Origin of the sequence: Mesorhizobium sophorae (genome assembly GCF_002270415.1) — a bacterium.
Classification (GTDB): Bacteria; Pseudomonadota; Alphaproteobacteria; order Rhizobiales; family Rhizobiaceae; genus Mesorhizobium; species Mesorhizobium sophorae.
Genome location: NZ_NNRI01000021.1, coordinates 228,316 through 284,065 on the forward strand (window position 1 = coordinate 228,316; position 55,750 = coordinate 284,065).

Consider the following 55,750-nt stretch of genomic DNA (forward strand, 5'->3'; position numbering starts at 1 on the left):
CGCAGGGCCGCCATGCCGCAGAACCCAAGAGTCAGGGCATTCTCGCGATGACGCGGTTTTCGGCGACCCGCTTCGCTGACGCCGCGCGCGCCGAAGGCGACTATCGGCGCATCCTAGTTGAACGATATCGCAACGACCCCGTGGCTGTGCCGCTCGCCAGCAAGGAGGATTACACCTCTATGCTAGAGCTGCTGGAAAATCGAGTGGCTGGTGATGCAGCTCAGGACGCGCCGGTTCGGCCATCGTCGCCCGCGCAGATGTCGATGCTCTGACCATGCCGAACGTCGTCCTCTTCGACCTCGATATGACGCTGGTCGACAGCTCGGCGCTTGCGCATCTGCGACGCTCGCAAATGTGGGATGCCGTTCGTCAGAATATGAATCTGATCCGACCTTTTCCGGCGCAAGGCCGGGTCGCGCCGCATGAACTTCCTGCCCTGCTGCGGGCCGACGGACAAGCAGTTGGCATCGTTACGTCGTCGCCTGAATGGTACGCGACCACTGTTCTTCAACAGTTCCGTATCCCTTATGACGTGCTGGTCAGCTACGGCGACACCGAGAATCACAAGCCCGATCCTGCGCCGATCCAGGAAGCACTCCGGCGCCTTGGCATCGCCGCAAGTCGGGACTCGCTCTACATCGGCGATGATGTCGGAGACGTAGAGGCCGCCTACCACGCCGGATTGGCCTCTGTAGCAGTCCGCTGGGGGCCCACGTCGATCTTCGAGCTTTCGTCCAGTGCGCCCGACATTTTCGTGTCGAAGGCCTCGACGCTGCTACGCCAAGACCGCATCGGTGGGCGCGGCTACATCGGCGAAGCGCTGACCAGCAATTGGCCCTTCCACAGCCATTGGGGCTCTATTCTCCATTGCGACGACGAGCCCGTCGTTTATGCACTCGGCCGCTATTTCACGGCTTCCGATCCGCGGCATGCGACGAGTGCCTTGAGCGCGGCCGTGTTGTCTTTGAAAAATAATGACAGCCAGGCGCAAGTCCTCGGCGAATGCGTTGGCCGCGCCGTCGACCTTTTCGACTGGAAACCCGACTGCATCATCCCCGTACCCATGAAGCCGTCGCAGGAGCGCAACCGCTTCAAGGAACTGCTCGAAAGCGCTGCCGACCATTTCGACGAGGATATTGAGGTCGAACTCAATGGCCTGAAAACCGTCAAGGAGGTCGAAGGCTATAAGCAGATGAACGCGCTGGAGCGTGCGGAGGCCATAAAGGGTGCCTTTGACACGGATTACACTTGGGGTGGCGCCAAGATTCTGCTGCTCGACGATGTCTACACGACCGGAGAGACGACGAGAGAGTGTGTGCGCATTCTTAACGCCAACGGGGCCGGCGAGGTCCGGGTGATGGCGATCGCCAAGGATCAGCGCGTCTTCGCGCGCAAGACCTGTTCTGCCTGCGGGCGATCGATGAAGATACGCGAGAATCACGCGACGCACGTAAAATTTTGGGGCTGTTCGGGTTATCCGCATAACTGCCAGCACACGGAAGACTTCTAACCCTATCGGGTCTGGACACCTTGTCCGGACTCTCCGCCGCCTGGTTTCAGCCACCAGCGGGCACTGGACGTTGAACGCCGGTTGTCACAGCGCCATTTGCATGGAGCCGTGGCGAATGAAATCTGACCGCTTGTCCGATCGCGGTGCATGACTAGTCAAGCTTGGTTAAACACTGCGGATTATGACAGGATAGAGCAGGCAGCGACCTTGCCGGATCGCCGAACAGCTGTCACGAGGACGGTTGCCCTTACAGGGAGCGATCTGCCTCACTTCACAAGCCGCAAATTTCCCCTTCTGGGGGTTGTCAAAGCATTTGGCGTGGATGGCACGCCCATAGTCACAAGGCCAAAAAGAAGTTTGACAACCTCTGATTCAGGAACGGACAGGTTGCTCGAAAGTCGATCCACACCGGCCCCATCCTGACGGAGATTATCAGTAAGCGGTGCGCCAAGGCACCTTGCAATAGGCCGATAAACATGGAGCTTTCGCGCCATGACATTGGAACATGCAAAGGGCGATCTGGTCGCCGAGCTCAGCGGCGCCGCGCCGGCCGAAGATCGTGCAACGACGCCCGGGCGCGCGCGGCAACGAAGGCTGTGGAGCTGCACAGAGAAGCGCGCGTTGGTCACCCACTACGATCAGTGATCGACGCCGGCGCGGCGGCCAACGGCTGACCTACCATAGACGCATCACAAGACGATTTTGGGAGGTGCCTTGGCGCACCGCTTACGATTATCAAGGACCTTCTTCCACACCTGCGACTGCTCACGGCACATCTGCATTGGTTCATCCGTTCGCCAACCCCGCCGAGAAATCTCCATAAACAACTGCTGATAGGTCCACTTCGATACCAAACCGAGTTCATGAAGCCGATACGTCATTGCGGCCACTGAAACCGACCACGCTCGCTTAAGTTCGACAACTTTTGGCAGCCCTGTGATGCGACCTACCGCCCGTAGAGGACCTTCTGGCATAAGGAAAGCCGCAGCGAATTCGTTCGCTTGTTTTTCGGCCTCAAGACCATTTGGCGCCGCGTGCTTGTGCAAGACAAGATGCCCTAACTCATGGGCAGCGTCGAAACGGCTTCGCTCGGCAGACTTTTGGGAAATGAGAAATACGTAAGGTTTTTCCCCACGCCAGACTGAAAAGGCATCAACCTCCTTTCCATCCTCGCCTAGGGAAAAGACGCGCCCCCCCTCAACTCCAGAAGGTGCACCATGTTCTTGATGGACCGGTTGCCAAGGCCCCAAAAATCACGGAGGCCGGCTGCAGCACTTTGAGGTGTGTCTTCTCGCATATCGGGCACAGCAGAGACGGGCAGATCAAACTCTGTATCCAACCAGTCAGACATCAAGAACGCAATTGCCCCTGCGGCAATCGCCCCGTCTCGCTGGCGGGCCGTCATTTTGCTCATCGATCGGAAGCTGACCCCCTCTTCGCGCGGAATGTCCAGATCATCCGACAGAAAAAAGGAAAGGGGAAATCCCAAAGTGCGAGCAAGCTTCTTGGCAACATCCTCGCTCGGAAGATACTCCCCCGCTTCATAGCCCGTGACCGTACGTGGTTCGATACCAGTCTTTGCAGCGAGTTCTTTCATCGTCAGGCCGGCCCGCTTACGAGCCACGGTAAGCCGCGATCTATTAAACATTATGCCGCCTTGCCGCTTCACCGGCACATCAATCTCGACGTCTTCGATCGGGTCTTCGACCGGCACTCCACCGTCCACACCCGGCAACGGAATGAAGATGCGCTCTCCCCAGTCAGTTATAATCCGGGCCGGTGACGGCGCGAAGCTCGCTGCGCCCGTCTTTTGCCTCCAAGGTTTTCACAAGCTCGCGATGGGACAGCAGGCCGTGCTGCAGATTGATGGCAGCCAGCGGCGCTGGAAGCTGGCGCAGATAGGTGGCCGGCGCGCCGACCAGGCTGGCGAGTTGGCCAAAACTCCAATGCGTGGGTGCAACAGGGGCATGCGCATCGGGCAGCATTAGCCACAGGCGCTCCCGATCGTCGCGGCTGGCGTCGACGCGGATCAGTTCGCTTTCGACGAGGCGGGTCTTGATGCGTTCGGTTCGCCATTTCACCGAATTATGGAGATCGGTGAGAGAAAGGTAGCGCTCGTCGGCCGGCCGATTGAACCACTCCGACGACACGCGACCGATACGCTGGCCGCGGCTGACGTCGACCTTGTAACCGGCACGCGCGTTACGGACGGGCGTGTGAAATTCCATTTGTGTCATGGTTGCTGCTCCGCGGCGGACGCCGGGAGCCTCTCTCCCGGACCTTCACCCGCCGCTGCAGGCCCGCCCGCCCTCTACCTCTGCCGGCATCCCCGCCCGCCGCCAGAAGCGCCGGCATTGCAGCAGAGTTTGCGCCAGGTGGCTGGCGCACGAAGTGTGAAGGCCGGCAAGGTCTGCTGGCCCTATTCGGCCCTCGGCAATACATGTATGAAACGAACCGACGTCATGGCAGGCGCAGACCGCACCAAGCTCGGTATTGAGGGTGTAATTGGATGTCGAGCAGGTTCGTCCGACCGGTGGTGGTGCAAGTTGGACGACATGACCGTGAGCGCGTCATTTTCGATGTGAACGACGCGGCCACGATTCTGCTCCGGAGCTTCCATGATCAGACGAAGAAGCGGAAACTGGCTATGGATGCATGCCTTCAGGTTCTGCGTGGCGAAGCCCACCCGCCGGTTGCCAGACGGGCTTTCGTTGTGGCGGCGTTAGAAGCGAAAATTCTGCGCAGTGATTGAGTTCCAAGATTATAATAGCCTCAATTACTTCAAAACCCCCGCAAGAGCAGTAACGCAGACAAATAGATCGAACGAACGCTTACTCTTGTAGCCGCGATACATAGCTGCGTATCGAGTGCTGCGCTCGTCGCGCAAGATTGATTCGTTGGATCATCCGCCAAGCTCAGGTTTGCGGCGGAGGTCTTTCCGGTTGGTGGAACGCAACCCTGTCGTCGCCGCCAGAAGGGCCGCATTGCTTCTCCGGCACGCCGTCGGCGCTGCCCCCTTGCGGATCTCCACGACGACGGGCTCGCCGTCGATGACCTGCATGAGGGCCTCTGGAGTTGTCGAAGAAGAAGCCGCCTCACGCACAAGCCGCAGGACATCGACCGCTTCGTGCCGCACCAGGCCAATGCCCGCATTTTTGATGCCGTAGGGAAAAACCTTGGCCTTGCCGATCGTGCTGTCGTCAAGACGATCGCCGAATACGGCAATTCTTCCGCCGCGACGATCCCGCTGTCGCTGTCACTGGCCACCAGACGAAGCCATTTCGGCCTGGCGAAAAAGTTCTTCTGGCGGCGGCGGGAGCGGGCTTGAGCGGCGGCGCTGTCGTCGTTGGAATATAGCCGAGCGGTGGCCGCCCACGGGCCAAAACTGTCCGAGTGAGATGGATGGCCGGTCGACAGGCGCTTGACAAAGCGGCGCCGGCCCGTTCAACTCCAGACATTCACCAGGGGGGTCCCGACAAGGGGCTGAGATACTGCTGGCTTTCGCAGCGCAGTGACCCGTTGAACCTGATCCAGTTCATACTGGCGTAGGGACGGTGCAAGCGCTTTGCGGGAGTTTATGCCCGAAGACCTGTCTCGAGCAGGTCGGCCAAAGCGTCTTTTCATCCTTCCGGCACAGAACTGGGTCTCCAATGCAATGAGCAAAGGAGCCTCAAATGAATGCCTTGACCCCAGCGGTTTCCACGGGACCGCTGCCTGCCTCACGAAAAATCCACAAATCCGGCGTCCTCCATCCACAGATCAGGGTGCCGATGCGCGAAATCTCAGTCCATCCGACGGCGGGTGAACCGCCCGTGACGGTCTACGATCCATCTGGCCCATATACCGATGTGACGGTCGAGACGAGCATCGAGAAAGGCCTGGCGCGGCTTCGGCACGAATGGATCGCAGCGCGAGGCGATGTCGAAGCTTATGACGGCCGCCATGTCAGGCCGGAAGACAACGGCTTTGCCGTGGGCGAGCGTCTGACGCCGGAATTCCTCGTTCGCAACCGCCCGTTCAAGGGCAAGGCCGGCAAGGCGGTGACCCAGCTTGCCTATGCCCGCGCCGGCATCATCACGCCCGAAATGGAGTTCGTCGCCATCCGCGAGAACCTTGGCCGCGAGATCCTGCACGGCAAGCTGCAACGCGACGGCGAAGCCTTCGGCGCGGAGCTTCCCGATTTCGTCACGCCGGAATTCGTGCGCGACGAGGTGGCGCGCGGGCGCGCGATCATCCCCGCCAACATCAATCATCCCGAGAGCGAGCCGATGATCATCGGCCGCAATTTCCTGGTGAAGATCAATGCCAATATCGGCAATTCCGCCGTCACCTCCTCGATGGCCGAGGAAGTCGAAAAGATGGTCTGGGCGATCCGCTGGGGCGCCGACACGGTGATGGATCTGTCGACCGGCCGCAACATCCACAACATCCGCGAATGGATCGTGCGCAATTCGCCGGTGCCGATCGGCACCGTGCCGCTCTATCAGGCACTCGAAAAGGTCGGCGGCATCGCCGAGGACCTGACTTGGGAAGTCTATCGCGACACCCTGATCGAGCAGGCCGAGCAAGGCGTCGACTATTTCACCATCCATGCTGGCGTGAGGCTGCATTACATCCCGCTGACCGTTGACAGGGTCACGGGTATCGTCTCTCGCGGCGGTTCGATCATGGCCAAATGGTGCCTGCACCATCACCGGGAAAGCTTCCTCTACGAGCATTTCGCGGAGATCTGCGACATCTGTCGCGCCTATGACGTCTCCTTCTCGCTCGGCGATGGCCTTCGCCCCGGCTCGATCGCTGACGCCAACGACGCCGCGCAATTCGCCGAACTGGAAACGCTTGGCGAACTGACGAAGATCGCCTGGGCCAAGGACTGCCAGGTGATGATCGAGGGTCCGGGCCATGTCCCCATGCACAAGATCAAGCAGAACATGGACAAGCAACTCGCGATCTGCGGCGAGGCGCCGTTCTATACGCTCGGGCCGCTGACGACGGACATCGCCCCGGGCTATGACCACATCACGTCGGGCATCGGCGCCGCCATGATCGGCTGGTTCGGCACCGCCATGCTCTGCTATGTGACGCCGAAAGAGCACCTAGGCCTGCCCGACCGCGATGACGTCAAGACCGGCGTGATCACCTACAAGATAGCCGCGCATGCAGCGGATCTTGCCAAGGGCCATCCCGCGGCAAAGATCCGCGACGACGCGCTGTCGCGGGCGCGGTTCGAGTTCCGCTGGGAAGACCAGTTCAACCTGTCACTCGACCCCGAAACGGCGCGCTCGTTCCACGACGAGACCTTGCCGAAGGAGGCCCACAAGCTGGCGCATTTCTGCTCCATGTGCGGGCCGAAATTCTGCTCCATGCGCATCTCCCACGACATTCGTGCCGAAGCGCAGAAGGAAGGAATGGCGGCGATGGCGGAAAAATATCGCGATGGCGGCAATCTCTACATGCCGGTGAGCGACAGCGCGCCCAAAGGACCAGGGCCGTCATGAGGGTGCTGGTCAAAGGGGCCGGCGTCGCCGGCCTCACGGCGGCCTTCGAATTGGCCAGACGCGGCGCGGCGGTCACAGTCGCCGACGTCCGGCACGGCCGTGGAGGCAATGCATCGTGGTTCGCCGGCGGCATGCTGGCGCCGTGGTGCGAGCGCGAAAGCGCCGAGCAGCCGGTGCTGGATCTCGGACGCGGCGCCGCCGACTGGTGGGAGGCGGTGCTGCCTGGTCAGGTGACGCAGGCCGGAACACTGGTTGTGGCGCCGCCGCGTGACAGCGGCGAGCTGCACCGCTTCGCCGGCCGCACCTCGGGCCATCGCTGGCTCGATGAAGCGGAAATCGCGCGGCTGGAGCCCGATCTCGCCGGGCGTTTCCGGCGTGGGCTGTTCTTCCCCGGCGAGGCGCATCTCGACCCGCGCCGGGCGATGGCGGCGCTTCACGACAAGCTTGTCGCGATGGGTGTCGACATCAGCTTCGCCACGGACGCGCGGCAGCTTCCCGGGTTCGAGCACGAGATCGACTGCACGGGAATGGCGGCGGACGACGGAAGGCTGCGCGGCGTGCGCGGTGAGATGATGATCCTGCACACGCCTGATATCGCGCTATCGCGCCCCGTGCGGCTGCTTCATCCGCGCTTTCCGCTATACACGGTACCGCGCGCCAACCATCGTTTCATGATCGGCGCGACGATGATCGAGAGTGACGGCGCTGGACCGGTCACGGTCCGCTCTATGATGGAGCTTCTGGGCACGGCCTGCGCGCTCCATCCAGCCTTCGGCGAGGCCGGTATCGTCGAGACCGGCGTCGGTGTTCGCCCGGCCTTCTCCGACAATCTGCCGCGTGTCGAAGCGCGTGGAAACACCGTCGCCATCAACGGGCTTTATCGCCATGGCTTTCTTCTCGCGCCAGCCATGGCGCGGCAGGCGGCCGAACTCGTCTTCGCTGACGAACCCATGGAGCTTGCCTGATGAAATTGACCGTAAACGGCGAAGCGCATGAGGTTGCCGCCACCACGCTGGCAGAGCTGCTTGCAGCGCTCGACTATGAGGGCGATTGGCTGGCGACGGCCGTCAACAGCGACCTCGTGCACAAAGCCCATCGGGCGGAGTTCCAGTTGAGCGACGGCGACTGGATCGAAATCCTCTCGCCGATGCAGGGAGGCTAGCATGTTCGAGCTTTTCGGGACGCCACTGTCCTCCCGGCTGCTTCTCGGCACGGCGCAATATCCTTCGCCGGCCATCCTTGCCGATGCGGTCAAGGCGTCGGGCACGTCAGTAGTGACCGTATCGTTGCGCCGTGAGATGGCGGGCGGCAGGGCCGGCGAAAAGTTCTGGTCGCTGATCCGCTCGCTCGGCACGAGAATCCTGCCCAACACTGCCGGCTGCCACTCCGTCAAGGAAGCGGTCATCACCGCGAAAATGGCGCGCGAAGTCTTCGGTACGAGCTGGATCAAGCTCGAAGTGATCGGCAACCACGACACGCTGCAGCCGGATGTGTTCGGCTTGGTCGAAGCCGCCCGCATCCTGTGCGAGGACGGTTTTGCGGTATTCCCCTACACCACCGACGACGTCGTTGTCGCCGAGCGGCTGCTGGCAGCGGGCTGCAAGGTCCTGATGCCGTGGTGCGCGCCAATCGGTTCCGCCCTCGGGCCGGTCAACAGTACGGCGCTGCGCTCGATGCGCGGACATTTCCCAGGCATCCCGCTGATCGTGGATGCGGGGCTGGGACGGCCGTCGCACGCGGTAACCGTCATGGAACTCGGCTTCGACGCCGTGCTCCTGAATACGGCGGTTGCCAAGGCGGCCGATCCGGTCGGCATGGCGCGCGCTTTCGGCAAGGCGGTCGATGCCGGTCGAGAAGCCTTCGGTTCGGGAATGCTCGAACCGCGCGAGGTGGCCGTGCCATCGACGCCGACATTCGGCAGGGCGGTTTTTTCATGAAGCTCGATCCCTTCTACCTGATCGTCGACAGCGCCGCCTGGATCGAACGGCTGGTGCCGCTCGGCGTGAAGCTCGTCCAGCTTCGCATCAAGGACAGGGACGAGGACGGGCTGCGCGCCGAAATGCGCCGCGCGAACGACGTCTGCGCGGTCCATGGTTGCCAACTGATCGTCAACGATTATTGGCGACTTGCCATCGAGGAAGGCTGCGACTTCGTTCATCTCGGCCAGGAGGATTTGGCTGCGGCCGATTTGTTGGCGATCAAGTACGCCGGATTGAAGCTCGGGCTGTCGACCCACGATCATGCCGAACTGGAAACGGCGATGGCCGCCGAGCCTGACTACATCGCCCTCGGTCCCATCTATCCCACTACCCTGAAGAAGATGAAATGGGCGCCGCAGGGACTTGAACGGATCAGCGAATGGAAGTGCCAAGTCGCGCCGATTCCATTGGTCGCCATCGGCGGCCTCAATCCTGAGCGGATCGACAGCGTCTTCGAGGCCGGCGCCGACAGCGCCGCGGTGGTCACCGACATCACATTGAATGCTGATCCCGAAGCGCGCACGCGAGAATGGATCGAAAAGACGGAGCGATGGCGCTGAGGCGAGAACCGCATGTGCTTGTCATCGGCGGATCGGACTCCAGCGGGGGCGCCGGAATTGCTCGCGATATCGAGACGATCTCTGCCATCGGCGTGCGCATCTCTCTGGCTGTCACCGCGCTGACGGTGCAGACGCACGAAGCCGTCATGGACGTCCATCATCAGCAACCCGGTCTGGTCGCCGATCAGATGCGCGCTGCGTTCCAGGCCAACAAGGTGGCGGCCATCAAGATCGGCATGCTCGCGACCGCCGAGATCATCGCTGCCGCAGCCGCAGTGCTCCGTGAAAATCCGCAGGGGCCGGCAGTACTCGACCCGGTTCTCACCTCCACGTCAGGCCGGGCGCTGCTGGAAGCAGGCGCCATCGCTGCCCTGAAGCGTGATCTGATGCCGCTTTGCTGTCTGGTCACACCCAATCTCATCGAGCTGGCGCTCCTTATCGGCGCCGAGCAAGCGGTCGACGAGGATGAAGCGGTCTGGCAAGGCCAGGAGCTCTTGGCCGCCGGCGCGCAGGCCATTCTGATCAAGGGCGGCCATGCAAAAGGACTTCGATCGACGGATATCCTGCTGCGCTCCGGTCAAGAACCCATTCGCTTCGATGCGCCGCGTCTTGCAGTATCGATGCGTGGCACAGGCTGCATGCTGGCCAGCGCGATTGCTGCGCATCTTGCAAAGGCAAAGCGGCTCGAAGACAGTGTGCGCGAAGGCAAGCGGTTTGTGTTCGAGCAGCTTCAGAGGAATTCAACCGAATGACCGCAGCCCGCATGCCGAGTTGAGGCCCGCCGCCAGCTCGGCCGTTTGCAATGGGGAGACCGATATCTGGCTCCTTCGGCCCCGCGAAGGAGGGTCAGGCAGCGGCTTGCTTCAACGCTTGAACCGAGCGTTGCGCCGACTCCACCTCGACATTGTCGATCAGCCGCGTCTGGCCGAGCCAAGCGGCGACGAGCAGCCGCGCCGGTCGACCCGGCGTGGCCATCAGGGCAAGATTATCGCCGGCGCGAAGTTCGAGATACTCCACCCGCGAAAAGCCCGCAGCCAGGATCGCCTGTCGAGCCTCATGCAGCAGGCGCTCTACGGGTTCTCCGGAGCTTAGCCGCCCGGCAGTTTCGAACAGGATCTCTGCCAGTCGGGGCGCGGAGGGGCGCTCGGCGGCGGACAGTCGCGTGTTGCGCGACGACATCGCCAGCCCATCCGCTTCACGCACGGTCGGACAGGCGACGATCTCGATCGGAATATCAAGGTCACGCACCAGGCGTCGCACGACTTGCAGCTGCTGAAAGTCCTTTTCACCGAAAAACGCCAGATTGGCGCCGGTCTGCAGGAACAGCTTCGTCACCACGGTCGCCACGCCGTCGAAATGGCCGGGCCGGAACGCTCCGCACAGACCCTCGCTCACTCCGGCGACCGAAACCGTTGTGGCAAAGCCTTGCGGATATATGTCGGCTGCATCGGGAGCATACAGAATATGGGTGCCGACCGACGCGAGCTTGGCGGCGTCATCGTGCTCGGTGCGCGGATAGACAGCCAGATCGCCGGCACTGTTGAACTGTTTGGGATTGACGAAGAGCGTCACGATGACCCGGTCGGCCTTTGCAAGTGCGGCACGGACCAAGCTCAGGTGACCCTCGTGCAGGGCGCCCATGGTCGGCACAACGGCGACCTTGAAGCCTTCCCGGCGCCACGCGGCGACGATGCTGCGCAGTTCGGCAACGATCCGGACAATCGGAATGCTCATGCGGCTTCTCCTCCATTGACAGGACGTGGCACGTCGCCGAAGACGTGCTCGACCGCTGGAAAGCGGCGCTCGCGCACCTCGCTCGCATACGTCGCGATTGCTGCCTCGGCGGTCCCGGCAAGCTCGGCATAGCGCTTGACGAATTTCGGCCGGAAGGTTCCAAATAGGCCCAGCATGTCATCGACAACCAGGATCTGCCCGTCACAAGCCGGCGACGCGCCGATGCCAATGGTGGGGATTGCGACTTCCTGTGTGATCTGCCGGGCAAGCGCTTCGGGTATTTTCTCAAGCACGACCGCGAAGGCGCCCGCCTCGCTCACCGTGATCGCATCGCGCACGATGTGCTCGGCATCCTCGCCTCGGCCTTGGACGCGATAGCCACCGAAAGTATTGACCGCCTGCGGCGTCAGCCCGACATGACCCATCACCGGAACACCGCGCATGGCAAGAAACCGGATCGTCCCGGCAATACTCTCGCCGCCTTCGAGCTTGATCGCAGAACAACCGGTTTCGGCCATCAGACGGACGGCATTGCGGAAGGCCTGCTCGGGACTTTCCTCATAGGAACCAAAAGGCATGTCGACCACCATCACCGCCTTTTCCAGCCCGCGCCGCACGGCCTTGCCATGCATGATCATCATCTCGAGCGTCACGCCGACTGTCGAAGGAAGCCCATGGAGAACCATGCCGACGCTGTCACCGACCAGAACCACATCGCAGTGATCGTCGACCAGCTTTGCGATTGGCGTCGTATAGGCCGTCAGGCAAACAAGTGGCATCTTGCCCTTGCGCGCCGCAATGTCCGGCGGCGTCAACGCCTTGGCCGCTCCCGTTGCGCTCACCAGGTTTCCTTCCCTTGCGTCAACCGCGATGGAAGCGTTTGCCACAAATTTGTGCAGATGCGAAGAGAAAAATTTGCATCGCACAATAAAGCCGCGCGTCCGCCTTCCCACGCATTGTCGCCAACCGCCGGGCAATACAAGGACTTCGTATCGAGCCGTGACCATCCATGTGATATCCTGCTCCATGGCCATTGGTTCGAAATCGCGTCCTCGCCACCTGCCGAAAAAGAGCTTTCCTGCCTATGCGTACTTGCCCGGCAGGCAGCCGCATCCCGTGCGCGATCCCGCTGGACATAGCTACCTTGTCGAGCCGATGCCGGTCGCCACAGATGCGGCGCTTGGCTCGGATCCATTCCTCTGGGGTCTCGACCTCTTCAATCACGGTTATTACTGGGAAGCACATGAGGCTTGGGAAGGTCTCTGGCAGGTTGCGGACCGAGGCGGCCCTTCTCGCGTGTTCTTTAAAGCATTGATCCTGTTGTCGGCAGCCGGCGTGAAGATACGTGAGGGCAAAACTGCTGCAGCGGTGCGCCACTCCCGGCGCGCCGCAATGCTGTTTCGTCGACTGAACGGCCCGTCGGAACATATTGTCGAAAACGCGCTTGGCCTCCCGCCAGCCATACTCGCCGACTACGCTGAAGCAGCGACAAGGCTCCCCGCCGCGTTGCGGGCCGTGCCATTTGGTCGGCCTCAACCAGTGTTTGATTTCGTCCTCGGATCAGATTGTCAGGGCCACTAATCCGCAAACAGTTGGGATGCAAAGAATGAAAGGTAAAATCCCGGACGGGGATGGCGAGTGTTGCGGAATGGTCAAAAAGCTCTTCCAAGCAACAAAATACGGCTGTGGGTCAGCAGCTAAAGCGGCTGAGCACCACATCCAGGCGCCGCTTGGCGGCTTGGGGCCGTCTCTAGACGCTCTCGGTTTTCTCCGACCACCTCCTCCGGCGCGCGAGCAACGAAGTCTGGGTTGTCGAGCTTTTCGGAGAGTTTTTTGATCTCAGCCTCCAGACCACTGACCTGCCTCGCCAGTCGCATCCGCTCTGCTTTAAGGTCGATAAACTCGGCCAGCTCTCGCTCTGCTTCAGGCACGATTTCGCGGAGCGCGCAGCGCGTTGGCTGCGTTCAGAGTCAGACCGCTCGTCGGTAAGTCCAGAGCTGCGCGGGCGGGATATTGCGGACGACGAAATCGTAGTGTGACACGATGTAGCGGTCCGGCATCTTGATCACTGGCGACAATGGTCCGTAGGTGATTTGCATCACTGGCCTGCCAGCAGGGATGCGGGTCAGCAAATCCTCAAGCAAGGCGATGCGCAGCTCCATCGGGAAGCTCAACATCGGCACCGCGCTTATGACACAGTCGAACTGTTCGGCATTTCGTTCCGCCAGCACTTCACCCAGCGAAAAAGCATCGCCCAATCGAAAATCTACGCACGGAAAACGTAGGGTGAGGCGATTGTAGAAATCCTTCGAATATTCGACCGAAACCAGCTGCTGTGGCTTCACGCCCGTGTCCAGGATAGCCTTGGTGATTACGCCGGTTCCCGCCCCAAGCTCGAGAACTGGCATTCCGGACGCTGGCCTGATCACGCTAGCCATGCGGCGCGCCGCATGAACAGAAGTCGGCATGAGCGCGCCCACTCCTTTTTTGTCCCTTTGCCAGCACCGGAAGAATTGCACTTCTTCCTCAAACTTCCGGCCGAGGCGCTCCTTCAAGCGAAAGACCATGTCTACTCCCTGCTACGGCTATTCATCCGCGTCGCTTTGACGGACGGACGTTTGGACAAGTTTTTCGACATTTACAAGCCCCGCTGACGGCGTTGAAACGGCGCCGGGGTTTGCGTCGGCCGGAACGAAGACCGGTCGTTCGACTCCATCGGGACCGCCAGCACCGTTCGCGTCTGCATCGCCAGTCCTCATCGTGGGGTTCCTGTCTACGAAGGCTGGAAGGCGAAGCCCAAGCCGGCCAGACTCTGTGGCCAAGCGCGGCGTCACCAGAGCGACAATTCGCAACTGCTGGGCACCAACGCAAAAGGATCGAAGCCAAATCGGCGGGAATTCGCTGATGGCGAGAGCCTTGTCCATTCCCGCGCTTCGTGTCTCGCCGAAAACGGTCGTTGGCGTTGGATGAGATCACCGTCGGAAAAAGAAACCTGTCGATTGATCCCGCTTACGGGTCGCTCCCGTCGGTCGCTCGATCGACAGCCTCGTGCGAGGTGGAAGCTCGCCCACGTTCAATTCGAGCAGCCGCTGATCCAACTCCTTGTCCGCCGCTGTGAGGCGATGGTTCAAGCGAAGGTAGTCCATCCAGGTCGGCGTGCGGAATGTCTCTGTCCACTGGGAAGGCTCCTGGAGATCGCGCTGAAGGTTCCAGTGCCGGGCACCAACACGGCTTTGCACTCGCCGTCGTTCGCGCATCTGTTCCAGGAAGGCTTCGACGTTCGTCTCCGGGATTGAGTACTCGATCTTGACGACGATCGGCCCGCTTCTCGACTTCAAGTCCACCGCGACCGCAGGCGTTTCGAAGCCAAGAGGATCCTGGTCAGAATCTTTCCATTGACGAATAGGCAACAGTAACCCGGTGAAGGCGACAAGCAGGAGAGCGCCAGCGGAGCTCTCCAGCGCCACGGTAAGCGAATAGTTCTCAGCCACCGTGCCCCACAGCCAGCTGCCGGCCGCGATGCCGCCCGACGAGAGGGCAGAGTAGATCGAGAGCGTGCGACCCACGACCCACTTGGGCTTGACAGTTGCACGCTCACGTCAAGCCCCGTCCAGGTGACGACCCAGCCAGCGCCGCCGAGCGCCAAAGCAATAGCCGCCACCGCCAGTGAAGGCGTCAGGGCAAGCGAAAGACAACAAGCCGCGCAGGCGATGCAGGCCAGTGTCGTCAGACGCTCTTGGGACAGCGACCGTCGCAGGATGTTGTTGCAGATGCCGGTGCACAAGGCGCCCGTCCCGAAGCCGGCCATCAGGATACCATAACCGATCGGTCCTCCCCCCAATTGATCGCGGGTGACCAGGGGCAGCAGCGCCAGTATGGAGATGCTAGTCAGGCCGAAAAGCGCTCCGCGCGCGATTGCCGCCTTGATCTCTCCCGACAGCGCCGTGAAGCGCGCTCCGTCATGCATAGCTGTGGTCAATGGCTCGCGCGGAAGAGGCGAAGAGCGCACATTCCATTTGCAGCGCCCAACGGTCCACAGCAGCGTCAGATAGGTCAGCGTCGCGATGGCGAAAGCCGTCAGTGGTCCGAAGGAGGCAACGACGATGCCGCCGAACGCCGGACCGATGCTTCGCATGGCGTTGTAGCCGACCGAGATCAGTGTGACCGCGGCTGGAACATCCCGCTTTCGCAGGATGTCACCGACCGAGGCGTGCCAGGCAGGGTCGGTGAAAGCGGCGCCGCATCCGGCCAAACAGCTGAATGCGAGGATCATCCATGGATTGTAGAACCCCAGCGCCACAGTAGCAGTCAGCATCGTCGACGACAAAGCTATCACGCACCAGCCGAGCATCATCACATTGGCGGCGGCTGAAACTGTCGGCAATGGCCCCGGCGAAGATCGACAGAATGAATACGGGCAGCGTCCTCGAAGCCTGCACCAGGGCGACCATCACGTCCGAAGTCGAGATGGTTGCCATCAGCCAACTGATCGCAACGGTCTGCATCAGCCAGCCAAGACTGGATACCTGTTTCGCCAGCCAGATCGGACGAAAAGTCGGACTCTCGAGCGGCGCAAACGTTGCCGACGAAACTGGATTGGCTTCCTCGCGCGCCACCCTGCTCATGGGGCTGAGCCTCCCCCCGTCCGATTGTGCTGGAGATTTTCCTCTGGGTGTGAACGGTCGTTAAAAACTGCGGTTATTCGGTGCCGAGGATTGGGAGTAAGATTTTCGGGCATGAGAAAGGGGCGTTCACCGGCGCCCAGCAACGGCACCTCGGCTATGCCGAGCGAGCTGGAGCAGGCACGTTATTCCTGGATGAAATCGGCGACATGCCGATGCCCGCTCCAAGCCAAACTTCTACGGTGATCGAGGACGGAAGCTTCAACCGAGTCGGTGGCGAGACCCCCTGCAAGTTTCGTGCACGGGTCGTCTCGGCCACGCATCGCGACCTTGGTCAGCGTGGCGGACCATCAGGCTTCCGCGAGGACCTCGATTTCGGCTTGCCGTGTTGCCGGTGACAGTCCCGCCCCTGCGCGAGCGCCATGAGGACATCACCTGGCTGCTCGACCGATTTCTGGAAAATGCGGTGAGCCGGTCTGACGTGCGCATCCGCGGATTCAGCGCGTTGGCGCAGGAAGCAGCTCTTGCCCATCGCTGGCCCGGAAATGTGCGGGAACTGCGGAACAGGGTCGAACGGGCCGTCGCCTTGTCAACCAGCGAATGGATCATGCCGGGCGACCTGTTCCCGGAACGTGCGGCAAAATCAGAAAATACGACCTTCGCTCCGCTGGCCGATGTTCGTGACGCGGCAGAACGACGTCAGATCGCGCGGGCGTTGGACGAAACCGGCGGCCAAATCGCGAAGGCAGCCGCACTGCTTGCAGTCTCCCGGACTACTCTTTGGGAGAAGATGACGCGGCTCGGCCCCGCCGATCGGGCGCGTTCGACTTCCTGAACCTTCGGCAGCGCAGCATGTTCGGATTTCCGGACGTGAAGCAGGAGTTTCCCGTGTTTTCTCCACGCTCTTTCGATGAAAACCAACATTTTCTGCGGTTGGCACAAGCGTTGCAGAGCTCTTGGCGAAGAAGTTCGCCCAAAGGGAGGTTTGCATGGATCGTTGCAACAAGCTGGTCGACGTCGGCCGGCGTCAGTTTCTAAGGGGCGGGGCATTTGCTGCTGCCCGGATGGCCACGGCCGTTGCACTGCCTGTGCAAGCCCAGACCAAGGCTGCCCCTGGCCTGGCTCTTGTCGAATACCCCTCCAACAAGCTGGCCAACATTGCCGACTTGAAGCCGAACGAGCCGTTCGACGTCGGCTGCCCCGATGAAAATGCGCCCGGCGTGTTGCTGAAACTTGGCACCAAGGTCGACGGCGGCGCCGGCCCGGATGGCGACATTGTCGGGTTCTCGACGACCTGTCCCCATAGGGGCTTTCCGCTCAACTACAACGCGGACGATCATTCCTTCAATTGTCCCGGCCACTATTCGCGCTTCGACGCCGATGCCGGCGGCAAGCAGATCTGGGGCCAGTCGACGGCCCAATCTTCCCCAGTACGCACTTCGCATCGATGCCAAGGGCGACATCTACGCCGAGGGTGTGGACGAGCTGCTGTATGGCCGCCTAAGCAACGTACTTTAAGGGAGGATCGGATCATGGCTTACAAACGTCACGTCGCCCGTCTGCCGATCATTCCGGCCGACGCCAAGAAACAAAACGTCACCTGCCATTACTGCATCGTCGGTTGCGGCTACCATGCCTACACTTGGCCGGCGAACAAGCAGGGCGGCACAGCTGCCGCTTCGAACGCTTTCGGGGTCGACCTTCCCAGCAGCAACCTGCCGAGACCGACGCCTGGTATGCAGCCTCGATGTACAACATCGTCAAGCAGGACGGGCAGGACGTGCATATCGTCCTCAAGCCCGATTCCGAGTGCGTGGTCAACTCTGGTCTCGGTTCGGTGCGCGGCGCACGCATGGGCGAACTGCGCTACTCAACCGCCCGTGGCTCGCAGCAGCAGCGGCTGACCAGCCCGATGGTCTGGCGTTACGGGCAGATGCAGCCAACATCGTGGGACGACGCCCTGGACCTCGTGGCAAGGGTCACGGCGGCCGTCATCAAGGATCAAGGTGAGGACGGTCTGTTCATTTCCGTGCTCGATCATGGCGGCTCGGCCGGCGGCTATGAAAATACCTGGGGCACCGGCAAGCTCTATTTTGGTGCGATGAAAATCAAGAACATCCGCAGTTACAACCGGCCGGCCTACAACTCCGAAGTCCATGCCACCCGCGATATGGGTGTCGGCGAGCTCAACAATTGCTACGAGGATGCCGAACTGGCCGATACCATCGTGTCGGTCGGCAACAATCCGCTCGAAACCCAGACCAACTATTTCTTGAACCACTGGATTCCGAACCTGCGCGGAGCTTCCATGGACAAGAAGAAAGCACAGCTGCCGGGTGAATCCCACGCCAGCGGGCGGATCATTTTCGTCGATCCGCGGCGGACCGTGTCGATCAACGCCGCCGAAGCCGAGGCCGGCAAGGACAACGTCATGCACCTTGCCATCAATTCCGGCACGGACATGGTGCTCTTCAACGCCTGGCTCACCGAGATCGCCAGCAAAGGCTGGGTCGACAAAGCCTTCATTGACGCCTCCGCGAAAGATTTCGACAAGGCGGCTGCCGCCAACAAGACGTCGCTTGAGGACGCGGCGAAGATCACCGGGCTGACGGTCGACCAGTTCAGGCAGTCGGCGGCCTGGATCGCCGAACCCAAGGACGGCAAGCGCCGGCGGACGATGATCGCATACGAGAAGGGCCTCATCTGGGGCAACGAGAATTACCGGACCAACGCGGCGCTGGTGAACGTGGCGCTAGCAACCGGCAATGTCGGTCGCGAGGGTTGGGGATGCGTGCGCATGGGCGGCCACCAGGAAGGCTACGTGCGGCCGTCCGACGCCCATGTCGGCCGCCCGGCCGCCTACGTCGACAAGCTGCTGATCGAAGGCAAGGGCGGGGTCCACCACATCTGGGCCTGCGATCACTACAAGACCACGCTGAACAGCCACCAGTTCAACATGGTCTTCAAGAAACGCACCGACATCGTGAAGGACGCCATGAATGCCGTGCCTTATGGCGACCGCGATGCGATGGTGAAGGCAATCACCGACGCGATCAGGGCCGGTGGGCTATTCTCCGTCGACATCGACATCATCCCATCGAAGATCGGTGCTGCCAGCCACGTCTGGTTGCCGGCGGCCGAATCCGGCGAGATGAACCTCACCTCGATGAACGGCGAGCGTCGGATGCGGCTGGTCGAACGTTACATGGACCCACCCGGCTCCGCCAAACCGGCTTGCCTGATCGCCGCAGGCCTTGCCCAGCATATGGAGAAAGTCATCCGCGAGGGCGGCGACGCCAAATATGCCGACCAGTTCAAGGGCTTCGACTGGAAGACCGAGGAAGACGCGTCCATGGACGGCTACCACCAGAACGCCAAGGGTGGCGAGAACGTCACCTATGAACGATTGAGGGCCATGGGCAACAATGGCTTCCAGGAACCGTCGACCGCGTTCGCGGACGGCAAGATAGTCGGCACCAAACGACTCTATGCCAATGGGAAGTTCGGCACGAAGGATGGCAAGGCAACCTTCATGGAGGCCGCATGGCGTGGCCTGGAGGCGCCCGGCAAGGAGGAGCAGAAGAAAAACAACAAGTTCATCATCAACAACGGCCGCGCCAACCTGGTCTGGCAAAATGCCTTTCTCGACCAGGACAGCGAGTTCGTCACGGATCGGTGGCCGTATCCGTTCATCCAGATCAGCCCCGACGACATGAAGGAGCTTGGGCTAAACAACGGCGCTCTTGTCGAGTTCAACAATGAAAGTGGCTCGACACAGGCGATGGCCTATCCAACGCCAACCGCCAAGAAAGCCGAGACTTTCATGCTGTTCGAGTTCCCGACAGGCGTAGTCGGCAATGTCATCAACGCCGGCACCAACGAACTGATCCTGCCCAACTACAAACAGACCTGGGCCAACATCCGCAAGATCTCGGATGCCCCCGAAAGCGTGAAGCACCTGTCCTTCAAATCCACGGAGTATCAGGCGAGCTAAGTTCGACGCTGCCGCGAGCCGACGCCCGCGGCAGCAACCGTGCCTTCAATCCAAAATGGAGAGTTCCTGCGTGAAACACCTGCTCGTCGGCGCCACTATGATTTTGGCGTTACTGCCGCCGGTCGCCCTGGCCCAGGATATAGAGGCCGGCAAGATGGTCTTCAAAAAATGTGCCGCCTGTCACAACGCTGATACCGATGCGAATAAAGTCGGACCAACCCTGAAAGGCGTGGGTGGGCGAGTAGCCGGGACCGTACCCGGCTATTCCTATTCGAAAGCCATGAAAGATGCGGGCGCGGCCGGTCTTGTCTGGGACGAGCCTAACCTCACGGAATATCTCGCCAATCCCAAGGCGAAAGTGCCGACGAACAAAATGGGGTTTCCTGGCCTCAAGAATCCCGACGACATCAAGAACGTCATCGCTTATCTCAAAAGCCTGTCTGGCTAGACGCCCTTTGGCGGGAGTGGTGCGTGAGCAAACGCAAGGAGGAGCGATCGTGTTTCATGCCGCGAACCGCGTTTTGCCAGCCGACTGCTCCGCAGCGCAGAGCGGCAAAACCATTGCTTTTGAAGCCGCGGTGGCCAAGGCCGTGGCGCTCGCTCACACTGTCCGCTACCGGGAACATCTCTCGCTGGCCGCGTCATTGGGGCCGGTCTGCGCGGTAGCCATTCATTCCCCGATAGCGCTCCCGCCCTTCGATAATTCCGCAATGGACGGGTTTGCGGTGCGAACGTCGGATTTCAACGGGGACGGCCCCTGGACATTTCGGGTGGCAGGCCGGGTAGCAGCTGGCGATGTGCGGGCGCATGACCACCTGGATCCGCGAACGGCGCTTCGTATCTTCACGGGCGCACCCGTGCCGGCGGGGTTCGATGCCGTGGTCATGCAAGAGCAATGCGAACGCTCCAGTGACATGGTGACCGTATTCGAGCGACCGCGACGCGGCCGACATGTCCGCCTCGCCGGCGAGGACGTCGGTGCGGGATCTGAGCTCGTTACGCGGGGCAAGGCTCTGTCTGCCAGGGACTTGACCTTGCTGGCTGCCGTGGGGATCGCTGACGTCGAGGTGCTTCGAAGGATCCGCATTGGGCTTCTGTCGACAGGCTCCGAACTAAAGGAACCGGGCGAGCCCCTCGCGCACGGCCAAATCTATAATTCCAACAGGGTTATGTTGCGCTCGCTGCTGGCGGCATGCCCTTGGGCAGAAGTGGTCGACTTTGGCATTGTGCCGGACAGTCCGGACCTCCTCGCCGATGCGGTCGAGCGGGCGGTCGCCTCCTGTGACGCACTGGTGACGACTGGCGGCGTCTCGGCCGGCGAAGAAGATCATATGATTGCCGCCGCGCTGCAGCACGGTGCCCGACTCGATGTCCTTAAGGTGGCGATGCGACCAGGCAAGCCGTTGAAGGTTGGGACAATCCAGAGCAAGCTCTTTGCCGGACTACCGGGAAATCCCAATGCGGCGCTGGTCGCTTTCCGGCAAATCATTCTGCCGGCGTTACGCAGATTGGCTGGCCTCACCGAAGTCCAACCGCAATGGTTTTCCGCGGTGGCCGGTTTCACCTGCAAGAAGCGTCAGGGCCGGACCGAGTTTGCGCCTGTCCGCATTTCCGGTCGCTCCGAAACCGGTGAACCTGTGCTTGAGCTGATCGAACGTGGATCCTCAGCCAACTTGATGGCAATTGCTTTGGCCGATGGCATTGCCCTCTTTCCGGCTGAAGTCGCCGAAATCACCGACAGCATGCCGCTGCGCTACGAGCCTTTCTCGAACTAGATGCCGTAATGGGCCGGCCTTCGCGAGCATAGCCAGGTTGGGTGGCTGTCCCTCAGAATGATGGTGTTGAAACGGAGTCCGGGCGATCGGCTCCAACATCATGAGAGGAACAGCCATGGAACATTATGCGGGAATCGATGTCTCTCTGGACGAGAGCAGCGTGTGCATTGTTGACGCGACCGGAACGATCATGCGCGAGGTCAAGATCGCCAGCGAGCCGGAGGCGCTGGTCCGCTATTTCGACGAACTGGAATTGTCTGTTAGTCGCATTGGGCTCGAGGCCGGGCCATTACGGCATCTAGGAAGGAATTCGAGGCACTTTTCGAGAGATCGGTCGTCGTGGGTCAAGGTGCTGGAGGAACTCGTCTGGTGGGTGGATCGCCTGAAGGAGGAGGAAGGATCCAGGCGCGTATGGCGGCTTCCAATGGGATTTCGACGGTGTGCGAAAGTTCGGCGATCAGCGCCATCACGCACGTCGGAAGGCGGGGCGGCCATGCTGGCGCCGCGGCGGCAAGGCGAGGAACGCCAGACGAGCCGACGCTATCCGAATCCCTATGCGAATCTTCCCAGGATCGTAGCGTTGCCGCCAAAGCGGCACCTGGCCATGGCGCTGGCGGCCGAGTGACCGGCGGTTTGGGCGGGCTATTCCGACATCATACCCAAGGCCCGATTTGAAGGAAGCTCCATTTGTTTCCTGCGGCTGAATCGCTTATGTTAAGGGCATGTAGGCACGAAACAGGAAATAACGGTTCATGGGAAAGATTGCCGTCAAAAATCGGTCGATGGACGATAGTCGCCTCAGCGAATCTCTGAACCCAGGGAGCTTCGGCAAGCATAGTCGTCATGAAGACATGAGGCAGATCGCGGCGATATCAGGGTTTGAGGGGTTAACCCCGTCTCCGGCGTTCAAGGCGCTTCGGGAGCGCTACATTTCTGGCGAGATTTCGATCAAGGAGTTCCGGAAGGAGATCGATTCCCGCTGGAAACGGAATGGCTGACCCATATCTCGTTCCAGGCTCTGAAGGGCTCCTTCGAAACGAGATCGGCCTGACAACGATCGAGGAACTTTGGGAAGCCGAGTACCATTATGCCGAAGTGGGGGCAGCGGAGCTGTTCGCTTCGCAGCGAAACATCCAACTCTCCATGCGTGGATGGCGAACCGTCCACAAGGTTCTCTTCCGGGATGTCTATGACTGGGCCGGCGAGTATCGCACGGTCTTCCTCATCAAGGACAACGAACGGGGCCGATCCCGTTTCTGCGAACCCTCGCGCATCGAGGCCGAAGGGACTCGAGTGCTTGATGGACTCAAGGCTACGCTTCGGCACCTCGATCATGCCCCATTCGAAAAGATCGCCGAGGAATTCGCTGGCGCCTACGTCGACCTCAACCAGGTCCATCCATTCCGTGTAGGCAACGGGCGATCCCAGAAGGTCTTCTTCTCCTTGATCGCGCGCCGTTATGGAATCCAGCTGAACTGGGCTGAGATTTCCCCGGAAGAGCATAACAAGGCCGCCGTCGACGGGTCATTCGGCGAACTTGGCCTGATTTGTCAGCATTTTAGGTCGATCGCCGAACGAAGGTCAGGGAATACGGTCACTCTCTCGTATCCTGTGCGCCAAGAGAACGATTAAGAAACTGATGCCCGGTCAATGTCCAGACCGTTTAGCAAGCAGCAATTACCTGAGACGGAACGAGACTGCCTTCCCCGAATCATGAAGCTGTAGGCAGCTGCATCCAGCCTGTTGACATTAACCATGTTCCGCCGAATCTCCAGTAGGGAACGATACCTTCCCTATCCAATCACCCAACATCTTGCGGTCCCCTGAGCGAAAGGGATAAGCGGTTGAAAAACGTCGCGCTACCAATCTGGTGAACTAACGTATGCCGCTCTTGACCATTCCGAAATCAGTTCGGTCTCAGAAACACCCATAGGGCAGCGTGCATCGGGAGGCGGTTTCATTGAGCTTATCGAAGAGGTGTAAACCAAAGTATGCCGATTTAGCATCCGAGAATGCTCACTTTCCCAGCGCACAATAGGAACCGGGACTGCAGCGTTGCTAAATAGTAGCGAAGGCTTCGCGAAAGCCTAACCAATAATTGGTGGCTCAACCCGGCCCGTTCTGAAGGGGACGGGGAGGCATTCCTAGCGAATATCGCCGCAAGCCGACCCCGCGAGTTTCGAGTAGGCACGGGAAAATGAGCCCCGTCAGACCATGATCTCAAGCCGTTACGGATATCAAAGAAATAAAGGAAGTCCCATCATGCTGGAGCGCCAAATTAATCTCGGCATAATAATTTGGACGACAATCATTGGCGGCTTTTTTAGCTCGCTTGTTAAATGGGGCTCTGAGGTCAATATGCCGCCTCGGATGCCGGGCGAGATCTCTCCTCCGGCAGCGCACATTGATGCGTGGCTCGGGTGGCTTGGAGTTAATTCTCATTCTCTGGATTACGTATACCAGGGAGTAAAAGTACCAGGGGCAGTCACGCTATATCATTGGTTGTTCAGCTTTATGTTTGCGTTTGTATACGTTTTTGTTTCAGCCTTTTTTCCAAAAATTAGACTCTGGCATGGCGCTCTCTATGGATTGACCATCGCAATTGTCATGCATGGGTTTTTAATTCCCCTACTTGGTTTCAGAAATCCGTCCTACGCAAACGGTGCAACGGGATGGCTGTGGAATCTGAATAGATATGAGTTGTGGAGCGAGATCCTCGGGCACATTTACTGGTCGGTTTCGATCGAAGTCTGTCTGATTGCAGTCCTTGCTCACTTCTCCAGGCCGCTTAAGGGAGCGTGGGTCGACGTAAATAGGGCGTAGCTGCTCCCGCGTTGCGGTCTTAATGCTGCCCTGAGCGAGTAAGCCGTGAAGGGCTTAGCCTTCAGACCGAACTTTGTTCGTCCATACGGGTAGTCACATCACAGCGGGAAAACCCGGTGTTGCATATACATTCATGAATGTATATATGATGAAAGAGCTAGGGATGTATGTAAAAAAGGTACCTCGAAGGAAATGATTTATGAGACGCACTAAGGCCGAGGCCGAGCGGACACGTGAGGCCGTGTTGGCTGCAGCAATCGATGTTTTCCTCGATCGCGGCGTAACCCGTGCTACCCTTGAACAGATCGCTAGTGCGGCAGGGGTAACACGTGGCGCCATCTACTGGCATTTCCACAACAAGCAAGAGATATTCACGGCACTTGAGCGGCGGGCCAACGTGCCAAACGAGGAACTCGGTGAACGGCTCAAGGCCCGCCTCGCCGCCTACCCCGATCTTGATCCGCTGGCCGAATTGGCAGGCGCAATTGGCGACGGACTGCGGTCATTCGAAATCCACCTCGAACGCCCCCGCATTCTAACGATACTATGGCTCCGGTGCGAATATGCCGACGACATGCAGCCGGTTATTGCGCGCCAGCGAGATGCAGACATGGCGCTGCAGAGAATTTTTGAATCCGTCATCGGACAGGCCGCCGCGCGTGGCCTGCTTGCGCCCGCCTTGTCGCCGGAATTGGCGGCGCGCGCGCTCCTTCTACTGTGCAATGGATCGATTCTCGATTGGCTACGCGCGCCCGAAGAGTCCGACCTGACAGCCAGCACCATGCCGGTCGTGACAGGCTTCCTCGACGCTATCAGCGCATCCAAGCGCCCGCGGAGGCCCTGATGGCCTTCGGAAATGCGCCTGACGAGCAGGTCATACGGTTCCCACAACATGGGCCAGCGCCGCCACTGGCGGCTGTGCCCGCAATGCGTTTCGCACCCAGAAAGCGGTCTCGGTGATGCGACGCGTACTAACGAACAGGGAATCCGCCCGAACGATAGGACTTCTATGCAACGGAATGGCGGCCCTTCTTGTCCGGTCCACGCGGGTTCTGCTCATGTCGGCGATATTATGCGCGCTGATCGGCTGCGCGACCCGAGGGGAATATGTCTTTCATCCTCTGGCCCTTGCCGCCAGCGATGCCAGCCAAGTGGATATGCTGGTCGCGACGACGCGCAAGCAGTCTGAAAATCTCGGCCAGCTCTATACTGGCGGCCGCGAAGCCGCGATATCGCTCAACAGGATAGTCGTCTCCATTCCTCCGGATCGGAACCCCACGATTGGAAAGGTCCAGTGGCCTTTGTTCATCAAACCCGATCCGGAAAAGGATTTTGCTGTACGCGGTAAGCTGAGAAGCAGGTCTGCTGGGGAGGAGTTCAGCCCATCGAGCAGCCCGACGTTTCGTCTGCTCGACTCGACAATGGACGGGAAGGCGGCAATATTCCTGTAGGTGGGAGAGGATGTATGCGAGATTTGCCACGCGACATAGATGCCGACGTTGTGATTGAAATCAGTCGTCTTCTCGATGACGCCGCGCGCACCGTGGCTGTAGCGATCCACGGTCTTGTCAAACATATCCGGGACGCAACACAAACGCGACTTTCCGATCAGGCGATCGAAGAATTGATTGTTGAAATGGCCTCGACGCGTGGTTTGTCCATGATCTTCGAGAAGCCGCCGGCCTGAGCCTCGCTTCCAGGGTTCAACATCGACCCATTGTAGACGCCTTAGTCGCCGACGCTCATCAAGATTAGCGTGGGGTTCGGCCATTGGCGGCATCGAATTTACCGAAGACGGGGGTGTGAAAATCAAGGGATTCGTGACCTTCACGTGGATGCTTTGCAGTTAAATTGATAATCGGAGCTACCACATTCTCGCAATTAGCTGCCAAACCTAACCGAAACGATCGCCTTCTCACGATTTGCTGCCAAGCGACAGGCGAGGGTCGAATTCGTGAATGATGGCGACCTCGGCGTCGTCGATCTCGTCGCCCGGTAGGACGCGTAATCGCGGGCCGATTGACAGGGTGTCGCAGGAAGTGGTCGGATTCGGGGTGGTCTGACTGCCGTCCATGACGCATTCTGGCCGGCCATTACGGTGTCAGCGCCGCCCTGAAGAAGCGCTTCACTCCCCATTAATCGCGCTGCTCCGCGAGCCAGAATTCGACCGTATCGTCGACGCTGTTGATGGCGGATCGGCTGCCGCGATCCTGAAAGATCTGTGTAGCTTCGGCCTCGCCCAAAACCCAACTGCGAACCTTCGGTACACGGGGCCTGCTTACAGGAGCGACGACGTAATAACCATCCGGTGTTGGCACAAAGGCTTTGATGGCAACGACGACCCTTCCTGAAGCGAGAGCATCGGCCACCGAAACATCCCGCACGACTGCCAGACCTTGGCTCGACGTCGCTGCCTGTATCAGTAGCGCGTCGTCCGCATACGTAGCCGAGTGTGTCTCTCGACACCGGCCGCCTCGTGACCCGGCCCGATCATAGTTCGACACCCCTTTGGGACGGGAAGGTCCTGCTGGCCCATGACGGAAGTATTCTGGCCAATCCGGGGACAGGAACCTTGCAGGGTGCCGTTGCCAGTCCCTGATCGAGAGGATTCGTGATGCAATATCGAAATTGCATGAGACGAGCAGGCGATACCAGTTTCACTCCTTCGCAAGTGGCGCGCACATGACAGTTCTGGTCCTCCTCAATGCAAGCGCCGGCACAATCCAGCGCGCTGACTACGATGTCGAAGCATTCGTCCGAAGCGGGCTTCAGGCGCGCGGATTGGAAGCCGAGGTGCGAATGGCGGGCGGGAGCCAGATCGCGGAGATGGCCCACAGCTTCGTCTGGGCGAAATCACCCGGCGACAAACCAAGGACGCTTGTGATCGGCGGCGGCGATGGCACCCTCGGTTGCGCGGCTTCGGCGGTCACGGGAACGGATGTCGTCCTGGGCGTTCTTCCGCTCGGTACCCTCAATCATTTCGCCAGGGATCTTGGTTTGTCGAATGATCTGGGGGCGGCCATGGATACAATCACCGCGGACCATGTGAAACAGATCGACGTTGCGGAGGTGAACGGCCGGGTCTTCCTCAACAACTCATCCATCGGCATCTATCCGTTTCTTGTCGCCGAACGGACCGCCGAGCAGAAGCGGCTGGGGGTCGGAAAGCTTGCCGCGCTCGGCCCGGCGCTTATCCGCACGCTCAAGGTTTCATCGTGGAAGAGGGTCAGGATTTCTATCGGCAACGAGCGAAGCCAGAAGACGCTTTGTGTGTTCGTTGGCAACAATTTCTACGATCTGCGCGAGCTCGGCCACCGCGGCAGTCTTACGTCCGGTGAGCTGTGCGCCTACGTCGTGAAGGCGCAGTCCTGGCTGGGGCTCGCGCTGCTGCCGTTCAAGGCCGCGCTCGGGCTGATCGACCCAGTCCGCGATGTCGAACTCTTCCGGGTTCAAAGTCTGGAGGTCAAAGCGCGCCGACGACACCTGCGCATTGCGATGGACGGCGAGACCGTCGAGGCAATACCACCGTTGCATTATCGGATACGGCCGCGGTCATTGCACGTTCTCGCGCCGCCATGAAAAACGCCGCACCTCTTTGACGAATTGAAGCGTGCCGACAGCCGCCCTCCTGTCCTGAAAATCGAGCCTGGAGCCAATTCGGACTTTAATCTGATGGAACATAGCAACCCAAAAATGATGCGGCATCTGGGGTTAGGCTTGCTGGCGACAGCCCTGCTAGAGCGGTTTTCCCTTAATCGGAGTCGTTTGTTTGCAGTGAACGGCTTGTTCTGATTCCCTGATCGAAGTGATTTGCGGAAGGAGCAGCGGCATGGCACGAGCTTACAGCCTGGATTTGCGGACGCGTGTTATCGAGGCGATAGAGGCAGGCCTGTCGACCCGAGAAGCGGCACGGCGGTTTGCCATCGGGATATCGACGTCTGGTGCATGGTATCGGGCCTGGCGTTCGAGCGGCAATCTGGAACCTGGGCGGCAGGGCAAGCCGAAGGTATCGAAGCTGGACGCGCACGAGACTTTCATTCTCGCCTTGGTCGAGACCGATGAGCGGGACATCACGCTTGCCGAGATCGTCGATCGCCTTGCGGCAGAGCGCGGGGTCAAAGCCAGCCTGACGACGGTCCATGCGTTCTTCGCAAAGCGTGGCATCACGTACAAAAAAAGACAGCGCACGCGGCCGAACAGCAGCGACCGGATGTTTTGGCAGCGCGGGAAGAGTGGTTCGAAGGCCAACTCGATCTCGATCCGAGCCGCCTGATCTTCATCGACGAAAGTGGCCTCAATACCAAGATGGCCCGGCTACGAGGCCGCTCTGCGCGTGGACAGCGTTGCCGGGCGGCTGTTCCTCATGGGCACTGGAAATCCACGACCTTCACGGCCGGCCTGCGCCTCGACGGGATCGTCGCGCCCTGGCTCCTGGACGGCGCCATGGATGGCGAAGCATTCCTGGTCTACTTGCGCCGCGTCCTCGTGCCGACGCTTCAACCCGACGATGTCGTCGTGATGGACAACCTGCCTGCTCATAAAGTGGTCGGTGTCCGCGAAATCATCGAGGCTGCGGGGGCTTCCCTTCGCTATCTTCCGCCCTACTCCCCGGACTTTAACCCCATTGAGATGGCCTTCGCCAAGCTGAAGGCTTTACTGCGAAAGGCAGCAGCCCGGTCCATCCCGGAATTATGGGACGCCGTGGCCGTCGCCATCGATCGTTTCCACCCCAAAGAATGCGAAAACCTGTTCGCCCACGCCGGCTACGATGCCTAACCGTGATTATCCAGAAACTGCTCTAGTGGCATTGATCACATCGGAGCGGATCCAGACGTGGGCGGGCAGGGGCACCGTCTCACTCGGCGTCGACAAGCTGCAATCTCGTCGCGATGTACTTAGCCCACTTGCGCCAACGCGGACAGATGAACATTGACCCGCCAAGCGCCGTTTTCGGTCGACGTAGGCGCGGGACCGGCACCCCGACAGCGACCACACCCATTTCAATGAAGGCGATTGGTGGGGTCTCGGATCGGTCACCCGATCTCCGTTCCCGGGTTTGCTTCATCCAGATGTGCAAGTGGTTCGCGTTCATGTCGTGACGCCGCGCGACAACCGCCACCGGATCACCGGACTCCTGCACCTCGCGCATGATCGCCAGCTTCTGCTCGACCGTCCAGGAGCGGCGCGTCCGCTGTCGGCCCGCATCCGTCGGCAGCGGCAGAGCCGCCGGCGTGCTCGCTCAATCACAGGAATGTGAACGAGGCGCGCATGTGTATGGCAGAATACTCGGTCGCCGAAGTCCTGCGGCTCAGCGCCGTCGGCATCAGCGGAGGGACTGCGACGAAATGAATGAGCCGGTTACGCCAAAGTTACATGGAAGGAGACACCCTGATTTTGCTCCATGTAACTGATTGAAAAATATGGTGGGGCGATACCAAGGTTCGAACTTGTGACCCCTACAATGTCAAACACTCAAGACGGGCCTTCAGGACATCAACGGCGGCGGCCACGGGGAGTGTACCCATCATCGCTTGCGCGTTTTCTTTCGTGTCGACACGGGCTCGGAAACAGCAAGATTGTCACCGGATGTATCGTGATGTTTCGCCTGTTCAGGTTGAGGCCTCCGTCCATTCAGGATCAGATCAAGTTCATTGGTTCGTGCTCTGGATAGACCTGCTTCGTCCGCGAACAGTGGCCAGCGATCGACCGCAGATCGGATGCGTTCAATCACGTTCAACGCTTCCTGCTCGGAAATGGAAGCGCCATTAGCGACGGCAAGCAAATGCTGCCGCCCTGGATTCAATCCCTCCCCTGCAATCGATGCGCTATGCTGTCCTCCCGGGCCTGCCGAGAAGGTCAGATCGTACGCCGGAGAGAGTTTCCACCGCCCATCCGATCCCATCAGGAAAGAATGGTTCTTCGAATGGTCATCTCGGTTCCGTGCATACACATTGAAAACCATGTGACCGAACATGCGGAGGACCTCCGCGCTGTCTCTAGTCATCATGTACGTCAGTTTGTGAAGCGAACCGTAGTCAAGTGATGCCTGTCGATGGTCGGCATAAAGAAGACCGCTCGCAGTATGCATATGTAGTCGTCCATGCGATGTGCGGTCAAATCGCTTGGTCGCGAAAAGACGATTTCCTTTTTTTGTCTGCAGCACCCGCGTATCAGCCATCTCCAACCCGGCGGCACGGGCCATGAGCGCATAAGCTTGCTCCTCGACACCGATATCTATTGGGTCGTCGGAGCTACGCGATTTGACCATCCAGCGTTCGAGACCAAGCTTCAATTGATGGCCGTAATCGATCACAAAGGTATTCTGATCCGGGTTCAAGCCGATCATGATCTTGGGACGCGCGCCTGCGGAGCCGCCCTGAGCTCCCTGCAGTGCGTCAATCTCGGCAGTGTCCATCTCCTTTTGCACAAGCTTAACCTGCTCAACGAACCAGTCCAAGTCGCCTGCACCATGCTTGTCATCGGGAAGTTCAGGAACGAAAGCCAATGCTCCCATTCCGGAAGTTCCCACAGCAGAAAGGCGGTCCAAAGCCGTAAGCGTATGGTAGTCCACCCCCGCTTTTTGAAGGCAGCGATCCAGCAATAGGCGTCCCCATCCATCTGGAAGGCTGTCGTTAAAGAGCCCATGCAGCCCATTGAACGGTTCATGCTGAGCTGGAAGAAGACCTCCCTTCAATCCGAGATGGAACGGTGAAATTAGCAGTGGTTCGGTTATGAATTCGGCTGCGTACTCAAAGTAAGCTCGGCGTTCCTCGGAACTCCAGGCAAGCGTTCCCAGATCTCGTTGGGAACCCTCGAGATCGAGAATCACCTTCACTTTTCTGATTGGCCTGAACTTCATTTCTTGCGGACTCTCATTCTAGCCGGATGCCCGACGACATCTTCAAGTGTCTTTGGAGGTCGTGAAGGAAACAAGCTTTCAAATTCAGCTTCTGCCTCCAAAGCGAATGCGAGCTTTACGACAGCTTCAAAGGATGCCCTGCCGGTCTCTTCAAAAACTCGCAGGGAGCCGTAGGAAACTCCAGCCTTGGAAGCCAGCTCTCGTTGGGTAAAATTGGCATCAATTCGTCGTCGCTTCATCCGTGTTGCGACACCTTCAATGATTTCCTTCGGCGATGTCATTTTAAATGTTATCATGATAGCACTTATATCCATAATGCTAATTTAAGTGCAATAATAATAGCAATTATCAAAGATGTCAAGTTTGCTCGTCCCGATCCCGTCCGGAGGTTTGGAAATACGCGGCTCAGTCGCCGTCCAAACCGAGGAGGGGCTGAGCTATGGCGATGTCCGAAAACGAACCGAAAGGCAGCATTTCCTGCTGTCGCCGGGATGCCGACACTCACCGTCATGGACTTGGCGAAGGTCCGGGAGGAGACGGCGTACAAATGGTTCAAGCGCATGTGCTGGCCGGAGACCGACGGCGAGCGGTACTGTCCGCAATGCGGGACCCCCTGCGCTGCCACTTGATGAGCCACGGCCGTTACAGGTGCTCCGACTCGGCCTCGATACGCGTGAAAATGCCGTCACGATCTGAAAGCGCGAAGGCCAACCAGACGAGCCTCACGATTTCAGGTCGCCTGCCCTGCGCCGCTGGCGCCAGGGACTCCGAGAGCATCGATCTGGTACACATGCTACTAGCCCGCTTGATGCACGGCGATCGGCTTTCGGCGGCCTGCATGGCGAGCTGGCCGCCCTCGGAGTGCATTTTGACAAGCCTCGTCGGGCGCCGGCGATGATCCGTCGTGATGGAAGGCGGGGGTTTGCGGGTTGAGTTCGGCGGGTTTGTTTCGGGACGTCTGCGCCCCATCGTTTATGTCGCGAGTTGCGGGATGCGGCTGAGGACGATGCGCAGAATACACTGGTCGGGGCAGGATGTCGGCAGGTGCAGACGGATCTGGGTTTTCATCTCGACTACGCGGGCGGCGATCTTGATGAGGCGCAATCGCAGCGTGTCGAATTGGGCGACGGCAAAGCTCGAGCGTTTCGGCATCGCGGCGCGCAGGCCCCACATCAGCCAGTAGGCGCCGGCATGCAGGAACAGCCGGAACTGGTTGGCCGTCGCTCTTGTGCAGGAGGTGCGGTCGGCGGCGAGATGCGTCTTCCACGACTTGATGTGGTTCTCGGCAGCGCCGCGCCGGCAGTAGACATCCTCGTAGAGCGCCTTGGCCTTGCCACTTGCAAGGTTGGTGACGATGAAGCGGGTATCGGCACCTTGGGCGCCGACCTCGACGCGGGCGATGATGCGCTCTACGCGGCTCCAACTGGCGGCGCCATCCAGGAACTCCTTGAAGCGGCGGACCTTGTTCGTCTTCGATGACACTTCAAAACGCGCCATCGTGCTGCTCTCCAGGTCCGCGACATGCTTGCGCATCTGCCCGTTGGGGTTCCCGAGAGCACGGGGCACCACTTATCGTTCATATCGAGCTGCAGATCGACGCCGGGGACCAGCCGAGCCTCGAAGTTCTTTCCGGAAAGTGAAAGCAGTTTGGCAAGGTCGCCGCCTACGCCGGCCTGACCGCTGACAAACAGCGGCTGTTCGACGTGAACGCCATTGCCCGCCTGGGTCACGACAAGAGGGCCATCAGTTTTGATATCAGCATGCCAATGATAGTCGGCACATTGGTTCGTAGTGCCAATGCTCGGAGCGGTAATATCTGGCACCTCGGCGCAAACACGCACGCCGACAACCCAGCGGCATTCGGTATGATGGTCCAAATGTCCCCCTTCAATGTGAGGAATGCCGACACATCCGATGTGACCATCTCCATGCACTGGAACGGATTGCGGTATCTTCGATTGCGCCGCTCGCACTAGAGCGGTTTTCCCTTAATCGGAGTCGTTTGTTTGCAGTGAACGGCTTGTTCTGATTCCCTGATCGAAGTGATTTGCGGAAGGAGCAGCGGCATGGCACGAGCTTACAGCCTGGATTTGCGGACGCGTGTTATCGAGGCGATAGAGGCAGGCCTGTCGACCCGAGAAGCGGCACGGCGGTTTGCCATCGGGATATCGACGTCTGGTGCATGGTATCGGGCCTGGCGTTCGAGCGGCAATCTGGAACCTGGGCGGCAGGGCAAGCCGAAGGTATCGAAGCTGGACGCGCACGAGACTTTCATTCTCGCCTTGGTCGAGACCGATGAGCGGGACATCACGCTTGCCGAGATCGTCGATCGCCTTGCGGCAGAGCGCGGGGTCAAAGCCAGCCTGACGACGGTCCATGCGTTCTTCGCAAAGCGTGGCATCACGTACAAAAAAAGACAGCGCACGCGGCCGAACAGCAGCGACCGGATGTTTTGGCAGCGCGGGAAGAGTGGTTCGAAGGCCAACTCGATCTCGATCCGAGCCGCCTGATCTTCATCGACGAAAGTGGCCTCAATACCAAGATGGCCCGGCTACGAGGCCGCTCTGCGCGTGGACAGCGTTGCCGGGCGGCTGTTCCTCATGGGCACTGGAAATCCACGACCTTCACGGCCGGCCTGCGCCTCGACGGGATCGTCGCGCCCTGGCTCCTGGACGGCGCCATGGATGGCGAAGCATTCCTGGTCTACTTGCGCCGCGTCCTCGTGCCGACGCTTCAACCCGACGATGTCGTCGTGATGGACAACCTGCCTGCTCATAAAGTGGTCGGTGTCCGCGAAATCATCGAGGCTGCGGGGGCTTCCCTTCGCTATCTTCCGCCCTACTCCCCGGACTTTAACCCCATTGAGATGGCCTTCGCCAAGCTGAAGGCTTTACTGCGAAAGGCAGCAGCCCGGTCCATCCCGGAATTATGGGACGCCGTGGCCGTCGCCATCGATCGTTTCCACCCCAAAGAATGCGAAAACCTGTTCGCCCACGCCGGCTACGATGCCTAACCGTGATTATCCAGAAACTGCTCTAGCGTCTCATACGGAATTTGTGCCACCAGCGTGAGAACGCTGTCCGACGTCGGAGCCGGCGGCACATCGGCAGTGCCACCATGGGGCGGCGCCTGGAAGAGATTTTTTTCGCAGCCCGACACGCTAAGTAAAATGAGAAGGACCGGAACGAACCGGCGGGTTGCGACGGCGAAGTGAGCGACACGCAACTTCATGCCAGGTCTGGTACGCGATGCCATGGACGTCTCCCCCAAGAATGCTTTGCACCTGCTGAAGCGGCGTCGCTTAATGTCACCGCTTTGTGATCTCTACGTGATCGAATGATCTTCAGGTCCCCATGAGGAGGCCGGCGTCGAAGCTCCTGCTGCCAAAAGACAGCCGAAAAGCGATCCCGCGCGAGGAACTTAGTTGAGAACTCTATTCTTCACATTGACCATACGTTACTCTTTGTTGCTTAGTGATGTAAGAGGAGGCTGAAATTTTTTAATAAAATGACAGAGCAGCATCGCGAGTCGAAAGGCCTTCGTGTGAAAAGTTGTTAGCCGCTTAAACATTCCGCCGCTTGAGCGTTTGTCGTATGAAGTCGAATCTCTCAATCGCCATCCTCAAACAAAGTCCATCATCATTCCTTATTCAGGCCGTTGGAAGGAAGAGCCTACATGGCCGCGACTAATTTATTCGACGAGCGCCGCCGCGCGGTAATGATTGCAGCGGCAAAGCGATGGAAAACGCAGCCGCCGACGCCTGCGACGACGCAAGTGACGCCATCGGAACAGGCGCGCTACGACGCTCGCCGTTCGAGCTTCGTTCAGGCCAGCGAATTGAAGGCTCAAGGCCGTCTCCCGGTGTTCGTCGAGCGCAAGATCGGCCCCACCCTTGACTGGTACACCTTGCCGCCGGACGATGCTGCCCGAGCCGCTGGCCGGCCGGTCGCGCGCATCGTGGTCAATGTCGATCCGAAGGTCGATCCTGTCGGGTTTGCGACCGGGTTCATGATTTCACCCAACATTCTTCTGACCAACTGGCATGTGTTTCCGGATCCCGGCTCGGTTCGAGGAACAGGCGCCAACTTTCTTCACGATCAAACGGCATCGGGTGTCACTCGAGGCATTATCTTTGAGTTCGATCCGGATGCGCTTTTCTTCTCGGCGGAGGATCTCGATTTCGCGATCGTCGCGGTGAAGCCGAAGGCGGTCACTGGCGAGCTTCTTTCTTCCGCCAACTTCCTGGCGATCAATGGATCGCGGTCAAAGATCCTGCCAGGAATGCCGATCCGGATGATCGAATATCCTGATGGCGGGCCAAAGCGCTATGCGATGGAGAATTGCCGGCTGCTCGAACTGCGGGACGACGGTTTCCTCCGGTACGAGACCGACACTGAGGGTGGATCGTCGGGCTCACCCTGCTCCTCGGAAATATGGGAGGTAGTCGGCTTGCACCACGCCTCAATCCCGAAAATGCGAGGCAATACTATTCTCAATAAGGACGGTTCGGCATGGTCACCTGGCCAGCCGGATGAGGGGATAGATTGGATCGCGAATGAGGGTGTGCGCATAAGTGCGTTGGTCAAGGCCTTCGGCGGACTTGTGCCGACGACGCCCTCCTCCAAACGCCTTTTGGACGAATTGCTGGCCAACACGACCGATCCTACCGATGAGGTCGCGAAGCTAGCGACGCCTCGCGCGCCAGAAGCGCTTAATCCTCTGCTACCTGATCCCTCCAAAATTTTCGCAAACGTGAAAGGAAACGCAATGGGCGGCGTTACCATGAATTTTTCCGGACCAGTGACGATTTTCATCGGTAGCGGCGTGCCGGCATCGCAGCTTCCATTGGCGACGGCCGAGATCGCGGCAGACGAGGCGCTCGAGAAGGCACTGCGCTTCGACCCCAACTACGACGATCGAGAAGGCTACAACCCTGATTTTCTCGAAAACGATATCGCGGTGCCGCTGCCTCGCATTTCGCAGGAGCGGGACCAGGAGATGTACAAGGAAAATGGCCAGATCGTCGTGCTCAAGTACCATCACTTCAGCCTGGCGATGAACGCTTCCCGGCGCATGCAGATGTGGTCGGCGGTCAATGTCGACTACGATGCATCGAAAAGGACCTCCAGCGGCCGCGCCTTCTTCGGTCAAGATCGTTGGGTGTTTGACCCGCGAATCCCCCAGAAATACCAGTTGGGCGATCCCGACATCTATGAGCCCGCCAAACAGATCGACCGGGGCCATATCGTGCGCAGGGAAGACAATGCCTGGGGTGATACGCCGACTGAAATCGAGTTTGCCAATTCCGACACGTTCCACTTCTCAAATTGCACGCCGCAGCACGCGGCCTTCAACCGCTCCCAACCGGGAAAGCAATGGCCGGGAGTTCAAGGTTTGTGGGGCGGTTTCGAAAACCACATTCAACGCGACTTACAATCAGGTGACACGCGCGCCTGCATCATAGCGGGACCGATCTTGGAGGCGAACGATCCGTCTGAGGATTTTGGAACCGGCGTGGTGCAATATCCTCTCGTCTTCTGGAAGGTGGTTGCGGTCTCGGCGCGCGATACCAACGGTCGCCGGTCCCTACGCACCTACGGCTTCAGGCTTTCCCAGAAAGACGTCGTCGATCGGTTCGGAGTGGAATTTGCGCCCGGTGAATATGCACGCTATCAAGTCGCCCTGTCAGCCATTAGCCATGAGGCCGGCGTTATTTTTGACGATGTCCTCTTGCGCGCCGATACACACGCCGAGGCATAACATGACAGTCAGCGTCGCCGAGACGGCTCGCGGCCGCACGTTGCAGTGCGCTTCGGTCCAGAAGACCGAATGTCCTTTTCACAACCCATTGCTTACAAAGCGATATTTCGCATTTTTTAGTTGTGTGCAAGGATTTGTGTAATGCAAACTAGCCTCAGGCTTTGTCACGTTCGACCAGGCACGCACCATTGGGTTGAGATGATCGGTGCTCAAAGGTAATTGCTGAGGCGCATGGCGGCGCAGTCCACCCAATGGCGAGTACGGGCGTCGTGATCGAAGTCGGCCTCCCATCCAGGGGAAGACCGAACAAGACCACGATTTGGAAGGTGGTTATCCCCACGGTACAGGGATCGATAGGAGTTTGTTGGCGACTAGGTCGATGTCTGTGTACGGGTCAGACCCGTCGGCCGGATTGAATGATTCCCGAAGGTGCGTCGCACGCTGCGTAGCAGTCCCGATATTGCCCTTGGTATCATCGTAGACTGTGGCGCTGTTTTTCGCGTAGGTCGGGTAAAAGGCAGGCTTCTTCAGTTCGGCGTAAACCTCAGTTCGGTGTATGGGTGCCAGAACGCTTTTGAAATGGAGTAGCAGCCATAGCTCGAAATTCGGCACGGATGGGACGGCCGCGAAAGGGACACGGACGCCCGCCTCATTCTTATAGCTGTTGTTGAGCGCGGAGACGCCCGGTCCAAAGCATTGTTGTAGGTATGGTGATCGTCGCGATCGAAAACGGCATAGACTTCGTCGAACGCCCTCCCCTCGGCGAGGAATTTGTCTAGGGCATAATTCACTACGCTGAGAGGATCCGTCCCGTAATCTGACGGCAAGATTTGCACGCGTGCGCCGCTGAGACGCCGTTCGCGTCGTATCGCATTGAAATAGCTTCTCTCGGTCTTTTCGCCCTCGCAGACAATGAGAATGCGCGGCGAGCTCTTCTTGCGGCCCTGAGTGCGGCGGAGCGATGATTCAGAACGTGCTCGTCTCTCCATAGGCTAGTCCTGCAACGGTTCCAGGATCGGTATGCCACCGTAGCGTCCGCCCAGATAGCCCTTTTCCAGGGCCTCACCCTTCCGCGGCGAAAAGTCGAGGAGCGGGAAGAAATGTGAAGCCTGCCCCTGGTCCTTTTCCGCGAACCAGATCTGGTCTCTGCGCAGGTGTTTGCTGTCGAGGAGTGAGACATCGTGAGTGGTAAAGATCAGTTGGGCGCCATGCCGGTTCTGCTGAGGATCGTTAAACATTGCGACCAGTTGCTGCACCAACAACGGATGCAGGCTTCGGTCAAGTTCGTCGACCACCAGCAATCGACCGCGCTGAAGAATGTCGAGCACCGGTCCCGCCAGGCTGAAAATAATCTGAGTCCCGGATGACTCGTCCTGGAAGTCCAAGGGATAGGTCACACCGTTGGCCAAGTGACCCAGCTGCGGCATATTGAATTCCACCTCAGATGTTTCGTGCAGGCCGCTTGCCAGATTCACCTGCAACTGCTGCCCACGTCTCTTGTCAAAGGCCAAGCTGGAAACCCCAGTGTCAGCGGCAGAGAGTAACGACACCACGCGCCGCTGGCTCCCGGAATCCTGGACATAGCTGGCGGTGAAATCGGTCCCGATCGCGCCGCCTTGGAGGGAAACCGCCATATCGTCGACGAACTTCTGGTAGAGCGGGCGCAACTGTTCGTTGTTGAGATTAACCGCCGTGGTTAGGAAGAGCACTTCCTTGCGCGTGGCGCCCTCCCACACCTTTTTCTGGCCAAGGAAATAGTCACTGTAGGTGTACCTATATTTTCCCGTCTTCTCATCGCGCTTGCGATGAAACCAGACCTGCGGCTTGGCAGTCTCGTAGACTTGGAGCCATTCCTCAATGATCGCGCGACGTGTGAACTCGAAGCCGTACTGGTACCGCACCCCATCGATTAGGAACGTCATCTCCAACAGCGTCGGATAGCTCGCGGCCTCTGGACGCAGCGCGAACGGCGACAGATTGCTCTCTTGATCCGGCTGGACTTGGTTAGAGGTTGCGACCATGAGCTGCATGAATTGAAGAGCGCGCACCACATTGGTCTTGCCGCTAGCGTTGGCTCCGAAGATGGCAACCGCGTTTACCACGCGCTTGGCCTTTTCCAGTCCGGTCTCACGCGTATGGGTGGCCTGCATCGAAGTGTCGCTGCTCGCCGTCATGCGTAGAACAGCCTCGTCCCGGAACGAACGAAAGTTCTTTATCCGAAATTCCAACAACATAGCTACGACTTTCCTGTTTAAACGTGACTGTCACGCAAAACGTGCAAAAAGTAAAGATATTTCGGTTATTTATCCGATATCGCGGCACTCTCCTTCCGCGCCGCGCATTCTGCCAACGCTCCCGTATGCTGCACGAAAGCCGGAGCACCTTCACCGGCACGACATCACATACAAAAAGCGCGGCGACCTCCTCGGCGATCGCAACGAATAGATTTGCGGCTTCTTTCTGACCGCACTATCGATCGGGATTCAGACGGCGTTTAAGCCGCTCTGAAGAGGTCATTTCCCGCGGGTACATCACGGGAGAGCATGATTAGCGCGTAGCCGTCGCGTTGCAGAAGCACCTGCTCGTAAAGAGGCACAGGTCGACCCTTCGAACAGGGCGGCCTGCTGGATACGCTCAAGAAGGCTCTGACGGAGCGCGCGCTGAACGCGGAGATGGACCATCATCTGGCGAGCGGCGAAGACGCTGGCAATACGCGTAACGGCTATGGCCGCAAGACGGTGACGACCGAGACCGGCAAGCTGGATATCGATGTTCCGCGCGACCGCCAGTCGAGTTTCGATCCGCAGCTGATCGCCAAGTACCAGCGCCGTTTTCCCGGCTTTAATGACAAGATCGTATCGATGTACGCGCGCGGCATGAGCACCCGGGAGATCACCGGGCACCTGCGCGATCTGTACGGCATCGAAGTGTCGGCGGACCTGATCTCAACGGTGACGGACGCCGTGCTCGACGAAGTCGCCACCTGGCAGCAAAGGCCGCTCGATCCGATTTACCCGCTGGTCTTCTTCGATGCGATCCGGGTCAAGATCCGCGATGAAGGGATGGTCCGCAACAAGGCCATCCATATCGCACTGGGTGTGCGCGCCGATGGTGCAAAGGAGGTGCTGGGCCTCTGGCTCGAGCAGAATGAAGGTGCCAAGTTCTGGCTGCGGGTGATGAACGAGCTCAAGAACCGTGGCACGGAGGATATCCTTCTGGCTGTTGTCGATGGCCTGAAAGGCTTCCCGGACGCGATCACCGCAGTGTTCCCGGAGGCGATCGTCCAGACGTGCATCGTCCACCTGCTGCGCAACTCGATGGACTTCGTGTCCTGGAAAGACCGCAAGAGCCTCGCCAGCGCACTCAAGGAAATCTACCGCGCCGTCGATGCCGATGCCGCCGAAAAGGCGCTGGCGGCGTTCGAGGCCGGCCCTTGGGGCCAGCGCTATCCCGCCATCGGCCAGAGCTGGCGGCGCGCCTGGGGCGAGGTCATTCCATTCTTCGCGTTCCCTGACGACGTCCGTCGGATCATTTACACCACGGATGAGATCGACAAGCGCTATTTTGTGACGAGCCCTGGAACCTCCCCGAGTATGTTCTTTGGTTCGACCGCATCGCTGGTGTTCTTCCGTCCCGACCGCCCCATTTCACAGCCGCCGCGCGCAGGGGCAGTCAAGGCTGGCCGCGTTTTACGCGGCCACCGCAAGGCTTGGGCCTTGATCGACCCGAGCACGGCGGCATGCTCCCGATCGGATCGGGGTGCAAGGCGCCCCCGAGGGGCTGGCGCAACTGGAAATACCCGCCGCAGTCAGCTATTGTCTTCGTGCGCGGGCGACCTCGTGGCGAAGCGTGGTGCACCGGCTGAAAGCGCCGCCGGGCCGCCTTATTCGAGCCTTGCCGGACTGAGGCGCCCGCGCGCCTTTTCCTTTGGCAGGCGCGGGCGCCAAGCCTCAACGAAGTGTTCGTATCCTTTCTGGGCCTGCTCGGCGACGCGCATCTCCTGGTTCCGCAGCTCCTTGACATTGTAGGCATAGGTCGGTCCGCGGCTGTTGCCCTTCTTCTGCGGCTTGCCGGCCTGCAGTTCCATGCTGCGCATCTTGTGTGCAACCAGACTGGGTCGCGCCCAGAGGTAGTCCGCCTCCTTCGTCAACATATGCCAGACGAGCACCGTCAGCTTGCGCGCCACGGCGACGGCGGCAACCTGATGGCCGCGCCGGGCCCGGATGCTGACAAAGAACGCATGGAGCGGCCCCGGCGTCTCGGCGGCCGCCCAGGCGGCTTCCACCAGCATCGCGCGGGCATGGCTGCGTCCGACCTTGCTGATCCGCCCGTGATGGGCCGCGCCGAGCCCCGACTGGCGCACGCGTGGGTTCAGGCCGAAATAGCTCACCAGTTTTTGCGGGCTGGAAAAACGGCCGATGTCACCGACAGCCGCCACTAGCCCGCCGGCCACTGCGAGATTGACGCCAGTGATTGTGAGCAGCCGTTTGATCACCGCATCATCGAGCGCGCTCTCGGCAATCTCCCGGTCAAGTACGCGGAGATCGTCACCCAGCCTGTCCAGTTCCCGGATATGGCGCTGGATTGCGGCGCGCTCGTCATCCGGCACCGGCTGACGGGTGAGCCAGGCACGACCGAGGCGCCCGAACAGGTCGGCATGGGGGCACCGCGGAATCAGGTGGGCGTAGAGGATCGAATGTACCTCGTTCTTGATCCGGGTCCGATGCCGCACGACCTGGTAGCGCCGCGCGACCAGTCTGCGCATCCGCTCCGTGGCGGCATCCGGTGTCCAGATCTCCGGCAGGTAGCCGGCTGCGTACAAGCTGGCCAGCGTGCCGGCGTCGATCTTGTCGGTCTTCACATGAGCGTGCGCGATCGCTTTGACCTGCAGCGGGTTGGCGATCACCACCCGCTTCACGAATGGCGACAGCACCCGAGAGACCGCCATGCAGTTGCCAGTGGCCTCGATGACCACCTCGTCGTCGGCCAGAAGGGTTTTGCCGAAGCCTTCCAGCGCGGTTCGCGTCATATCGACCCGGCCCACATGCCGCAGTCGACCATCTTCCCAGATCACCACCTCGCCAAAGGTGCGGTGGGTGTCGATTCCAATTACACGTCGCATTCCTACCTCCTCTCGATCAGTCAGAGGGGAGCGGCGGGCGACACGACAACTACGGATCCGCGCTCTCAGCGCAACCGGGCGAGTCGCAGAGGCGGCCATCTACTAACACGAGCTCGCAGCTCAACGTACAAGATCGGCCTGCCCGCACCTTCGTGCTCCCGGTGCCTCTGTCCCGGATGGTCGCACCATACGCCGCGATCACGAAAACCGCAGCCGGACATCGGCACCGCCATCTTCATACCGGTTACGAACTCAATAGAGGCGTTGAACTCGAAGCTCAGGCGGGCTGTCAGGGCCAGGGGCCACTTCCCAAGCGACGATGCGGCAACCAAGTTGCTCTACCTGATCTTGAACCGATCCGAGAAAGAGTGGAAAATGCCGCCACGTGAGTGGACAATGGCCAAGGCCCAGTTCGCCGTCATCTTCGGCGAGCGCTTCATCCGGGCCATGGCGGCGTAATGTTCAACCGCCCGCCCGCACACGAAATTCCTGACAGTCCCGACGAACATCATGCGGCTCTGGCAGAGCCGGACATGGGCGACCTTCTCGGTCACCGTCACGCCGTTGATCAGGACGATCTCGTGGCTCCAGTCGAACTGGTAGGCCTCGCCCGGCGCGAAGAACAGCGGCACATAGGCGTCCGCCATCGCCGACCCCTGTGCCTTCGCCCAGTTCTTCGCGTATCGACGGACGGCGTCATAGCCTCCCTCGTAGCCGAGGCTGCAAAGCTCTTCGTAAATCCGGATCTGTGTCAGCTGCTCGCGCGCCGTCTTGCCACGGTTGCCATTCAAAAACCCGTCAAGCTGATCCTGCCACGGACCGATCTTGGGCTTGGGCTGCCGCTCGCGTTCGTAGGAGAACGATGTCTCATCGGACCTGAGTATCTTGCGGACTTGTTCCGCGACACATGCAGTTCGCGGCAAATCCGCTTGAGAGACCATCCCTGCACATGGAAGGCGCGCCGAACCCGGGCAATCGTATCCACCGACTTCATCCCCACACCATCCACTCGCCACGACGAACTGATGGTCGCAAATCAAAGCCTTCACACTTGGGCGTCCAACCTATTCATACTGACCATTATGCATAAGAGCTCTATCACCCGCTGGATCCGGCGTTGCTGAATGCTCTCGAACGCGCATGATGGCATATCCGTTTTATATGGGACGCTTCAGCACATCGCAGCTAAACAAAGAAATGCCGTTTTGCCGGCTAGGAGACAGGGAGAGTTGGGGACAGTAGTCGGCCCGGCAGGAGCGGCTGGTGAGGCGATGGGCAAGGAGTTGAAAGCCGCGTAGCCAACGCTCAACGAGGCGCGCCCGACCGGCGACGGCCATGTGGAGCTGGCGTTTGGGCCCAGCTCAGGACGAACTGGCCCGCGAGATCAAGTCGCGCTGATGCCAAGTGCTCCGGACCAAAGGCTCGAAGTTGTGAGTGAGGACACCAAGCGAAATGATGCCACAACTGGACCACTGGCTCCAACAGGTAACAGGAATAACGGGGCTGCTCCCGGAGTTACTCGGCGCGATTGCGGAAAGGCTCAGCCCGATCGATCTGCTGGCGGTGTCGCAGACAGACGGCGAGCTGCGTGCTGCTGTCCAAATGTCCGCGGCGTTGGAAGAAAGGCGCCAGATGGCAATCCGGGTTCAGGCCGTCTGGAGCAGGTTAATGGTCCCGCAGCCAGGAGTCGCGAATCCCTATGTCGGACTAATGGCTGCCGGCGCGTTGGAATCTCTGGCATCCAATTTCAATTGCCTGACCGGCGTGCAGCAGGAGCAGCTCGTTGCCATCGCCGAAGGACTTAACAACCCCGAGCACCGCGTCTTTGCCCTGCGAGCCCTCGGCGGGGGGCTGGGAGGGCTCGCGCCCACGCTTCAGCAGCGCCTCGTCGAGGTCGCCGAAGGACTTGACGACGAAGAGCACTGCGTCGATGCCCTGGCAGCCCTCAGACAAGGGGTGGGAGGGCTCGCGCCTGCGCTCCAGCAGCGTCTCATTGATCGCGCCGAGGCGCTTGACCCCGAACTTCGCTTCTCGGCCTTGGATGACCTCGGGCTGGCCGTGGGTGACTTTACGCCCATACTCCAGCAGCGTCTCATCGAACTTGCCGAGGGGGTTGGCGATCCCCAGCTTCGCGTCGCTGCCCTCGCTGGTCTGGCAATGGGTGTGGGACGGCTTGTGCCGGCGCTCCAGCAGCGTTTCGTCGATCGCGTCGAGGAGCTCAACTCGGAAGACCGCGTCTCGGTGTTGTCAGCCCTCGGGATAAGCGGGGGAGAGTTTGTGCCCGCGCTCCAGCAGCGTGTGGTCGACCTCGCAGCAGGGCTTGTCGATCCCGAGCATCGCGCTCAAGCCCTGGAGGACATCGGACCGAACCTAGGAGAGCTTGCGCCTGCACTACAGCAGCGCCTCGTCAGGCTCGCCGAGGCGTTTGTCGATCCCGAGCTTCGCGCTAAAGCCCTGCGGGGCATCGGAACGAACCTAGGATCGCTTGCGCCCGGACCACAGCAGCGCCTCGTCGTGCTCGCCGAGGGGCTCGCCCAGTACGAGCATCGCGTCACAGCTCTGCTGGGCCTCGCAGTGGGCGTCGAAGGACTTGCGCCCACGCTCCAGCGGCGCCTCGTCGACCTCGTCGTGAACCCTGACCTCGAAGATTACTCCTCGGCCCTCGCAGCCCTGAAACCAGCCGTGGGAAAGCTTGTGCCCGAGCTACAGGAGCGCCTCGTCGCGCTCGCCGAGAATCTTAACGACCAAAGCCATCGCGTCATTGCGCTGCAAAGTCTCGGAGAGAGCGCGGGATCGCTTCTGCCCGAGCTACAGGAGCGCCTCGTTGTGCTCGCCGAGAATCTTAACGACCAACGCCATCGTGTCAATGCGCTGCAAAGCTTCCGAGAGAGCGCGGGATCGCTTCTGCCCGAGCTACAGGAGCGCCTCGTTGTGCTCACCGAGAATCTTAACGACCCACACGATCGTGTCACTGCGCTGCTAAGCCTCGGAGAGAGCGCGGGATTGCTTCCGCCCGAGCTACAGGAGCGCCTGGTCACCTTCGCCGAGAGTCTTAACGACCCGGACAACCGTGTCGCGGCCGCGCGGGTCCTTGGAGCAAGCGTGGGAGCGTTTCCGCCCGCGCTACAGCAGCGTCTCGCTGCTATTGCTGAAGGTCTTGTCCATCCGTGGGCTCGGGCTGCCGCCCTGGCAGCCCTGTGTCCTAGGAACTAAACCCATTCACTTGGGTTTTTCCGCCCAGGGTAATTCAAGTCTTGCAATCGGGCGGCCTCCGGCCGCGTTGCCGGTACGAACTGATGGAGCACGAAAGCTTGATCATGTCACCGCTGTTGGCAAATGTCTCGTGGTGTTCTCGCGTCGGTCATTCGCGTCCTGAACAGCTCGGAAATGTCTGGTCGAATGGGTCATGCCCTAGCCCGCGGCGTCCGGGCTCCGTCGAAGTCGAGAAGGGTCGTCGTGCCATCAGCTCATCTTGAAATCGCCGGATGGCTCCTGTGGATCTCGATCAACTTTCTGGGAGCATAATGGGACGGGACTGAGAAGATGGACATGGTTGGACAACTTGTTAGCCTCAAAGGCCACATGCATATCTGCCCCCTGGTCGAGCCTGGACCACGGCCGCATATCGGCGGCCCCGTGATCTTGACCGGTCAGAATTTTGTCTGCGTGGAGGGCGTTCCAATCGCCACCGTGAGCGACAGATGCCTATGTTCCGGCGCGCCGACAACCTCCGACAGCATTAAAGAAGGCTCTTCAATCGCGCGGATCAACGGCAAGAGGATTGCGCGGATGGGAGATTCCTGTTCACACGGTGGGCGCTTGGTTCAAGGCGTGCCGTGGATAACGTTCGAGTAACATCGCCGGCGAACGCGCTGGCGCCGACTCGAACTTCGAGACGCCGCGGCATCGTGCAGGGCAACGCCACGCCGCCGCTCGTGCCGATGCCGGAGGCGATGAAGCGAGAGCTTGAAGAATACCCCGGGCGTATTTGCGACCAATTCTGCGGCGGAGCGGGCAACAACTCAGGATGCGGGCGGCCGAGGCCGAGCACGACTGCGAGGACCACGTGATCGTTGCGATGCGCCAGACGGTGGTCTACTCCTGTGAGCTGAAATTAGACGATCTGGAATATTCAAACAGCTTGAAGGCTGTAGCCTCCCGCATTCAGCACCGGCAGACGTGGCGGCCGCGCAACGAGGGCACGCAAGCGCCGACGATACTTTAGTGGAGTGCGTACATAAATGGTCCCGTGCTCGCCACCCACGAACTGCCGTTGCAGAGAGGACGTGAAGCCGCTCCACGTTGGCACGGTGCCGTCGCCGACGTCCTCTTCCTCGATCGCGTCGGGACGCAGTTTGCCGAGATGGACCGACGTGCTTGAGACGGCATGATCCGTGTCGTCTGGCGTCGCTGGGTCAACAACGTCGGACGTCTGCGCTGGAGTTTGCTTCGCGATCCAATCGGGGTGAAACAATCATGGAGGCTCGCCGCGTTGTTGGCCGCGGCGCAATGCGCTCTCCCTTTGGGTTCAATGCCCGATCGATTGTTCAGGGACGCTTCCCGCAAGGTCCAAAGCGCTCGTCGTCGGCAGGACCTTCGACGCTGGCAGCGGCTTCTCGGGCGTTGTCTCGCTGGAAGAAGGCTCCGGCGCGACCGGCACAATCGACAGCTATGTCCCCCATGTTGTCGGCGGCTTGAAATACAAAGGCGACTGGGGCGCGGTCACGGGTGTCGTCGCCTATGACAGCTCCTATGGAAGTGGCTGGCAAGGTTCGACTGGACGTCAACGTCACCAAGGAACTGACCCTGTTCATCATGGGCGGCTACGGCACGGACGATAACCTCAGCGACGATCCCGGCAATGCCATCGATGCTCATGGCCGCGGCTTCTACAAGCCGTGGGGCGGCAACTGGGCCGTCTGGGGCGGCGGCACCTACAAGTTCAATGCCAAGACCGCGTTCAACCTCCAGGCTTCGGCTGACGACGACAAGAACTACGCTCTGGCTGCGAACGTCGCCTATACCATCGTTCCGGGCTTCACGATCACGACCGAAGTCGACTGGGACCATTCGGTCACTTCGACGATGGCACTCCGTTCGGCAACTTCACCAAGGCCGACAAGAAGGATAGCGTTGGCGGCATCGTCCGTTTCCAGCGCAATTTCTGATCGAACCCCTGCCGATCAGAACGGAAAGGCCCGCGACATCGTCGCGGGCCTCAGACCGCTGACAAACCCCGTCTATTTTAGGCGGGGTTTTGTTTTATGGAATTGAATAGGCTTGTGATTTCGCTGTCAGGATAATTTGCCAGGAGGTTGCAGGAAGTCGGCAGGGTGGTTCGCTGTCCTCAGGCGAGGCCTGATTTTGGCTTTGGCCACAGGCAAAGGGCGATTTTCTTGATGTTCTGTGCGGCGGCTGTGAGTAGGCATTGGCAGGCGACGCGAACGTGACTTCGGAAGCGTGCGTAGCGGTGGCCATGCAGTTGCTTGGCATCGGCGAAGGAACGCTCGACCGTCTCCTTGCGGCGGCGGTAGATAGCCTTGCCCCATCGAGTGAGACGGTTGGCGTCGTTTCGTTCGCGCGCATCCTGCCAGACATGGCGGGTGATCAACCGTGTTGCATTGGCGTTTGTCGTGCAGGAGGCCAGCAACGGGCAATTGCGGCAGATGGCGGGATCGCTCTTGTAGTGGCGGTAGCCGGTGCGGTCGGTGGTGGCGTAAGCGAGGACCTGGCCTTCAGGGCAACGGTAGCCCTCAAGCTCCGGCTCATAAATGAAGGCGCTCTTCCTCATCATGCCGGGCCTGGGTGGTGTCGGATTGCGATAGCCGGTGACGCCCCTGATCCGGCGCTCCTCCAGCCCCTTGGCGATGCCTGGCGTGGCATAGCCGGCGTCAAGCCCGACGGCGGCGACATCGAAGCCGAAGCGCTCCACCTGCCGGTCGAGGCGTGAGAGATAGACGATCGAGTCATGCACATTGGCCGGCGTGGCATGGGTGTCGGTGATGATGGCGTGGGCGGCATCCACCGTGCGGTGGTCGAGGTAGAAGAAGCCCTTCGGCTTGCCGTCGCGCACCATGTAGCCGCTGTCGGGATCGGTACGCGACACCTTGGTCTCCTTCTCGACGGGCTGGCGTTCTTTGTCCTTGAGCGGCTTCTTGCCATGCTGGGCGCGGTCCTCCTCAATGGCGGCGTCCAGCGCCTCCCAGTAGTCGGCGCGCGACTTGGCTACCACCGCAAGGTCGAAGCGGTTCTTGTTGGCGCTGGCCTTGAGATGGGTGCTGTCGGTGTAGAGCACCGTGCCGTCGACAAGCCCATGCCGGATCGCCTGCTCGACGATCCTGTCAAAGATACCCTGCGCGATGGTCTCGTCCTGATAGCGCCGGCGCCGGTTCTGCGACAGCGTCGAGGCATCGAACACCTTGTCCGTCAGCTTCAGCCGCAAGAACCAGCGATAGGCCACGTTGACCTCGATCTCGCGTACCAACTGGCGTTCCGAGCGAACCCCGAACAGGTAGCCGATGAACAGCGCCTTGAACATCAAGGTCGGGTCGAGCGGCGGCCGGCCATTGTCGGCGCAGTACAGCGGTGCGGTCAGATCGTGGATGAAGGAAAAGTCGATCACGAGGTCGATCTTGCGCAACAGATGATCAGCCGGAACAAGCTGATCCATCGTTACAATCTCAAGCGCGGTCTGTTCAGGCGCCGGTCGCTTCAACATGACCCAGTGAATCAAAAACCCACGGCAATTGCCAGGGGTTTGTCAGCAATCTGAGGCCCGCGACATCGTCGCGGGCCTTTTTGTTTGGCCGAGAGCTGCCGTACCGACGCGAATGTGCCCTCCCGTAAGAAGAAGCGCTCAGCCGGCTGGGAACGGGACGAAGTGACCCGAGCCACGAAGCCTCGCCAGCAGGATGATGGCCGTTCCGCGGTGGTCACCCCTCGCCTGCTCACTTAGCGGCGACGCATCCCAGGCAGCCAATTCTGCCACCAAACGGGCTGTGTCTCCGTTGATCGAGGCGCATCGAAGCTGTCCGCTCTTCTCCATTACGATTATCGCTGTGCCGGTTTCGCCATATCCAACCCCAGCCATCCGCTGAACGCAGGTATCACCGTCGACACGTACGTCGAATAGAACCGATCCTGCTGTTTTCTCCGCAGCGTCAGCCACACGATCACCGAACGGTTGATGCAGGCCCTCGCGATTGCCGAGCGACTGCTCAAACAACGCCAATTCAACATGCTCCGCCACCATGGTAGCCAGGGTGCGCGCCGGCTGGCGTAATCCGCAATAGGCCAAGGCTGACTATCCACACTCCGCAGCCTTTCGATGCTATGCCGGAGCTGCGCTCTTGGTCGACGCCACCCTCGTTGTGCGCCTAATCTCCGGCCCCGATGCCCGTTCCTTGCCGGCCGTACTAAAATGTTAAAATTTTTTCTATTTGCAGTAATGGTAAAATTCTGAAAATAATTTTGCAATGGCCGCGCGCCTGGTCAACGGCGCGTTTTGGCAAGCAATAGAGCCGAATTGAGCGCCTTACCTATGGCGAGCAAGAAGATCGAATAGCCGAAATCGCCCGGTGCTCCCCGCTGCCGATATGAAAGGAAGACCAGTGACCGATCTTTATCGCCGTGAAAGCAAATCAGTTTCGAACATGGCTCAACTTCGTTTCTTTCCTCAAGCGGTCGTTGGAGGGAAGGGATCGTATTTGCGAGGCGATGATGGTCGCCAGCTTCTTGATTTTTCGGCCTCTTGGGGAGCTGCGAGCCTGGGGCATGCTCATCCTTCGGTTCGCGAGGCCATTACGCGGGCGTTTTCAGATCAAGCTGGTGCAAGCTACCTGTCTTCCGCAAACGAACCTAGCGTGCTTCTTGCTGAGAAGCTTTTATCATTGGTTCCACCACGCAGCCGCGGCCGAGTTTGGTTGGGGCACTCTGGCTCTGATGCTAATGAAACAGTAGCTCGAATGGTCGTCGCAGCCACCGGACGCCGTCGAATATTGGCCTTCAAGGGCGCGTATCACGGCGGGACCAGCGGTTCCATGGCTGTTTCGGGTCATCCGGCGCTCAAAGGTGTGGAGAAATTCGGCGGCCTGATCTTGGTGCCTTATCCGAACAGTTACGCGGCAGGTGACCCGACAGCTGCCAGTGCCGCGGCGCTGTCCCATCTCGAGGAGGTTTTTTCGGCGGACGTTCGGCCAGAAGAAGTTGCTGCCTTCTTTATCGAACCAATACAGGGCGATGGAGGATTGCTAGTGCCGCCTGTCGGTTTCTTCGCCGAGATCGAACGGTTTTGCCGTCAGCACGGAATTCTTCTGGTGTGTGACGAAGTGAAGTTTGGCCTAGCTCGAACCGGACTTCTGCACGCCTTCGAACATTCAGGGATTGAGCCAGACATTGTGGTTTTTGGTAAAGGCCTCGGCGGAGGTTTGCCGATATCTGCGGTCGTCGGCCCCGAACCCATTATGAATCACTCCCCTACCTTTTCCTACCAAACGCTACACGGCAATCCGATCTGCGCGTCAGCGGCATTGGCGGTACTGGAGACGATCGAAAAGGACGGGTTGGTCCGAAATTCGGCAGACATCGGCTCTTACATGTTGGCCTCACTTTCGAAGCGAAGCAGAGATTGGGATTTGGTTGGCGATGTCCGGGGGAAAGGGCTTGCCATTGGGATTGAGCTTGTGGGCGATCGCGTTAGTCGCGCACCAGCGAAAATCCAGACCGCTCTCACTGTTTATAGAGCGTTCCAGCTTGGACTCGTAATGTATTATGTCGGTTCGAATTCGAACGTCCTGGAGCTTACCCCGCCGCTCATATTGAGTACAAGTGAAGCCGACGAAGGCGTTTCTATTATTGGTCAAGCACTTCAAGATGTCGCCGCTGGGAAGGTTTCGCCCGACTTGATCTCATCCTTTGCCGGCTGGTGATATTCACCAAGTTGGCCCGTTTCGGCTTCGTGAATACCGAGTTAGTAAGTCATACTAAAGGATCTGACGGCTGACTCTCTTGGGATACCGGAGTGAGCGGAACCGTGATTCCATTGGGGCGAGGAGGATTCGCGCCATGGGATCAGCGATCAAGATGCGGACGGACTATTCGGCAGCCGAGTTGCGGCGGCTGGCCAAGAGTTCGAAGGATAGCAAGCAGAGCCGTCGGCTGCTGTCGTTGGCAGCGGTTCTCGACGGGATGAGCCGTGAGGATGCGGCCCGGGTCGGCGGCATGGACCGGCAGACCCTGCGGGATTGGGTTCACCGTTTCAACGACGCTGGTCCAGACGGCCTCGAGGACGCCTGGAACGGCGGGCCGGAGCCGCGCCTGTCGGTGTCGCAGAAGGCGGAACTGGCACGGATCGTCGAGACCGGGCCGGACCGGGCCGTCGACGGCGTCGTGCGCTGGCGGCGCATTGATCTCCAGAGGCTCATCAAGGAACGCTTCGGCGTCGACTATCACGAGCGCTACGTCGGAACGCTTTTGAAGCAGCTCGGCTTCTCCCATATCAGCGCCCGGCCACTTCATCCGGGCCAGGACGGCGAGATCGTCGAGGCGTATAAAAAAACTTCCCGCGCACGCTGAGCGCCCATCTGGCCGACCTGCCCAAAGGCAAGCCGGTCGAGATCTGGTTCCAGGACGAAGCCCGCATCGGCCAGAAGAATGGCATCGTGCGGCAATGGGCCAGGCGCGGCACGCGGCCCCGTCAGCCGGCCGACCAGCGCTACAAGAGCGCCTATCTGTTCGGCGCCATCTGCCCGGCGCGTGGCATAGCAGCCGGGCTGGCGCTGCCCTTCGCCGACACGGAGGCCATGCAACTTCATCTCGACGAGATCAGCCGCCATGTTGCCAGGCGCGCTCATGCCGTTCTGCTGCTCGACCGCGCCGGCTGGCACACCACCGCCAAACTGAAAGTGCCCAAGAACATCACGCTAATCTTCCTGCCGCCCCGCGCGCCGGAGCTGAACCCCGTCGAGAATGTCTGGCAGTATCTGCGCCAGAACTGGCTCTCAAATCGCGTCTTCGAAGGCTACGACGCCATCATCGACGCCGCGTGCGGGGCCTGGCGCGAGCTCATCGAACGACCAAACACCATCACATCAATCGGAATGCGCGAATGGGCTCACGTCGGTCAATCAAATTGACCGTTGGTATCAGTGCTTGCGAGGGCTGAAGAAACGCAGCCGCGAATTGTCCGAGATTCAAAGGATCTGCGCGAACGTATGCAAATTGAACCGCCAGCCTCGCGACCGTGGGCAGAATCGACTCGGCGCGGTTCGAGACCGAGTACTTCGCAGAAGGTGGAAACTGGCCAAGCTGAGGGCGGAGTGGCGGAGCGTGATGATGGGGGCTGAGATCTCAAGGATCGTCGTAGAGTGATTTCGCGGGTGCGACTGATCATGCGATCCTTTCTGAACCTAGAAAATCATTTCATCCAGAATCATTTGTACGTCAGCGGGTCGACGAACCAGTTCAACGAATTCCATCGGCTTGTGGTATCGGCGACCTTGCCAAAGGAGCGAATTGTGGGAATCGCCCTCCCCAAGCTGCACGTCGGTGACGACGCCGATCAAGATACTGTGCGAAAAACCGTCGTAGGTATGGCTAAGTTTGCAATCAAGCGCCATCGGCGCGCCAACAAGGAGCGGTGCCCCGGTTTTGCCCGCGACCCAATATTTCTTCTCGAAGCGATCTGGACCTTTTTGAGATTGAAATCGACGCGCCACATTGGACAACGCAGGAGATAGCAGATTTACGGCGAAGATACCTCGCCGTAAAATCGTGTCGTGCGAACTGGCCGACTTGTTGATGCAAACGAGAACAGACGGCGGATCGAAGGATAAACTACAAACCGCAGTGGCGATCAGGCCGCTCGGAAGGCCATCTTCTTCAGTCGTGATGATATTGACGGCCCCGGCGAAACGGCCCATCGCCTCCCTGAAGGCATCGTTCCTATCCAAGTCTGTCCTCCGTAGCAGTGACCCGTTCTGAATTGATCGCAGACCTAATTTTCAGAAGCCTGCACTCACCTGGTCAAGCTTCAGCAGCGCCCGGGCGTATATCTCGCGCCCAATGTCGCCATTAATATAGGCATGTCGCGTGCAAGTCTCCATGTCGCGCCAGATCCGCTGGACCGGATTACTGAGCATGAAAACCGACGCTCCGCCTATGTTCAGCAGCAGGTCTACGGCCTCGCGCACGCGTTTTTGCGCAACCGCCGCGTCAAGTCGGACGCGAGCTCGCTCGAGATCGGTCATGCTTGTACCGTCGCTGACGGAGCGATCGATATCGCTGGCCGCGCGCATCGTATGCAACCGTGCGGAGTCGATCAGACCACGAGCATCTGCCAGATTTAGCTGGTAGCTTGGGGACTGCCTTGCATCTGTATATAGGGACGTCACAATGGGCTTGCCGCGCTCGAGGTTCTCCAACGTGAAATCGAAAGCTGCCTCCGCCATCCCGACAGCCGCAGAACATATGCCCAACGGAAGCGCGGTTATGAGCGGTGCCCGATAGAGAGGTTCGTCAGAATGGTCCGAGCGACTGAAGCCGGAAAGCATTTCGCTGATGAGCATCGTCCGGTGTTCCGGCACGAAGATATCTTTTCCCACAAAGGTATTGCTCCCCGTCCCTGCCATCCCAGCGACATGCCATGTGTCTTCGATCTTCAGCTCGGACGTCGGCACCAGTGCAAGCCGTACGTCGATCAGAGCCCCACTGGCATCCAGGACCGCGGAGCCCACGAAGCTCCACTGCGCTTCGAAGCATCCGGACGCCCAGGGCCATTTGCCTGTCAACATCCAGCCCCCCTCGACCGCGGTGGCTTTCCCGGTGGGGGCCCATTGACCGATGACGACCGCGCGGGGATCCGAGCCAAAGACATCGTCGCGCGTCTTGTCAGGCATGAGCCCCATCAAAGATGCGCTGCTATTGGCGACCATGGCGAGCCAACCAGCAGCACTGTCGCCGCGGGCTAGTTCCTCACAAATCTCGCAGTATGTCTGGATATCAATCTCGCGACCACCGCAGCGGCGCGGCACCAAACCCTGCAGAAAGCCGGCGCTTCGCACCGCCGCAGCACTCTCCTGAGCAAGTCGTCTGTTTTTTGCTGATTCCTCCGCATTTGCACGCAAAAGCGGTCGGAGTGCGCGAGCATTGCGTACCAGCTCGGCGTTACTTAGGGTTAAATCCATCACTGTTCTCCTCCTTATTATACCGATATACCCACACCGTCGCGGCAAATTGATAATGTTGCTCAACGGGCTGAAGCCATAGCGGCGTCAGTGCTTGCTCGTTTGCCGTCGGTACTTGTTACATCCGGTCTGATTCCTACCCGCCACCAGAGCGTGCATATTCACGAGCGAAGACCCCGTACGGCTGGCAATAGACCGTCCGGCTTGACAAGCAACAAAAGAACTACCGCCAGAAGGACAAGCGCATCCCGGTATGGCGCGGTTCCAGTGGTGAGGAACGGTTCTGAACCGACCTCCAACGCGCCGAGCACAAAGCCGCCCAGCACGGCTCCCCGCAAAGAACCCAGCCCGCCGATGATCGCAGCGATGAAGGCCTTCAGGACCGGAGTAAAGCCCATGAGCGGATCTACCGAGCCACGCTGCGAAATCCACAATATCGCGGCAATACCAGCAAGAAGGCCTGATATCGCGAAGGACGTCGCAATGACTGTGTTTGCGCGCAAACCAAGCAAGCTAACCATGATGAAGTCTTCGGATGCGGCGCGCATCGCGACGCCCAAAGTGGTCTTGCGTAAGAAGATGTCGAGCCCGATTAGAGCTAGTGCCGTCAGGGCGATGGATGTCAGCGGGACCATACCGATCTGAAAGCCTCCGAAAGTAAGAGTTCCTGACATCCATTCCGGCAGAGCGACCGCTCTTCCGCGAGCAGAAACTCCGTTTTGAAAGAAAACCTTGCAAATGGTGCTTACGCCAAAGCTGGTAATCATAAGCGTCGTCACGGACGCGGACCGCATAGGACGAAACGCTATTCGATCCATCAATACCGCAGAGAGCGCCGCTCCCAGACAGGCCACTAGAAGAACTACAGGCAACGGCAGGCCGAATGAAAGCGACAGTACTATGAGGTAGCCTGCAATCGTCATCAGTTCGCCATGTGCGAAATTTATGAGCCCAACGATCGAAAATACGATCGCCAGCCCCAGCGCCAGGAGAGCGTATATTCCACCCAGGCTAAGAATATTAACCAGGTACTGGACGAATTCCATGACGACCTCCTAGATTGCCAAATATGCCTGCCGCACAAGGTCAGAGCTGGCGAGTTCAGATGCCGTACCGCTTAGAGCAATACGGCCGTTGGCTACCACGTAGCCTCGATCGGCCACGGACAGAGCCAACTCGACATTCTGTTCAACAAGCAGAATGGTAAGCCCCTGCTTGCGCAGGTCTTCGATTAATTCGTAGACCTTGTCTATCGTTTGAGGCGCAAGGCCCAACGAAGGTTCGTCGAGCAAGAGCAGGTCGGGCTGGCTCATTAAAGATCGGGCGATCGCC

General features: G+C 59.7%; 52 protein-coding genes, 14 pseudogenes and 1 riboswitch (2 of these 67 running past the window's edge). Of the genes and pseudogenes, 37 read left to right on the forward strand and 29 right to left on the reverse strand.

The genetic code is table 11. The features are described 5' to 3' along the window. From CGZ66_RS29245 to CGZ66_RS29255, 3 genes are all read left to right on the forward strand, one after another. Positions 1-272 carry the end of a DNA-processing protein DprA gene (locus CGZ66_RS29245; RefSeq protein ID WP_095090297.1) on the forward strand. The gene continues 784 nt to the left of window position 1, outside the view, so 272 of the gene's 1,056 nt are visible here — the last part of the coding sequence; the start codon falls outside the window, past its left edge; its stop codon occupies positions 270-272. Positions 273-304: 32 nt separating this feature from the next. Beyond that, positions 305-1,510 carry an HAD-IA family hydrolase gene (locus tag CGZ66_RS29250; protein WP_167392294.1) on the forward strand — a complete coding sequence of 402 codons (1,206 nt, stop codon included), beginning with the start codon at positions 305-307 and terminating at the stop codon, positions 1,508-1,510. Between the two features lie 492 nt (positions 1,511-2,002). Continuing rightward, positions 2,003-2,155: a hypothetical protein gene (locus CGZ66_RS29255; RefSeq protein ID WP_206073802.1), complete on the forward strand. Its 153-nt coding sequence runs from the start codon at positions 2,003-2,005 to the stop codon at positions 2,153-2,155. Positions 2,156-2,199: 44 nt separating this feature from the next. Here the strand turns inward: CGZ66_RS29255 and CGZ66_RS29260 are convergent, their stop codons facing one another. The 3 genes and pseudogenes from CGZ66_RS29260 to CGZ66_RS29270 all read right to left on the reverse strand — a co-directional run. Continuing rightward, positions 2,200-2,760, reverse strand: a complete 561-nt coding sequence (locus CGZ66_RS29260; RefSeq protein ID WP_095090299.1) for an ImmA/IrrE family metallo-endopeptidase — start codon at positions 2,758-2,760, stop codon at positions 2,200-2,202. Next, positions 2,685-3,224 carry a helix-turn-helix domain-containing protein gene (locus CGZ66_RS29265; RefSeq protein WP_095090300.1) on the reverse strand — a complete coding sequence of 180 codons (540 nt, stop codon included), beginning with the start codon at positions 3,222-3,224 and terminating at the stop codon, positions 2,685-2,687. The genes CGZ66_RS29260 and CGZ66_RS29265 overlap by 76 nt, the downstream gene beginning before the upstream one ends. A gap of 52 nt (positions 3,225-3,276) precedes the next feature. Further along, positions 3,277-3,747, reverse strand: a pseudogene (locus tag CGZ66_RS29270) (hypothetical protein); the annotation flags it as partial. Between the two features lie 272 nt (positions 3,748-4,019). On the opposite strand from CGZ66_RS29270, the gene CGZ66_RS29275 reads away from it, so the two are divergent. Then, positions 4,020-4,262 (forward strand): DUF982 domain-containing protein, encoded by a 243-nt coding sequence (locus tag CGZ66_RS29275; RefSeq protein ID WP_095090302.1) that lies wholly within the window; start codon positions 4,020-4,022, stop codon positions 4,260-4,262. A gap of 150 nt (positions 4,263-4,412) precedes the next feature. Here the strand turns inward: CGZ66_RS29275 and CGZ66_RS40065 are convergent, their stop codons facing one another. Beyond that, positions 4,413-4,571 (reverse strand): hypothetical protein, encoded by a 159-nt coding sequence (locus CGZ66_RS40065; RefSeq protein WP_167392295.1) that lies wholly within the window; start codon positions 4,569-4,571, stop codon positions 4,413-4,415. Positions 4,572-4,613: 42 nt separating this feature from the next. Between CGZ66_RS40065 and CGZ66_RS29280 the strand changes: the two are divergent. The 7 genes and pseudogenes from CGZ66_RS29280 to thiD all read left to right on the forward strand — a co-directional run. Then, positions 4,614-4,867: pseudogene (locus tag CGZ66_RS29280) on the forward strand (3-oxoacyl-[acyl-carrier-protein] synthase III C-terminal domain-containing protein); the annotation flags it as partial. Positions 4,868-4,963: 96 nt separating this feature from the next. Next, positions 4,964-5,080, forward strand: a riboswitch (TPP riboswitch). A gap of 104 nt (positions 5,081-5,184) precedes the next feature. Beyond that, positions 5,185-7,008 (forward strand): phosphomethylpyrimidine synthase ThiC, encoded by a 1,824-nt coding sequence (thiC, locus tag CGZ66_RS29285; protein WP_095090303.1) that lies wholly within the window; start codon positions 5,185-5,187, stop codon positions 7,006-7,008. Continuing rightward, positions 7,005-7,973, forward strand: a complete 969-nt coding sequence (thiO, locus tag CGZ66_RS29290) for a glycine oxidase ThiO (protein WP_095090304.1) — start codon at positions 7,005-7,007, stop codon at positions 7,971-7,973. The genes thiC and thiO overlap by 4 nt, the downstream gene beginning before the upstream one ends. Next, on the forward strand, positions 7,973-8,170 hold the full coding sequence (gene thiS, locus CGZ66_RS29295; RefSeq protein WP_095090305.1) for a sulfur carrier protein ThiS: 198 nt from the start codon (positions 7,973-7,975) through the stop codon (positions 8,168-8,170). Before thiO ends, thiS begins: the two co-directional genes overlap by 1 nt. A 1-nt stretch (position 8,171) precedes the next feature. Then, complete coding sequence (locus CGZ66_RS29300; protein WP_095090306.1) at positions 8,172-8,945, forward strand: thiazole synthase; 774 nt, start codon at positions 8,172-8,174, stop codon at positions 8,943-8,945. Beyond that, the gene (locus CGZ66_RS29305; RefSeq protein WP_095090307.1) at positions 8,942-9,547 is read left to right on the forward strand and encodes a thiamine phosphate synthase; all 606 of its coding nucleotides are present in this window, start codon (positions 8,942-8,944) and stop codon (positions 9,545-9,547) included. The genes CGZ66_RS29300 and CGZ66_RS29305 overlap by 4 nt, the downstream gene beginning before the upstream one ends. Continuing rightward, positions 9,538-10,299, forward strand: coding sequence for a bifunctional hydroxymethylpyrimidine kinase/phosphomethylpyrimidine kinase (thiD, locus tag CGZ66_RS29310; protein WP_095090308.1), 762 nt, complete (start codon positions 9,538-9,540; stop codon positions 10,297-10,299). The genes CGZ66_RS29305 and thiD overlap by 10 nt, the downstream gene beginning before the upstream one ends. Before the next feature lie 94 nt (positions 10,300-10,393). On the opposite strand, the gene panC is transcribed toward thiD, so the two are convergent. Further along, the gene (gene panC / locus CGZ66_RS29315) at positions 10,394-11,281 is read right to left on the reverse strand and encodes a pantoate--beta-alanine ligase (RefSeq protein WP_095090309.1); all 888 of its coding nucleotides are present in this window, start codon (positions 11,279-11,281) and stop codon (positions 10,394-10,396) included. After that, positions 11,278-12,123 (reverse strand): 3-methyl-2-oxobutanoate hydroxymethyltransferase, encoded by an 846-nt coding sequence (gene panB, locus CGZ66_RS29320; RefSeq protein ID WP_095090525.1) that lies wholly within the window; start codon positions 12,121-12,123, stop codon positions 11,278-11,280. The genes panC and panB overlap by 4 nt, the downstream gene beginning before the upstream one ends. Before the next feature lie 184 nt (positions 12,124-12,307). Here panB and CGZ66_RS29325 point away from each other — a divergent pair, with 184 nt between their 5' ends. Continuing rightward, positions 12,308-12,862: a DUF309 domain-containing protein gene (locus CGZ66_RS29325; RefSeq protein WP_095090310.1), complete on the forward strand. Its 555-nt coding sequence runs from the start codon at positions 12,308-12,310 to the stop codon at positions 12,860-12,862. Between the two features lie 116 nt (positions 12,863-12,978). Here the strand turns inward: CGZ66_RS29325 and CGZ66_RS29330 are convergent, their stop codons facing one another. The 4 genes and pseudogenes from CGZ66_RS29330 to CGZ66_RS41815 all read right to left on the reverse strand — a co-directional run bounded on the left by CGZ66_RS29330 (position 12,979) and on the right by CGZ66_RS41815 (position 15,906). Then, positions 12,979-13,212: a hypothetical protein gene (locus CGZ66_RS29330; protein WP_280952835.1), complete on the reverse strand. Its 234-nt coding sequence runs from the start codon at positions 13,210-13,212 to the stop codon at positions 12,979-12,981. A 39-nt stretch (positions 13,213-13,251) separates the two neighbouring features. Then, positions 13,252-13,848: a phospholipid N-methyltransferase PmtA gene (gene pmtA, locus CGZ66_RS29335; RefSeq protein ID WP_095090311.1), complete on the reverse strand. Its 597-nt coding sequence runs from the start codon at positions 13,846-13,848 to the stop codon at positions 13,252-13,254. A gap of 405 nt (positions 13,849-14,253) precedes the next feature. Beyond that, positions 14,254-15,596, reverse strand: a pseudogene (locus tag CGZ66_RS29345) (MFS transporter). Further along, positions 15,478-15,906, reverse strand: a complete 429-nt coding sequence (locus CGZ66_RS41815) for an MFS transporter (protein ID WP_425352327.1) — start codon at positions 15,904-15,906, stop codon at positions 15,478-15,480. Before CGZ66_RS41815 ends, CGZ66_RS29345 begins: the two are co-directional and overlap by 119 nt. A gap of 80 nt (positions 15,907-15,986) precedes the next feature. Here CGZ66_RS41815 and CGZ66_RS41010 point away from each other — a divergent pair, with 80 nt between their 5' ends. From CGZ66_RS41010 to CGZ66_RS29405, 14 genes and pseudogenes are all read left to right on the forward strand, one after another. Next, positions 15,987-16,301 (forward strand): sigma 54-interacting transcriptional regulator, encoded by a 315-nt coding sequence (locus tag CGZ66_RS41010; protein WP_245331285.1) that lies wholly within the window; start codon positions 15,987-15,989, stop codon positions 16,299-16,301. Beyond that, the gene (locus tag CGZ66_RS41015) at positions 16,298-16,738 is read left to right on the forward strand and encodes an AAA-type ATPase lid domain-containing protein (RefSeq protein WP_245331313.1); all 441 of its coding nucleotides are present in this window, start codon (positions 16,298-16,300) and stop codon (positions 16,736-16,738) included. Before CGZ66_RS41010 ends, CGZ66_RS41015 begins: the two co-directional genes overlap by 4 nt. A 154-nt stretch (positions 16,739-16,892) precedes the next feature. Next, a pseudogene (locus CGZ66_RS29355) lies at positions 16,893-17,421 on the forward strand (arsenate reductase (azurin) small subunit). A gap of 14 nt (positions 17,422-17,435) precedes the next feature. Beyond that, positions 17,436-19,897: pseudogene (locus tag CGZ66_RS29360) on the forward strand (arsenate reductase (azurin) large subunit). A gap of 97 nt (positions 19,898-19,994) precedes the next feature. Then, positions 19,995-20,345, forward strand: coding sequence for a c-type cytochrome (locus CGZ66_RS29365; protein WP_167392321.1), 351 nt, complete (start codon positions 19,995-19,997; stop codon positions 20,343-20,345). Between the two features lie 130 nt (positions 20,346-20,475). Then, positions 20,476-21,390: pseudogene (locus tag CGZ66_RS29370) on the forward strand (molybdopterin molybdotransferase MoeA); the annotation flags it as partial. 114 nt (positions 21,391-21,504) lie between these two features. Then, positions 21,505-21,672 carry a hypothetical protein gene (locus CGZ66_RS41955; RefSeq protein WP_478349645.1) on the forward strand — a complete coding sequence of 56 codons (168 nt, stop codon included), beginning with the start codon at positions 21,505-21,507 and terminating at the stop codon, positions 21,670-21,672. A 115-nt stretch (positions 21,673-21,787) separates the two neighbouring features. Continuing rightward, a pseudogene (locus CGZ66_RS41020) lies at positions 21,788-21,964 on the forward strand (IS110 family transposase); the annotation flags it as partial. Between the two features lie 460 nt (positions 21,965-22,424). Beyond that, positions 22,425-22,670 carry an antitoxin VbhA family protein gene (locus CGZ66_RS29380; RefSeq protein ID WP_143748890.1) on the forward strand — a complete coding sequence of 82 codons (246 nt, stop codon included), beginning with the start codon at positions 22,425-22,427 and terminating at the stop codon, positions 22,668-22,670. Then, on the forward strand, positions 22,663-23,304 hold the full coding sequence (locus tag CGZ66_RS29385; RefSeq protein ID WP_095090316.1) for a Fic/DOC family protein: 642 nt from the start codon (positions 22,663-22,665) through the stop codon (positions 23,302-23,304). Before CGZ66_RS29380 ends, CGZ66_RS29385 begins: the two co-directional genes overlap by 8 nt. Positions 23,305-23,934: 630 nt before the next feature. Continuing rightward, positions 23,935-24,495: a YagU family protein gene (locus CGZ66_RS29390; RefSeq protein WP_095090317.1), complete on the forward strand. Its 561-nt coding sequence runs from the start codon at positions 23,935-23,937 to the stop codon at positions 24,493-24,495. Between the two features lie 199 nt (positions 24,496-24,694). Beyond that, a complete protein-coding gene (locus tag CGZ66_RS29395) occupies positions 24,695-25,339 on the forward strand; it encodes a TetR family transcriptional regulator (protein ID WP_095090318.1) in 645 nt (214 codons plus the stop codon). Between the two features lie 175 nt (positions 25,340-25,514). Further along, entirely contained in the window at positions 25,515-25,946 is a 432-nt protein-coding gene (locus CGZ66_RS29400) for a hypothetical protein (RefSeq protein ID WP_095090319.1), read from the forward strand. A gap of 14 nt (positions 25,947-25,960) precedes the next feature. After that, on the forward strand, positions 25,961-26,182 hold the full coding sequence (locus tag CGZ66_RS29405) for a hypothetical protein (protein WP_095090320.1): 222 nt from the start codon (positions 25,961-25,963) through the stop codon (positions 26,180-26,182). A gap of 228 nt (positions 26,183-26,410) precedes the next feature. On the opposite strand, the gene CGZ66_RS40070 is transcribed toward CGZ66_RS29405, so the two are convergent. Both CGZ66_RS40070 and CGZ66_RS40075 read right to left on the reverse strand, forming a co-directional pair. Continuing rightward, positions 26,411-26,569, reverse strand: coding sequence for a hypothetical protein (locus tag CGZ66_RS40070; protein ID WP_167392296.1), 159 nt, complete (start codon positions 26,567-26,569; stop codon positions 26,411-26,413). Positions 26,570-26,630: 61 nt separating this feature from the next. Further along, complete coding sequence (locus CGZ66_RS40075; RefSeq protein WP_167392297.1) at positions 26,631-26,864, reverse strand: hypothetical protein; 234 nt, start codon at positions 26,862-26,864, stop codon at positions 26,631-26,633. A gap of 313 nt (positions 26,865-27,177) precedes the next feature. On the opposite strand from CGZ66_RS40075, the gene CGZ66_RS29410 reads away from it, so the two are divergent. Both CGZ66_RS29410 and CGZ66_RS29415 read left to right on the forward strand, forming a co-directional pair. Further along, positions 27,178-28,074 (forward strand): diacylglycerol/lipid kinase family protein, encoded by an 897-nt coding sequence (locus tag CGZ66_RS29410; protein WP_095090321.1) that lies wholly within the window; start codon positions 27,178-27,180, stop codon positions 28,072-28,074. Positions 28,075-28,324: 250 nt separating this feature from the next. Continuing rightward, positions 28,325-29,271, forward strand: a protein-coding gene (locus tag CGZ66_RS29415; RefSeq protein WP_417568608.1) for an IS630 family transposase whose coding sequence is annotated in 2 segments (ribosomal slippage) — positions 28,325-28,666 and positions 28,669-29,271 — 945 coding nt in all. Because the reading frame shifts where the segments join, the coding sequence is not laid out codon by codon here. Positions 29,272-29,350: 79 nt separating this feature from the next. Here CGZ66_RS29415 and CGZ66_RS29420 read toward each other — a convergent pair. From CGZ66_RS29420 to CGZ66_RS29440, 4 genes and pseudogenes are all read right to left on the reverse strand, one after another. Beyond that, positions 29,351-29,716: a transposase gene (locus CGZ66_RS29420; protein WP_342586889.1), complete on the reverse strand. Its 366-nt coding sequence runs from the start codon at positions 29,714-29,716 to the stop codon at positions 29,351-29,353. Between the two features lie 303 nt (positions 29,717-30,019). After that, positions 30,020-31,354, reverse strand: coding sequence for a type II toxin-antitoxin system HipA family toxin (locus CGZ66_RS29425; protein WP_095090323.1), 1,335 nt, complete (start codon positions 31,352-31,354; stop codon positions 30,020-30,022). Beyond that, complete coding sequence (locus tag CGZ66_RS29430; RefSeq protein WP_245331287.1) at positions 31,351-31,650, reverse strand: helix-turn-helix domain-containing protein; 300 nt, start codon at positions 31,648-31,650, stop codon at positions 31,351-31,353. The genes CGZ66_RS29425 and CGZ66_RS29430 overlap by 4 nt, the downstream gene beginning before the upstream one ends. Positions 31,651-32,326: 676 nt before the next feature. Continuing rightward, a pseudogene (locus tag CGZ66_RS29440) lies at positions 32,327-32,908 on the reverse strand (transposase); the annotation flags it as partial. A gap of 512 nt (positions 32,909-33,420) precedes the next feature. Between CGZ66_RS29440 and CGZ66_RS29450 the strand changes: the two are divergent. Continuing rightward, positions 33,421-34,367, forward strand: a protein-coding gene (locus CGZ66_RS29450; RefSeq protein WP_417568608.1) for an IS630 family transposase whose coding sequence is annotated in 2 segments (ribosomal slippage) — positions 33,421-33,762 and positions 33,765-34,367 — 945 coding nt in all. Because the reading frame shifts where the segments join, the coding sequence is not laid out codon by codon here. On the opposite strand, the gene CGZ66_RS29455 is transcribed toward CGZ66_RS29450, so the two are convergent. Next, positions 34,364-34,609: a hypothetical protein gene (locus tag CGZ66_RS29455; protein WP_143748892.1), complete on the reverse strand. Its 246-nt coding sequence runs from the start codon at positions 34,607-34,609 to the stop codon at positions 34,364-34,366. The genes CGZ66_RS29450 and CGZ66_RS29455 overlap by 4 nt on opposite strands. Positions 34,610-35,029: 420 nt before the next feature. On the opposite strand from CGZ66_RS29455, the gene CGZ66_RS29460 reads away from it, so the two are divergent. Next, positions 35,030-37,114, forward strand: coding sequence for a DNA/RNA non-specific endonuclease (locus CGZ66_RS29460; protein WP_095090327.1), 2,085 nt, complete (start codon positions 35,030-35,032; stop codon positions 37,112-37,114). 330 nt (positions 37,115-37,444) lie between these two features. Here CGZ66_RS29460 and CGZ66_RS41820 read toward each other — a convergent pair whose 3' ends face one another. The 3 genes and pseudogenes from CGZ66_RS41820 to CGZ66_RS29470 all read right to left on the reverse strand — a co-directional run bounded on the left by CGZ66_RS41820 (position 37,445) and on the right by CGZ66_RS29470 (position 39,288). Continuing rightward, positions 37,445-37,885 carry an RloB domain-containing protein gene (locus CGZ66_RS41820; protein WP_425352331.1) on the reverse strand — a complete coding sequence of 147 codons (441 nt, stop codon included), beginning with the start codon at positions 37,883-37,885 and terminating at the stop codon, positions 37,445-37,447. Then, positions 37,795-38,103 (reverse strand): annotated as a pseudogene (locus CGZ66_RS41825) (RloB family protein); the annotation flags it as partial. The gene CGZ66_RS41820 and the pseudogene CGZ66_RS41825, both read right to left, overlap by 91 nt. Positions 38,104-38,106: 3 nt before the next feature. Then, a complete protein-coding gene (locus tag CGZ66_RS29470) occupies positions 38,107-39,288 on the reverse strand; it encodes an AAA family ATPase (protein ID WP_167392299.1) in 1,182 nt (393 codons plus the stop codon). 432 nt (positions 39,289-39,720) lie between these two features. On the opposite strand from CGZ66_RS29470, the pseudogene CGZ66_RS29475 reads away from it, so the two are divergent. After that, a pseudogene (locus CGZ66_RS29475) lies at positions 39,721-40,668 on the forward strand (IS256 family transposase); the annotation flags it as partial. A gap of 329 nt (positions 40,669-40,997) precedes the next feature. Here CGZ66_RS29475 and CGZ66_RS29480 read toward each other — a convergent pair. Beyond that, positions 40,998-42,218: an IS110 family RNA-guided transposase gene (locus tag CGZ66_RS29480; RefSeq protein WP_167392322.1), complete on the reverse strand. Its 1,221-nt coding sequence runs from the start codon at positions 42,216-42,218 to the stop codon at positions 40,998-41,000. 255 nt (positions 42,219-42,473) lie between these two features. Between CGZ66_RS29480 and CGZ66_RS29485 the strand changes: the two are divergent. Further along, a pseudogene (locus tag CGZ66_RS29485) lies at positions 42,474-42,695 on the forward strand (transposase); the annotation flags it as partial. A gap of 41 nt (positions 42,696-42,736) precedes the next feature. On the opposite strand, the pseudogene CGZ66_RS41025 reads toward CGZ66_RS29485, so the two are convergent. Further along, a pseudogene (locus CGZ66_RS41025) lies at positions 42,737-43,230 on the reverse strand (IS21 family transposase); the annotation flags it as partial. A gap of 458 nt (positions 43,231-43,688) precedes the next feature. On the opposite strand from CGZ66_RS41025, the gene CGZ66_RS29495 reads away from it, so the two are divergent. Then, positions 43,689-45,449, forward strand: coding sequence for a hypothetical protein (locus CGZ66_RS29495; protein WP_095090331.1), 1,761 nt, complete (start codon positions 43,689-43,691; stop codon positions 45,447-45,449). A gap of 369 nt (positions 45,450-45,818) precedes the next feature. Continuing rightward, complete coding sequence (locus CGZ66_RS29500) at positions 45,819-46,091, forward strand: PAAR domain-containing protein (protein ID WP_342586887.1); 273 nt, start codon at positions 45,819-45,821, stop codon at positions 46,089-46,091. A 692-nt stretch (positions 46,092-46,783) separates the two neighbouring features. On the opposite strand, the pseudogene CGZ66_RS41960 reads toward CGZ66_RS29500, so the two are convergent. Further along, positions 46,784-46,924: pseudogene (locus CGZ66_RS41960) on the reverse strand (hypothetical protein); the annotation flags it as partial. On the opposite strand from CGZ66_RS41960, the pseudogene CGZ66_RS29510 reads away from it, so the two are divergent. Then, a pseudogene (locus tag CGZ66_RS29510) lies at positions 46,868-47,510 on the forward strand (porin). The pseudogenes CGZ66_RS41960 and CGZ66_RS29510 overlap by 57 nt on opposite strands. A 73-nt stretch (positions 47,511-47,583) precedes the next feature. Here CGZ66_RS29510 and CGZ66_RS29515 read toward each other — a convergent pair. After that, complete coding sequence (locus tag CGZ66_RS29515; protein ID WP_095090332.1) at positions 47,584-48,954, reverse strand: IS1182 family transposase; 1,371 nt, start codon at positions 48,952-48,954, stop codon at positions 47,584-47,586. Positions 48,955-49,092: 138 nt separating this feature from the next. Then, positions 49,093-49,488: a hypothetical protein gene (locus tag CGZ66_RS29520; RefSeq protein ID WP_095090333.1), complete on the reverse strand. Its 396-nt coding sequence runs from the start codon at positions 49,486-49,488 to the stop codon at positions 49,093-49,095. Between the two features lie 358 nt (positions 49,489-49,846). Between CGZ66_RS29520 and CGZ66_RS29525 the strand changes: the two genes are divergently transcribed. Both CGZ66_RS29525 and CGZ66_RS29530 read left to right on the forward strand, forming a co-directional pair. Continuing rightward, the gene (locus CGZ66_RS29525; protein WP_095090529.1) at positions 49,847-51,163 is read left to right on the forward strand and encodes an aspartate aminotransferase family protein; all 1,317 of its coding nucleotides are present in this window, start codon (positions 49,847-49,849) and stop codon (positions 51,161-51,163) included. A gap of 136 nt (positions 51,164-51,299) precedes the next feature. Next, a protein-coding gene (locus CGZ66_RS29530) for an IS630 family transposase (RefSeq protein WP_095088284.1) occupies positions 51,300-52,369 on the forward strand; the annotation gives its coding sequence in 2 pieces (ribosomal slippage) (positions 51,300-51,786 and positions 51,786-52,369; 1,071 coding nt in all). 273 nt (positions 52,370-52,642) lie between these two features. Here the strand turns inward: CGZ66_RS29530 and CGZ66_RS29535 are convergent. The 4 genes from CGZ66_RS29535 to CGZ66_RS29550 all read right to left on the reverse strand — a co-directional run. Further along, a complete protein-coding gene (locus CGZ66_RS29535; protein WP_206073804.1) occupies positions 52,643-53,185 on the reverse strand; it encodes a flavin reductase family protein in 543 nt (180 codons plus the stop codon). A 51-nt stretch (positions 53,186-53,236) separates the two neighbouring features. Further along, positions 53,237-54,418: an acyl-CoA dehydrogenase family protein gene (locus tag CGZ66_RS29540; RefSeq protein ID WP_095090334.1), complete on the reverse strand. Its 1,182-nt coding sequence runs from the start codon at positions 54,416-54,418 to the stop codon at positions 53,237-53,239. Positions 54,419-54,579: 161 nt separating this feature from the next. Continuing rightward, positions 54,580-55,464, reverse strand: coding sequence for a branched-chain amino acid ABC transporter permease (locus CGZ66_RS29545; protein WP_095090335.1), 885 nt, complete (start codon positions 55,462-55,464; stop codon positions 54,580-54,582). Between the two features lie 9 nt (positions 55,465-55,473). After that, positions 55,474-55,750 carry the 3' portion of an ABC transporter ATP-binding protein gene (locus tag CGZ66_RS29550; RefSeq protein ID WP_095090336.1) on the reverse strand. It continues 428 nt past the right edge of the window, so 277 of the gene's 705 nt are visible here — the last part of the coding sequence; the start codon falls outside the window, past its right edge; the stop codon is at positions 55,474-55,476.

Bases quoted from the DNA above. Each gene is read 5' to 3' on its own strand.
- CGZ66_RS29250 (WP_167392294.1), top strand. From the start codon at position 305: ATGACGCTGGTCGACAGCTCGGCGCTTGCGCATCTGCGACGCTCGCAA.
- CGZ66_RS29255 (WP_206073802.1), top strand. From the start codon at position 2,003: ATGACATTGGAACATGCAAAGGGCGATCTGGTCGCCGAGCTCAGCGGC.
- CGZ66_RS29275 (WP_095090302.1), top strand. From the start codon at position 4,020: ATGTCGAGCAGGTTCGTCCGACCGGTGGTGGTGCAAGTTGGACGACAT.
- CGZ66_RS40065 (WP_167392295.1), bottom strand. From the start codon at position 4,571: ATGCAGGTCATCGACGGCGAGCCCGTCGTCGTGGAGATCCGCAAGGGG.
- thiC (WP_095090303.1), top strand. From the start codon at position 5,185: ATGAATGCCTTGACCCCAGCGGTTTCCACGGGACCGCTGCCTGCCTCA.
- thiO (WP_095090304.1), top strand. From the start codon at position 7,005: ATGAGGGTGCTGGTCAAAGGGGCCGGCGTCGCCGGCCTCACGGCGGCC.
- thiS (WP_095090305.1), top strand. From the start codon at position 7,973: ATGAAATTGACCGTAAACGGCGAAGCGCATGAGGTTGCCGCCACCACG.
- CGZ66_RS29300 (WP_095090306.1), top strand. From the start codon at position 8,172: ATGTTCGAGCTTTTCGGGACGCCACTGTCCTCCCGGCTGCTTCTCGGC.
- CGZ66_RS29305 (WP_095090307.1), top strand. From the start codon at position 8,942: ATGAAGCTCGATCCCTTCTACCTGATCGTCGACAGCGCCGCCTGGATC.
- thiD (WP_095090308.1), top strand. From the start codon at position 9,538: ATGGCGCTGAGGCGAGAACCGCATGTGCTTGTCATCGGCGGATCGGAC.
- panC (WP_095090309.1), bottom strand. From the start codon at position 11,281: ATGAGCATTCCGATTGTCCGGATCGTTGCCGAACTGCGCAGCATCGTC.
- CGZ66_RS29325 (WP_095090310.1), top strand. From the start codon at position 12,308: ATGGCCATTGGTTCGAAATCGCGTCCTCGCCACCTGCCGAAAAAGAGC.
- pmtA (WP_095090311.1), bottom strand. From the start codon at position 13,848: ATGGTCTTTCGCTTGAAGGAGCGCCTCGGCCGGAAGTTTGAGGAAGAA.
- CGZ66_RS41815 (WP_425352327.1), bottom strand. From the start codon at position 15,906: ATGAGCAGGGTGGCGCGCGAGGAAGCCAATCCAGTTTCGTCGGCAACG.
- CGZ66_RS29365 (WP_167392321.1), top strand. From the start codon at position 19,995: ATGATTTTGGCGTTACTGCCGCCGGTCGCCCTGGCCCAGGATATAGAG.
- CGZ66_RS29380 (WP_143748890.1), top strand. From the start codon at position 22,425: ATGGGAAAGATTGCCGTCAAAAATCGGTCGATGGACGATAGTCGCCTC.
- CGZ66_RS29385 (WP_095090316.1), top strand. From the start codon at position 22,663: ATGGCTGACCCATATCTCGTTCCAGGCTCTGAAGGGCTCCTTCGAAAC.
- CGZ66_RS29390 (WP_095090317.1), top strand. From the start codon at position 23,935: ATGCTGGAGCGCCAAATTAATCTCGGCATAATAATTTGGACGACAATC.
- CGZ66_RS29395 (WP_095090318.1), top strand. From the start codon at position 24,695: ATGAGACGCACTAAGGCCGAGGCCGAGCGGACACGTGAGGCCGTGTTG.
- CGZ66_RS29400 (WP_095090319.1), top strand. From the start codon at position 25,515: ATGGCGGCCCTTCTTGTCCGGTCCACGCGGGTTCTGCTCATGTCGGCG.
- CGZ66_RS29405 (WP_095090320.1), top strand. From the start codon at position 25,961: ATGCGAGATTTGCCACGCGACATAGATGCCGACGTTGTGATTGAAATC.
- CGZ66_RS40070 (WP_167392296.1), bottom strand. From the start codon at position 26,569: ATGGACGGCAGTCAGACCACCCCGAATCCGACCACTTCCTGCGACACC.
- CGZ66_RS29410 (WP_095090321.1), top strand. From the start codon at position 27,178: ATGACAGTTCTGGTCCTCCTCAATGCAAGCGCCGGCACAATCCAGCGC.
- CGZ66_RS29425 (WP_095090323.1), bottom strand. From the start codon at position 31,354: ATGAAGTTCAGGCCAATCAGAAAAGTGAAGGTGATTCTCGATCTCGAG.
- CGZ66_RS29430 (WP_245331287.1), bottom strand. From the start codon at position 31,650: ATGATAACATTTAAAATGACATCGCCGAAGGAAATCATTGAAGGTGTC.
- CGZ66_RS29455 (WP_143748892.1), bottom strand. From the start codon at position 34,609: ATGGCATCGCGTACCAGACCTGGCATGAAGTTGCGTGTCGCTCACTTC.
- CGZ66_RS29460 (WP_095090327.1), top strand. From the start codon at position 35,030: ATGGCCGCGACTAATTTATTCGACGAGCGCCGCCGCGCGGTAATGATT.
- CGZ66_RS29470 (WP_167392299.1), bottom strand. From the start codon at position 39,288: ATGACGGCGAGCAGCGACACTTCGATGCAGGCCACCCATACGCGTGAG.
- CGZ66_RS29495 (WP_095090331.1), top strand. From the start codon at position 43,689: ATGATGCCACAACTGGACCACTGGCTCCAACAGGTAACAGGAATAACG.
- CGZ66_RS29500 (WP_342586887.1), top strand. From the start codon at position 45,819: ATGCATATCTGCCCCCTGGTCGAGCCTGGACCACGGCCGCATATCGGC.
- CGZ66_RS29515 (WP_095090332.1), bottom strand. From the start codon at position 48,954: ATGTTGAAGCGACCGGCGCCTGAACAGACCGCGCTTGAGATTGTAACG.
- CGZ66_RS29520 (WP_095090333.1), bottom strand. From the start codon at position 49,488: ATGGTGGCGGAGCATGTTGAATTGGCGTTGTTTGAGCAGTCGCTCGGC.
- CGZ66_RS29540 (WP_095090334.1), bottom strand. From the start codon at position 54,418: ATGGATTTAACCCTAAGTAACGCCGAGCTGGTACGCAATGCTCGCGCA.
- CGZ66_RS29545 (WP_095090335.1), bottom strand. From the start codon at position 55,464: ATGGAATTCGTCCAGTACCTGGTTAATATTCTTAGCCTGGGTGGAATA.